Here is a 57,493-nt window from a genome sequence, read left to right on the forward strand (position 1 = left end):
TCCCTTCGGAAAAATTCGATAGTTCGGGTGGTGAGTTTTTTCGTATATCAATTTGATATTCCTCTTCGGCAAGGTTAATCATCATATCGAAAATAATGGCTTTTTTATCATTCACATAAGCCTGTTTCTCAAGGAAAGCCTTCTGCTTTTGCAAAAGTTTTACTTGGGCTTCAAGCTCCATAATCTTTTGTTCTGGTGACTTTGGCATATTCGAAGGCATTTGGTTCTCCCAGTCAAAGGTACCAAATTTTCTGAGCCAACTCACAACTGTGCTTCGAGCTTGAATGCCATATTTTCGGCAAGCACCAGTGGTAGAGAGTTCTCCAGACTCGATTTCTTTTACAACGTTCAACTTAAATGACATGCTGTAATCGCGTTGGGTGCGTTTTACATAATTGTTTCTTTCTTCAATAATAACGATTATTTTTTTTGTATCGCTATTTCAGGACGGGACAATTCTAAAAAATAAAAACTCCCTCAAAAATTCGAGGGAGTTTTTTTATATATAATCAGCATCTTCAAGATTAGGCACTTTCTTTCGAAATTTATTCCATATTTTCCGGCCATAAATGATGACTAAAATAACCAAACCGATCGCGAAAATAAATGCTAAAACAGGTAAGGCCAAAGCAAATATCGACATCATACTAGCACCTGCGGTTTCTGTCGTTGCAACTAGGTGATTTCCTACACCACCCGTTGTTGCGGTCGAAGCGACACGCGTGCCAGCAAACCCAGAAGCTATCGTGGCCGCCGTTCCCCCACCTGCTATCAAAGCCAAAGCCCATTCTGAAATACCTCCAATTTCCATGAACTGCGAAGCAAACAATACCGAACCTGCAACAGTCGCCAACGGTATGGAAATACTATCCAAAACATTATCAATATAAGGAATGTAATAAGCCAATATTTCAACTATTGTGGCTACGCCAGTCGTGATAAGCGCAGGCAAAGAAGCCAACCATTCAAAATTATCGTTGGCGGGAATCCAATGAAAATAAGATGCTAAACTTACAGCAAACATCGGTAGAAAAACCCGGAACCCCGTTGCTGCAGCCAAACCAACGCCCACAAAAGCACTGATGATATAAGGGAAAATGTCGGACATAGTTTTATTTTTTTAGATTCTAGATCTACAAAAACTATGCAAAGTTTTTCAAAATTACTTTTTGGAATTGAGTAAAGTATTTAACTCTTGTTCAAGCGATTGGTATTTATCTGGCATATTTCTTGACACCCAAAACAACATAATAGAAGCTTTCTCTCCGAACAATTCTACAAACAGACTTTTGTTATGGCGGTAATATTCTCGCAATAATCTTTTTAGTCTATTGCGGTCAACTGCGCTTTTAAAAAACTTTTTTGAAACAGAAACACCAACTTTAGTGTTAGAAAAATCGGCGTTAGATTTTAACACAATTAACCTTACACTTCCAGAAGATATCCATTTACCTTTTTTAAAAAGTGAATCGATTTCGGATTTCGATTTTAATTTCTCCGATTTTGGATATTGGAAGTTTGTCATATATTATTTTCGTCCTGTTAAACTGTTGATTACTTCTGCGGCTGCATAGAGTCCAAACAACGCTGGAATATAACTTATGGTGCCATAAAAAGATTTTTTAAAATTGCTTCCGTCTGTTAGTTTCAGGCTGTTTTCATCCTGAATTTCTGTCGAGAAAACACATCGAAAACCTTTGGTAACACCTTCTTTTTTTAAGCGTTTTCTAACTTGCTTGGCGAGAAGACAATTATTGGTTTTGCTGATATCGCGCACCATGACTTTGCTGGGATCCACCTTACCTCCAGCACCCATCGCAGAGACTAATTTAATTTTATTTCGGCGACAGGTTTTTATTAAACTCAATTTAGGTGTCAGCGAGTCGATGCAATCCAATACATAATCAAATTTCTCCGAAACAACAAGCTCTTCCATTCGTTCTGGACTAAGAAACTCGTTGATACGAACTAAATCCAGTTTTGGGTTAATATCCATAAGTCGGTCGCCTACAACATCTATCTTGTGCTTACCTACTGTCGAATGCAGAGCTGGCAATTGCCGGTTAACATTTGTAATATCAACAGTATCGCCGTCTGCAATATGCAAATGTCCAACACCCGCTCTGGCTAAAAACTCCGCTGCAAAAGACCCTACGCCTCCTAATCCTACAATCAATATTTTTGCATTATTCAGAAGATGGAGACCTTCCTCTTTCAATAAAAGTTCTGTCCGTTCTAGCCAAATTTCACTCATTTTTAAAAATAAAATTTAAATTCTTCTGTATTAGATTTTGTAATTCTGAAATCTCAATATTTTTCAGCAAAGCGGCTTGATGAAAAATTTCAGAAATATCGATATCCGAAATATCCGTTTCAAGAAAAAAACGATCCGCGGGACAATCTCTAAAAACAGATTGCAAAGATAGGTTTTCCAACAAAGATTTTCCAAAACTTAGATAAAAACCATGAGTTAATAATGATTTAGCGATATTTTCTTTTTTATTAAACCCATGGACAATCATTGGTACTTCTGCATATTTTGAAAACCGCAACAATTCGGCATGTTTTCGAACACAATGGATAATGACGGGTTTTTTAATATCATTTGCAATCTGTATCTGAGTTTTAAAAACCTTTTGTTGCAACTCCTCATCAATCTTTACCAAAGCATCTAGCCCACATTCGCCAATCGCAAGACAATTTTTATCTTTTGCTTTTTCTTTTATCCAGTCCAACAATTTGGGATAATCTTTGTCAATGTCTTTGGGATGAAGTCCTACGGAAAAACATTTGGAATCGTCATTAGAAAACAAATCCAAATTATAAATCCCGAAGCGCCCCGAATGGTGGTGATGAAAATCAAAAAAATCCATAATTCAAAGATAATTTAATGAATTGAAACCGAACTTGTTCCAATCAAAAAAAATAACTTATTTTTACAATCAATATGGTTAAGAAGAAATTCACGGATAAGCAGAAAAAAATCTTGGATGTCGCAGAAGAACTTATCGCGATAAAAGGTTTCGACGCCACTTCTGTGCGTGACATATGCAGCAAGGCAAACATCAATGTGGCGATGATTTCGTATTACTTTGGGTCCAAAGAAAAAATGATGTCTTTCTTATATCAATACCGCGTGCAACGATCCAAAGAAAATTTCTCAGAATTTGCCGAAACCATCAAAGATGGCAAAGCGGAAATGCAAATGAAGGAGATTATTAATTATATTGTCGGATTATTTTTCAAATACAATTATTTCCACGGTTTCGTAACACAAGAGATTCGTGTCAACGATTTAATAAAAGACGACTTATTAGACTTTTATAACATTTGTGTCACTCGATTTGAAGACATTATAAAAAAAGGCATTGTGACAGGAGTTTTCCATAATGCACCAAAATCCGAGGACATTCTTACAAACATTATCGGCTCCACACTTTTTGTGATTCGTAATAAAAATTTTTATGAGTTATATTTACCTAGCACCACAGAAAAAAACTATTTAATTGAAGCAGAAAAAAAAGTAAAATCCAATCTTTTGCAAACAACTTTTGCACTTCTAGGCTATGAGTTGTATGCATAATTATTTTTAATCTAAAAAATTCTGTAAATAAAGATAATTTCTGAGCGTCAAACGTTAATATTATCATAATAATAAATCCTGTTATCAAAAAAGTTTTATTTTTGCAAATCGTAACGTTGAACTTGTCAACATTACATCATCCTTATGAAGAAATTAATTATTGTTGCGCTAGCATCGAGCCTTATATTATCATGTAATCGCGAAATGGATCGTGCGCTAAAAAGTGCCGACAAAGATTACATCTTGAAAACTGCAAATGAAAAATTTGCAAAGAAAAAATGGAGCGATGCTATTGCTTTATACGAGAGGGTTTCTAACCTTGTCGCTGGTACAGACGAATTCCCGAATGTAGGATTCAACACCGCATTTGCTAATTATTACGACAAAAATTACAAATTGGCTGGACATCAGTTCAAAAACTTTGCCGTATCTTTCCCACAAGACCCACGTCGTGAAGAAGCCGCTTACATGTCCGCAATATGCTACTATCAGGGCTCGTACGACTACAACTTGGACCAAACCAATACGCAATCAGCAATTAATGAACTTCAGGAATTCTTGAATAATTATCCAGATTCTGAACGTTCTAAAAACATCCAAACCATGTTGGACGAATTAGGCTATAAGTTAGAGTTCAAAGCTTATGAAAATGCACGTCAGTATTTCAAAATGGGAGAATATCTTGCTGCAGACGTTGCATTTGACAATGTTTTGGAAGATTTTCCAGCAACAAAACTTAGAGCAAAAATTTTAGATTTTAAAATGAAGTCTAAATATGAACTGGCCTTGTTTTCAATGCCAGAAAAAAAGAAAGATCGTTTAGACAATGCAATTGCCTATACCAAAACAATTGAAAAAGAACTTCCCAATACCGATTATGCTAAAACAGCTTTAGCTTTTAGACCAAAATTGGAGGAAGAAAAAGTAAAATTCGAAAAATTGGTTGCAGATGCTGAAAAAAGACAAGCAGAATTCGCGGCCAAACAAAAAGCTGAAGAAGAAAAAAATGCAGCTAAAGACCAACTGAAAAAAGAAGAAAAAGAACAAGATGCTACCCAAAGAAGCATCGAAAAAGCGAGAAAAGACAGCGCTACAGTTAGTGATCCTAACTCGACTTTCAGAATAAGAAGATAATTCGTATATTTGCAAATCTAAATAATTTCGCACAATGAGTGTAAAAGATACTAATGCGCAGGTTAATACCATTACCTACGACAGAAACAAAATCGAAAACAAAGTAGGCAGCATCTACGAAGCCATCGTTATTATGGGCAAAAGAGCGGAGCAAATAAATGCTGAAATCCGCACGGAGCTTCACAATAAATTGGATGAATTTGCAGTGCACAACTCTACTTTGGAAGAAGTTTTTGAAAATAGAGAACAAATCGAAATCTCTAAACATTACGAAAAACTTCCGAAACCTACATCTATCGCTATTCAAGAATGGCTAGATGATGAAATCTACTTCAGAGAAACTGGAGAGAAAAACTAAAAGAATACATCTTTAGATAAACAAAAACCACAGAATATTCTGTGGTTTTGCTATTTTATTTTTTGATATTTTTGTTAAGTTAAAAATCACGGTTATGACTCTTTCTGGAAAGAAAATTTTACTCGGAATTACTGGTGGCATCGCAGCCTACAAAATGAATTATCTTGTAAGAGAACTCCTAAAAAAAGGAGCAGAGGTACAAGTTGTTTTAAGCCAAGCCGCAACAGATTTTGTAAGCCCTTTGACACTTTCCACACTTTCCCAAAAGCCAGCATTGGTCGATTTTTACAACCAAGATAAAACATGGAATAATCATGTTGATTTAGCACTTTGGGCAGATCTTCTTTTAATTGCGCCTTGTACAGCCAACACAATGGCGAAGATGACAACTGGCCTTTGCGACAATCTTCTCATGGCGATTTATATGTCCGCAAAATGCCCTGTAATGATAGCACCTGCTATGGATTTGGATATGTATCAACATCCTTCTACGCTTAAAAATATGGCAACATTAGAAAGTTTTAATCATACAATTATTCCTGCTGAATTTGGTGAATTGGCGAGCGGTCTAGTTGGACAAGGCCGTTTGGCAGAAAACGATACAATTTTAAAACATATTCAATCTATTATTGAAAAAGAATCTGAAGATCAAAAATTAAAAGGAAAGATTGTCCTTATCACCGCTGGTCCAACTTACGAAAACATTGATCCAGTCCGTTTCATCGGAAACCACTCATCAGGGAAAATGGGTTATGCCCTGGCCGAAGAAGTGGCTTCCCGTGGTGCAAAAGTGATTTTAGTTTCGGGACCATCCCAACTAAAACCACAACACGACAATATAGAACTGCATCGTGTAACGTCGGCTCAACAGATGTACGACGAAGTTTTCAAATATTACGAAAAAGTCGATATTGCCATTGCCAGCGCTGCCGTTGCAGACTATGCGCCAAAAACTATTGCTAAAGAAAAAATCAAAAAAAGCGACTCGGAATTTAGTATTGAATTGGTCAAAAATAAAGATATTCTTTTGCAAATGGGAAAAGAAAAACACCATCAGTTTTTGGTTGGTTTTGCTTTAGAAACTCAGAATGAAGAGGAAAATGCTTTAGCAAAACTGGAGAAAAAAAATCTGGATATGATTGTCCTTAACTCATTAAGAGATGAAGGTGCAGGTTTCCAAAACGACACCAACAAAGTCAAAATTTTTACAAAAGATGAAAAAAAGGTATTCGATCTCAAATCTAAAGAAGATGTTGCGGTCGATATTCTCAACTTGGTGGAAGAAAAATTAAAACTTTAAGCTTTTTACATAAGAAAGCCTTGTTTTCAGCGTTTTTTATTCAATCTAAAAGTGTATTTTTGCGTTTCAAAGTTTAATTATCAGAATGAAAAAGTTATTCAGCATATTTATTTTATTAATATTTTCAAGTTACGGACAATCTCAGGAGTTATTAGCCAACGTGCAAATCAACTATCAACAAATAGGAGGAAGTAACGTACAGACCTATAAAACATTAGAAAAATCTTTAAAAGATTTCATCAACAATACCTCTTGGACTGGAAAAAGACTTCAAAATTTTGAAAAAATAAAATCAAATTTTGCAATTGTAATTTCGGAAAGAGCAGGAAGTACTTTTAAAGGAAGTATCGTTGTACAAGCGACACGCCCTATTTTTAACTCACAATACGACTCACCGCTTATTAACTTTAATGATACCAATTTCGGGTTTGAATATAACGAAAACGAAAACCTGGTGTTCAATGAAAGACAGTTTTCTGGGAAAAATTTAATTGACGTAGTAAGTTTTTATGTGTATGTAATTTTGGGTTATGATAGTGATAGTTTTAAAGTAAAAGGCGGTCAGCCATGGTTTGATAAAGCTTTGAAAATCTCCCAAAACTCGATGAATAACAACTATGCAGGTTGGTCGCAAGTTGAAGGTCTTAGATCTCGTGGCGCATTGATTGATGCCATCCAAAACGAGAACAACTCTACTTTGAGAAATGCATTCTATACCTATCACAGAATTGGTCTTGATAATTTGGCTAAAACCGACCAAACGCCCGCTAAGAAGAATATTGCTGATGCGTTGCTGACGTTGAAAGTTTATGAAAACAACTTCCAAATGAATCCTGCTTTCAACCTTTTTATCGATACCAAGAAAAACGAAATATTCAGCATTTTTGACAGCAACAACAACGGCTCTGTCAATATGAATGATCTAAAACAATTGATGTCGATGTTCGCACCAAATGAAATTGACACAAAATGGAATAAGTGGAAATAAGCGTTTACAGACGAAAATTATTTTATGCTTTCAAGAATTATAATTCAGAATTTTGCGCTGATTGACCATCTTGACATCCAGCTTCACAAAGCAATGGAAGTCATAACAGGAGAAACTGGTGCGGGAAAATCTATTATACTGGGTGCTTTGCGCCTTATTATGGGCGAACGCGCCGATCTAAAATCCATTAGCAACACCGACAAAAAATGTCTTGTAGAAGCACATTTCAGCATTAAGGAAGATTTTAAAAGCTTTTTTGATGAACAAGATTTGGACTTCGATGTTGACACCATTATTCGTCGTGAGATTTTGGCAAGTGGAAAATCACGCGCTTTTGTCAACGACGTTCCTGTAACGTTGGATATTTTGAAAGACTTATCTTCGAAACTTATTGACATCCATTCTCAGTTCGAAACGTCGCAATTATTTACCGAAGATTATCAGTTTCAAATATTAGATTCGGTATCAAAGAATCAAAAAGAGCTAGAAATTTATCAATCAAATTTCAGTCAATATCAAGCATTAAAACGTCAACTTCAAACGCTGAAACAGCAATTTGCTGAGGCACACAAAGAGGCAGATTATAAAAATTTCTTACTCAATGAGCTGAATGAATTGCAGTTGGATCAAATTGATTTTAAACAACTTCAAGATGAATTAAGCCTGCAAGAAAATGCAGAATTTATATCGGAAAATTTAGGTCAAATCATCCAGAAGTTCTATCAGGAAGAACTTGGTGTACTTTCACATTTTTTGGAAGCGAAACAAAAACTTCAAAAAATAAGCGATGTTTCACCAAAGTTTGAAGAACTACAAAAACGTTTTGACGAATCTTATTTTGAAATTAAAGATATTCTTCAAGACTTAGAATCAGAGCTTGAAAAAGTTGAAATAGATCCTGCAGCTTTGTCAGAAATGCTACAACAAACCAATCTGATAAACGCTTTATTTCTAAAACATCAGGTTACAGAGGTCGAAGCTTTGGTAGGAGTCCGAAACCAATTGGAAAAAGAGCAATCGGGTTTTCAGCATTTGGAGGAAGAAATCGCAGAAATAGAATCCAAGATTTTAAAACTCGAAAAAACTTTAGAAAAAGAAGCTAAAGAACTTTCGAAACTGCGGGAAAAAGGCACCCCGAATTTGGTTGGACAAATCGAAACTTTATTAAAACAATTAGGTCTGGAAAAGGCGAAAATCGGCATCGAATTAACTGAATCTTCCCAATATAATGTTTTCGGAAAGGAACATATCCAAATCCTTTTCCAAGCCAACTCTGGTTTTCCTATGAAGCCTATCCATACGGCCATTTCTGGTGGAGAACGTTCTCGCGTGATGTTAGCCATTAAGAAAGTCCTGGCAGAACATAGCAATTTACCAACTTTAATTCTTGATGAAATTGATACGGGTGTTTCTGGACGTATTGCGGAAGAAATTGGAAAAGTAATGTACGATATGGGTAAAAATATGCAACTAATTGTCATAACACACCTTGCACAAGTAGCAGCAAAAGCCGACCACCATTATAAAGTCACCAAAATGGATGTTGACGGATTGACGCGTTCTAACATCATACCACTTAGCGATGACGAACGTCTGCATGAAATTGCACAACTACTTTCTGGAAGTACTGTAACGCAAGCAGCTATTTCCCAAGCCAAAGAATTAATGAATATCTAAATTTATTCACAATAAAAGCTTCCAAAATTTGGAAGCTTTTTTATGTTACTATAGCTTTTATTCTTAACAATATTCGTTATAAGCAGCTTGCAAGTTAGCAGCAATTGCTCCTGCTGGATTACCTTCGATATGGTGACGCTCTAACATGTGTACCAGTTCTCCGTCTTTAAACAATGCGATGCATGGTGACGATGGTGGAAATGGTGCTAACAATTTTCTAGCTTCTGCAACAGCTTCTGTATCGAAACCTGCAAAAGCAGTTACCAAATGATCGGGCTTTTTGTCACCTGTTAAAGAATAAACTGCTCCTGGTCTTGCTGCTCCTGCTGCACAACCACAAACAGAATTAATCATTAATAATGTTGTCCCCGACTGCTTAAGCGCTTGGTCAACTTGTTCTGGTGTTGTTAAATCTTCAAAACCTTTATCGGTAAGCTCTGCCTTCATTGGCATTACTAAATCTGCTGGATACATAATATTTATATTTTAGTTTAACAAAGATATTGATTAATATCGAATTTTAATATTGACTTAGGTTATCAAAATAATGCCAAAAATCTATTGCGACAAAATGGCGTAAAAAACCCAATTCTAAGATTTAGAATTGGGTTCCATTAATCAAATCGATATGCAAAATTTGGATATCCTTATTTTAATTGTTGGTTGATAATTCTGTTAATTACCAATAAACCAACAAGGCTTTTTAGGAAAGTAATTTTTTAGCCATAGTCGAGATGCTTTTCCCATCTGACTTTCCGGCTAGCTCTTTGGATGCAACACCCATTACTTTTCCTAAGTCTTTGGCACCTTCGGCACCTGTTGTAGCGATAATACGCTTGATTTCAGTTTCCAATTCTTCTTCGGAAAGCTGTTCTGGTAAAAACTTCTCAATCACTTTGGATTGTTGTGCTTCTACTTCTGCTAGGTCCATACGATTTTGCGCTGAAAATTGATCATAAGAATCTTTTCTTTGTTTGATCATTCTTTGCAAAATTGCAATTTCTTGTTCTTGGGAAACATCTGCACCTTTGTGCTCTGTTTTTAGCAAAAGAATCTGTGCTTTCACTGCGCGTAAAGAATCCAGAGCAACTCTGTCTTTCTCTTTCATCGCAGTTTTCATCGCGTCTGTTATTTTTTGTTCTAAACTCATTGTTATGAAATTAGTCAACGTCTTTATTCAAAAATTTGTTTTCACGAAGCTGTACTCTCCCATTGTTATCGCTCAAAAAATTGTTGATACTGTTATCGGAGGCATTGTTGCCATCGATATCAATATTTTTTCTTTTGAATGCCGGAATGCTCTCAAACTCTTCAGCATAGTCAAATTTTTGGTAACGAGAATTAAACTCTTTCAGTTTGTTTCTTCTCTCCAAAATTTTATTCGATTCTGCTGTTTTGTTGATGAAAGTGAATTCATCTTCCTGCTCTTCCACAACTGGTTTTTCGGCAGCTTTTGGTTCTTCAAAATTGTAGAGCATTTCTGGTTGAGGAACTTCTATTTTGAGCTCTTCCTCAATTGCTACTATCTCTTGTACAACTTCAACTTTTTCAACTTTATTAATGATTGGCTCCGCTTCTTCTTCTTGATGTACAAACATCTCTTCATTCTGAATCGGCTCATTAATTACAAAATTAATTTCAACTGGTTTTTCTTCGCTATTAACTTGGATACTGTGTTGATTATTAATTTTATTTTCGATCTCAAAAGTAAAAGCTTCCGCTTCTAAATCCTCGATAGGACTAAACTCTTCCTCCTCGTCATAGTTGAAAAGGTTAAAATCCTGAGGTGCTTCTGATTGCTCCCAATTTTGGTTGAAGCTTTCGGATTCTTCTTTTTCGAAAAACTTAACTTCCTGAGGAACTTCTTCTACAGCAGTTCCGGCGAAAGTATTAGTTGGAAAATTGGGAGTTGAAAAATCCTCATCATCTTCTAGGCGGAATACGTTGCGTCCTGTGCTAACGCCATCTTCTGCATCTTTTTCAGCTCTTGTTTTGAAAGGCGAATCTGTGCGTTTTGGCAAAGAAGATTCTCGATCTTCAAGAAGGTTATATTTGATGGTTTCTGTTGTGCCAGAGTGTTTGATGTTTTCATTAGAAAAACCTGTTGCGATAACCAATACGCTGATGCTCTCGCCCAATTCTTCATCCGACCCAACCCCGAAGATAATCTCTGCTGTGTTGCCGGCTTCTCTCTGGATATAATCGTTGATAAGTCCGATTTCGTCCATTGTTGCTTCTTCGTTTCCAGAACGAATCAATAGTAAAACGTCTTTGGCCCCAGTGATTTTGTTGTCATTTAATAACGGAGAATCCAAAGCTTTTTTAACCGCTTCTTCTGCTCTATTTTCGCCTTGTGCCGCGCCTGTTGACATCAATGCAGTTCCTGAATTCTGAAGGACAGATTTCGCATCACGGAAGTCGATATTGATATCGAAATAACCTGTAATAACTTCTGCCATACCTTTTGCAGCGTTGGTCAAAACTTCATCGGCTTTTAAAAATCCTGTTTTGAATCCTAAGTTCCCGAACTGTTGTCTTAATTTATCATTATTAATAACAATCAACGAGTCAACGTTATTTCTAAGTTTTTCTAAACCTTGTTCTGCCTGATCAAGTCTTCTTCTACCTTCAAAACTAAAAGGCACCGTCACAATACCTACGGTAAGAATTCCCATTTCTTTTGCAACTTTTGCAATAACTGGCGCCGCACCTGTACCAGTACCGCCACCCATACCCGCTGTAATAAAGACCATTTTGGTATTTTGTCCCATTGCAGCTTTGATGTCGTCGATACTTTCGATAGCTGCTTTTTCGCCAACTTCTGGATCCGCTCCAGCACCCAATCCTTCGGTTGTAGAAGTCCCTAACTGTACTTTGTTAGCCACTGGGTTATTATCGAGAGTTTGCGAATCTGTATTGCAAATAACGAAGTCTACGCCCAAAATACCTTTCTCGTACATGTGCTTCAGAGCGTTGTTACCTCCGCCTCCAACACCAATAACTTTGATGATCGAGGAGTTGCCTTTTGGCAGGTCAAATGAAAATCCTTGGTTGTTATTTATATTTTCCATTGTTATAATTTTTATAATGTTCCGCTTGATTATTTAAAAATAAAATTAAGCTCCTAATTTATTCTACTTCTTCAAAGAATTTTTTAACTTTTTCTAAAATCGATTGCCCGAAAGTTTGTTTTCCTTCGTTAGATTTTTGCTTAGGTTTTTCGATTTTTTCTACAGCTGGCAGTTCCATATTTTGGATTGGTACTTCGACTGTTGTCTCGTCAACCTTGACTGTTGCAACCACTTCTTCCACCTCTTCATTCGATGATTTTTTATCACGAATTTTAAGACTTTCCATCAACAATCCTATTGAGGTTGCATATTCTGGACCTTTTAGTTGTTGATTTTTATCATTGCTAACATACTCGTTAGAAAAACCAATTCTGGAATCAAAACCTGTGATATAATTTGCTAATTGTCTCAGGTGTTTTAGGTTGGACCCGCCACCTGTTAAGACAATACCGGCAATCAATTTCTTTTTCTGTTCGAATGCACCGTAAGCTTTTAGTTCGGTATTAACCATTTCTAAAATTTCTTCAACGCGAGCATTAACAATCTGCGCCAAAACTTTCAGTGAAATTTCTTTATCTGGACGCCCATGCAAACCAGGAATGGTTACATAGGTGCTATCTTTTTCTAATTCTGGAACGGCAGAACCGAATTTAACCTTTAATTGCTCTGCATGTTTTTCGATGATAGAACATCCTTCTTTGATATCGTCTGTAATAATACCACCTCCGTAAGGGATAACACAAGTGTGGCGGATAATATTATCTTTAAAAATCGCGATGTCTGTAGTACCACCACCGATGTCAACAATCGCAACACCCGCTTCTTTTTCTTCTTTGGTAAGAACAGCTTCCGAAGATGCCAAAGGTTCTAAAGTTAATGCCTCCATCTCTAGACCAGCTTCGCGAACACATCTTACAATATTACGAATAGAGCCCATCTGGCCGACTACCACATGGAAGTTAGCTTCTAAACGTTTGCCATGCATACCGATTGGCTCTTGGATTTCTCCTTCAGAATCGACTTTGTATTCTTGTGGAAGAACATGAATGATTTCTTCACCTGGAAGCATAACCAACTTACGAACTTGATCCTTAAGTGCTTCGATATCATCGTCTGTAATGTACTTATCCGGATGTTCTCGCATGATATAATCCGAATGTTGTAAAGAACGGATATGTTTTCCAGCAATGCCAACTGTAACTTTCCTAATAGAAACACCAGAGCTGGTCTCCGCCTTTTGTATCGCGGCTTTGATAGAGCCTATCGTCTGTGCAATGTTGTTAACAATCCCTTTGTGAACGCCGAGACTTTTTGCTTTTCCTACGCCGAGGATCTCAATCTTTCCTCGGTCGTTGCGTCTGCCAACAATGGCGACAATCTTAGTTGTCCCAATGTCCAGACCTACTGAATACTCGTGATTTTCCATTTTTTATGCTCGATTTGATTTTTTTATTCTACTATTACTTTTGCTTTTTTCTTAGGTTCTTCTTTTTTAGGAGAAGCTTTTTGTTGTGTTTTTTGTTTTTCTTCTTTTTTAGGTTCTTTTTTTGGCTTTGCAACTGTTGCCTTTGGTTTGGCTTCAGGCTTCGCGACTTCTTCTTTTTTTTCTAATCTTGCCAAAGGTTTTTCCAAAGCTTTTTCTTGTGCTTTAAGAACACTATCATTTTCTTTAAAATAAGGATTGAGTGTTGCTACAATCTGATTATTGTATTTCACAGAAATTCTTTTGTATTTTTCTGGGTTCTGATACACCAAATATTTTTCAACAAAAGTTTTGAAGCCCTTTACTTTAAAATCGATATTGTTAAGATCGCCAATCTCAACTTTATAATGACCTTCGCTGGTCAAAAGACTGTAATCGCCATCGTATTTTGAAATTCCTATAAAATATTTTTTACTAAAATCATCTTTGTTGATCTTTTCTACAAGATTGCTCAACGCGGCGTATTCTTCATTTTTCACGTTCCCTGAAACCAACAAACACGGATAGGAATAATTTCTTGAAATAGGAAACTCTACACCTTTAGCATCTACGTAAAAATCTCGTCCTTCTTTCTGCAATCTAAACACAGGAACCCTTTGTTTAACATCAACATTCAAAGTACCATTAAGATCCAAATAAACATTGGCGCTATCTACAAAATCGTTTTTGTTAAGTTTTTCCTCAAGTTTTGGGATGTCCAATGTTCCTATTTTATTTTCTGGATTGTATTTTTTGATTAAATCCGAAACTTCATTTTCTGAAATAAAATATACAGAAGTCGCCTCGTTATTCAGCTTAATTTTAGACTCAGACACAGATTTTTCACTGAAACGTTTCAAAGAGAAACTCAGCAGAAAAACCAGTATTCCTACGGTTACTAAAATTTTTAATATTCTGTATTTATTCTTCATTCTATTTAGCTTAATGCATGTAAAAAATTACACTTTTACATTATTAATCCATTCCATAATTGGATCGTACAAAGTGTCGATATTTCCAGCACCCACGGTCAATAAAATATCGAAATCTCTTTCTTTAATTTTGTCAAAACTTTCAGCAAGGCTCACCACTTCTTTGTTATATGTATCTACTTTTTCTGCCAACCAAGAAGACGTCACACCGGGATAATTCTCCTGAAGTTCGCGTGCTGGATAAATCTCTAACAGCAAAAGATCGTCACCATTCGCCAAACTTTTCGCAAAATCATCAGCAAAATCTCTTGTTCTGCTGAACAAATGCGGTTGGAAAGCAATCAATAATTTTTTGTTGGGGTAAAAGGTTTTAATAGAACCAATTACGGCATTCAGCTCCGTTGGATGGTGCGCGTAGTCGTCGATATAGATTTTTCCGTTGTCAAAAATATGTTTGGTATAACGTCTTTTGATGCCTTTAAAATCGGCTATTGCGTTTTTCAAAACATCGAAAGAAACGCCCATTTTGCTCAAAATCGCTAGCGACACTGTCGCGTTTTCAACATTGTGAATACCTGGAATTTCCCAAACAAAATCTGCAATCGTTTCTGTCGGCGTATGGAAATCAAAATAAATTTTGTCTTGATCCATTCGCAAATTATCCGAATAGTAATCGGCCTCTTCATTGACTGCATAGGTTACATGCGGACGACCAATATCCAATCCTTTTCTCGCAAAAATCTGTTGGTCTTCTGGCACCAAAGCGGCAAACTCGCGGAAGCCTTCTTCGATATGATTACGATCTCCGTAAATATCCAAATGGTCAGCATCCATGGACGTTACCACCGCCCAATCTGGGGAAAGGTTGAGGAAGCTTCTATCATATTCATCCGCTTCTACAACAGACAATTCATTACCGTTATACAGAAAATTGGATTTAAAGTTTTCTGAAATTCCACCTAGAAAAGCAGAAAAGGGCAAATCGGCTTCTTTACACAAATGCGAAATTAGAGTTGATGTCGTGGTCTTACCATGTGTCCCTGCAACGGCGATACATTGAGTATCTTCGGTTACCAGACCTAAAACTTTTGCACGTTTATGAATCGTGAATCCGTTTTCTTTGAAATAATCTAAAATTCCCAAAGTTTTAATTGCGGGCGTGTAAATCACCAATGTATCTTGACTAGACAATTGTTTAATTCTGTCATCGATGTTATCTTCAAAACTAATGTCAATACCTTCTGTCATTAGTTGTGTCGTCAATTTGGTATTGGTTTTATCGTAACCCAAAACCTCTCTGCCAGAAGCATGGAAATATCTCGCCAAAGCGCTCATCCCAATACCTCCGATACCGATGAAATAAAAATGTTTGAATGTATTTAGATAATTCATTTTATATTTTGTCCGAAGACTATTTATTTATCGTTTTTAAAATTTCGTCTACAATCTCGACTGTTGCATTTGGTTTTGCAAAACTTTTGATATTGTTTGACATGTCTGTTCTTAGTTGCTCGTCTTTGCAAACAGCCATCAGTGTTGACCAAAACAGATTTTTCATTTCGGAGTCTTTCACCATTTTGGCTGCATTTTGTTGCACCAAATTAAGGGCGTTTTTGGTTTGATGATCTTCTGCCGCAAATGGGAAAGGCACCAATAATACGGGTTTCCCGGCTACCGACAATTCTGAAATCGCAATAGCGCCCGCTCTCGACACAATAACATCCGCTGCCGAATACGCCAATGGCATATCGTAAACAAATTCTTTCAACTGAATTTGATTTTTTAAATCTGAGATTTGAGAATCTTTATTTAAAGTTTCAAAATCCAATTTTCCTGTTTGCCAGATAAGCTGCAAATTTTCTTTTGCAAAATTTTCAAGATTATCTTTCCAGCCATTATTTAAAGTTCTTGATCCTAAAGATCCTCCAACCGATAAAATACAAAGTTGATCTGGGTTGAGACCCATTTGTTCTTTTGCAATTTTAGAATCTATTAAATTTGAAACTATCGTTTGCCTGATGGGGTTTCCAGAAAAAATAACTTTCGTTTTCGGAAAATCTTTTTCCATGTTTGGATAAGCTGTAAAAACCGCTTTTGCCTTTTTGCTCAGTAACTTATTGGTCACACCAGGATAGGCATTTTGCTCCTGTATAAAAGTCGGAACGCCTTGTCTAGCCGCCGCCCACAAGGCAGGACCACTTGCAAAACCGCCGGTACCAATTGCAAGATCAGGTTTAAAATCTCTAATAATTTTTTTCGCTTTGTTAAGACTTGATATTAACTTGAACGGTAATTTTAAATTGGCTAACAAATTACCTCTGTCTATTCCAGCGATGTTTAATCCTATAATATCAAAACCTGCCTGAGGCACTTTCTCCATCTCCATTTTGTTTTCTGCTCCTATGAACAAAAACTGAGCATCAGGATATCGTTTTTGGATTTCCTGTGCTATGGCAATTGCTGGGAAGATGTGTCCTCCAGTGCCCCCGCCGCTTAATAATACTCTAGGCGATGTCATTAATTTCTTCTATTGTTTGTTTTTTTCCTAATCCTTCCTCATCATATACCTGAATTCTTGAGCTGATGCTAAGAATAATTCCTAACTGAATGTATGTTACCAACATCGACGTACCTCCGTAACTGATGAGTGGCAAAGGCTGTCCTGTAACCGGAATTAGATTAACTGCAACGGCAATATTAACAGCTAATTGCACAAAAATCATAAGCCCAATTGCGAGGACGAGTAAGGACCCAAAGAATGCTGGCATTTTACTAGCAATCATCACAATCCTAATTATCATAATCATGTACAGGCTGATGAGCACCAAAGCGCCGAGCCAGCCATATTCTTCTACTATAATGGCAAAAATAAAATCCGATACCGACTGTGGAAGTGTCTGCTTCAGCGCACTTTTTCCTGGGCCGATACCATAAAAACCTCCATGTACAATGGCCGCTTTAGCCTGCATGACTTGGTAGTTTTTAGCTTTTACCGCTTCGTCTTCAACGTCGGCATCTTTTTTAGCATTGGTAAATGTTTCTACGCGACTCATCCAAGTATGTACACGGTTGTTATTAATCATACTTGTATTAAGCGCAACCAATAGGAACATTACAACTAAAATGACCGAAGTTGAAATAAATCCTGCAATGTATTTCCAATGTAATTGTCCAAAAACTAATACACCAATGGACACCATCAAAATCATCAAACCTGTAGAGCCATTGTCTTTTGCAACCAAGAGAAACACCAACAAAATAGGTCCGAAAATATAAATTACATTTTCTATAGGCAGCCTTTCTCTTGATATTTTCTTTGTTAAATAACGGCACAAGTAGATGATTAACATTAAATAAGCAAAAGACGACGGCTGGAACGAAATCGGAGTTCCAGGGATTTTTAACCAACGCGAAGCACTAGCACCGTCAATCGTCTGCCCCGTAAACATCGTAATGCATAACAAAATAACTGTTACACCTAGCAATATGGAACTTAGCTTTCCAATATACTCATATTTGATAGCGCCAATACCTCGCATAATTCCGAGACCTATGACTAAGAAAATCATGTGTTTCAAAATATGGCTCGTCGTGGTACCGTTGTTAGCAATATACTCCAAGTTGGAACTTGCCGAATATACAGGAAATATCGACAGAAAGGATATCAAAATGATAACCATCCAAAGAACTTTATCGCCCTTCAGTAGCTCGAATTTATTATCTGTCGTTTGGTTTTCCATCTTCTGTTATCTGCTTCTTTTTATTTCTCTAATTTTAAAACTTCTTGTTTAAACTGATTGCCACGATCTTCATAACCGTTGAACAAATCAAAACTTGCACAACAAGGCGACAAAAGTACCGTATCGCCTTCCTCGGCCAGCTGTGAACAAACCTTTACCGCATCCTCCATACTTGAAGTCTCGTAGATCTGCTCTTTATCATTTTTAAAGAAATCGATAATTTTTTGATTATCAACACCAAGGCAAACTATCGCTTTCACTTTCTTTTTCACGAGTTCTTCAATCTCGGTGTAATCGTTGCCTTTGTCTTTTCCACCCACAATCCAAATCGTTGGTTGCTTCATACTTTCTAGAGCGAAGTAGGTGGCGTTGACATTGGTTGCTTTGCTGTCATTGATGTATCGTACACCTTGGATATCCGCAACATTTTCCAGACGATGCTCCACAGCTTGGAAAGTCATCAGCGAATTGCGAATACTTTCATTACTGATATTCAATAATTTACTCGCAATACTTGCTGCCAGACTGTTGGCAACATTATGTTTTCCTAAAAGTGAAAGCTCATCGATTTTCATTTCGAAATGCTCATTAGTATTCACAGAAATATCATTATCCGTAGCATAAGCACCATAATCTAAACTTTCGGTCATAGAGAAGGGTACTTTTTTCACTTTAAGATCCAGTTTGTCCAGAATCCTTTGGCTCATTTCGTCATCTTTATTGTAGATGAAAAAATTTTGTTCATTTTGATTTTCTGTAATTCTAAACTTTGCTAAAGCATATTCTTCGTAATTGTAATTGTATTGATCCAAATGATCTTTTGACAAATTCAACAACAATGAAATATAAGGTCTGAAAGTTTGTATGTCATCTAGCTGAAAGCTGCTAACTTCCAAAACATAATAATCGAAATTATCTTCTGCAACTTGCTTTGCAAAGCTTTTGCCGATATTTCCACCCAAACCAACATTGAAACCGTCTTCTTTAAGAATATAATAAATCAACGACGTGGTGGTCGTTTTACCATTGCTTCCTGTGATAGCTATAATTTTGGCATCTGTAAACTCGGAAGCGAATTCTATCTCGGAAGATAGTCTGATGTTTTTATTTTTAATTTTAAGAACGATGTCGGCTTTCTTAGGAATTCCAGGACTTTTTATAACCCAATCTGCTGACAAAATACGGTCTTCAGAATGTTGTCTTTCCTCAAAATCGACACCTAGATCTTGCAATTCTTTTTTGTAGTTGTCACGGATTTCTCCCATATCGGATACGAAAACCTCGAAGCCTTTTTTCTTTGCTAAATAAGCGGCACCCACGCCACTTTCTCCACCACCTAGAATAACTACTTTCATCTGTTATATCATTATGAGATTTTGAAATTTAAAAACTTCTTAATCTTTGTATTTTAACTTATCTAATTTTTAATGTTATCAAACAAATAATCGCCAATAACATTCCCAAAATAATGGCACGGTTTACGATTTTGCTTTCATGATAACCTTTCTTCTGATAATGATGGTGCAAAGGCGACATCAAAAAGAGCCGGTTATTTTGTGCATATTCTAATCCGTATTTTCGTTTTCTATATTTAAAAACAATCACCTGCAACATTACAGAAAGGTTTTCCACCAAGAAAACGCCACACAATACAGGAATTAATAATTCTTTTCTTAAAATAATTGCTAAAACGGCAATCACCCCACCTAACATCAAACTTCCGGTATCCCCCATAAAAACTTGCGCTGGATAAGTATTGTACCAGAAAAATCCGATAACTGCTCCAACCAAAGCGAGGGCAAAAATGGTTGTCTCTCCCATATTGGGTAAAAACATAATATTGAGGTAATCCGCAAAAATAATGTTACCCGACAGATATGCAAAAAACGCGAGTGTCAGCAATATGACGACGCTGGTTCCGGCGGCGAGCCCATCGATACCATCAGTAATGTTAGCTCCGTTGGATACAGCCGTTACAATAAAAATAACAATGGGGATAAAAACAACCCAAGACCATTCGTGTGCTTCATCTGGACTCATCCAGAATAAAAGTCCACTATAATCAAACTCATTATTTTTCGTGAAAGGCACTGTCGAAACAGGGATTCTTTCTTCTGGCATAAAATTCTTTTCGACATTGTTACGGTTGACAACTTTGGCATCAGAATATTTTCTTTTGACCTCGATGTCTGGATGGAAATACATCGTCACCCCTACAATAAGTCCCAAGCCAACCTGTCCAATAACTTTGAATCTGCCTTTCAGGCCGTCTTTATTTTTTTTAATTTTCTTTAAATAATCATCCAAAAAGCCAATAGCGCCCATCCAAAACACAGAAATGATTAACAAAACAATATAGACATTGGTGATTTTTGTAAACAAAAGAACCGGAATAATGGTCGCCACAATAATGATGATACCTCCCATTGTTGGCGTTCCTTCTTTTTGTTTTTGCCCAGCCAAACCGAGATCTCTCACCAATTCTCCCATCTGTTTTTGACGAAGATAATTGATGATTTTCTTACCGTAAGCTAAGGCAATAATCAATGAAAACAACACCGCCATTGCAGCTCGAAACGAAATGTATCGAAAAAGATTCATCCCTGGAACATGAATTCCGTGGCTAATAAGATATTCGTTTAGGTAGTATAACATTTTCTTTTATAATCTTTGGTTATAAAGGTTTATTTCCCCATTAAGTTTAACAATTCTCTAATGACTTCCTTATCATCAAAATGATGTTTGACACCGTTAATCTCCTGATAAGTTTCGTGTCCTTTTCCTGCAACCAAGACAATGTCTTTAGGTTCAGCAAATTTTATCGCCATTTTAATAGCTTCTTTACGATCCGGAATCGAAATATATTTATTAAAATTTTGCGGTTCCACGCCGGTTTCTATTTCTTTAATAATTGCGGTAGGGTCTTCTGTTCTTGGATTATCCGAGGTGATAATTGCCACAGTTGCTTTCTGAGAAGCTATTTTTCCCATTTGCGGGCGTTTGCCATGATCTCTGTCGCCACCACAACCGAACACACAAATCAATCTTTCATTTTTTGTGCGTATCTCGTTGATGCTGTCCAGAATATTTTCTAAAGCATCTGGCGTATGTGCATAATCTACGACGAAAAAAATTCCACTGTCTGATTTAAGAGTTTCGAAACGCCCATTAACACGGTGAAGTTTTGAAATCGCTTGTAAAATTTCGTTTTCTTTCATGCCCAATTCCATGGCGATGCCATAAGCCAACAACAAATTATAAACATTGAACTTCCCTGTTAAAGTCGTCCAAAATTCTTTACCATTAAAATTCAGCAACATCCCGTTGAAGTCAACTTCCAAAAGCTTTCCATGGAAATCCGACATCGTCTTCATCGCAAATGACTTTCTGCTCGCTTTGGTATTTTGCAACATGACATTGCCATTCTTATCATCCGCGTTGGTTATTGCGACAGCGGAAGCTTCTAACTCATCAAAGAAACGTTTCTTCGCTGCTAAATAATTATCAAATGTTTTATGGTAATCCAAATGATCTCTTGTGATATTCGTAAAACCTGCAACTTTGAAGTGTAATCCTTCGATGCGATCTTGTACAATTCCGTGAGAACTCACTTCCATGAAGGCATATTCGCAGCCTTCTTCGACTGCTTTTGCCAACATTTCGTTAAGACGAATGACATCTGGTGTGGTATGTGTGCTTGGGATAACCTCATCGGCAATACGATATTCCACCGTAGAAATAAGCGCAGACTGGTATCCTAAATTTTTAAAAATATCAAATAACAAAGTCGTTACAGTGGTTTTTCCATTGGTTCCTGTAACACCTACTAAGTTTAGCTTTTGGGATGGGTTATCATAGAAATTAGAAGCTAAATGTCCTAATGCTTTTGATGAGTTTTCCACCAAAATATAAGTCACATCGTTTTGTGAAATTTCTGGTAAGGTTTCGCAAACAATAGCTTTTGCGCCTTTTTCAATTGCTGAATTGATAAATGAATGTCCATCTGCAAGCACACCTTTTATCGCAACATACAGCGAATTTTCGACAACTTTTCTACTATCGAAAGCAAGCATAGAAATCTCTTTATCCAAAGAGCCTTTGGTTTTTAAAACTGGAATGTTTGCTAATAATTTCTCTAAATTCATTTTCACCAATTATTTCTGTAAAGTCAGATATATTTTTTGATTTTTTCCAATCGTAGCTCCTGCAGAAGGAAATTGCTCCATGATTTTCCCAACCCCTTTGAAGTCCACGCGATAACCTAAATTCTCTAACTGCGGAATAGTGCTTTTGCCAATCATCCCAACAACATTTGGCATCACGCGATTTTCAACTTTTAACTTACGGTTGGGTTCAATCATTTTATCCAATTTTACTGGATGTTCTACTAGCATTTCCTTTTCAATGTTCAAAGGTGTTTTAAGGAAAGTTTTTCCAGCAATCTCTTTAAACACTGGCGCCGAAACCGATCCACCATAAAATCCTTTTGAAGTATCTGGCTGATTAATCATTACGATACAAGTATATTTCGGATTATCTGAAGGATAAAATCCAGCAAATGACGCTTGGTATTTTCTTGGACCAGGTTTCCAATATTCGAATCTGGCCGTTCCTGTTTTGCCAGCAATTTTAAGATTTGGTGTATAAATACTTTTCGCGGTACCTTTTTCTACGGCTTTTGTCAAAGCATCTGTCATCATTTTGATAGCTTTGTCCGATGCCATTTTGTTCACCAACACTTCTGGTTTTGCATTGTACAAAACCTTTCCATCTTTCATGACTTTATCAATAAAAAGTGGTTTTACCATTTTCCCATGATTAGCAACGCCATTGTAAAAAGTCGTCAATTGTAACAAACTAAAACTAGAAGAATAGCCATATGCTAAAGAAGCCAAAGTCGCTTTGTTCCAGCGTTTACTTTTTGGTGTTTGGATAGAAGGTTTGGCAATACCCGGCAACTCAATGTCCATTTTATCAAACATTTTCCAACGTCTCCAGTGGTCTAGGAAAACCTCGGGTTTGTCTGCATAATGTTGTGTAATAATCTTAGCAGCACCCACATTGCTCGATTTCGCCAAAACATCACTCACGTCGTAAGTGCCGCCGCCATGGCCATCTGTAATTAATTGTCCTGCATAATTCCAGTTGCCATTTCCGATATTAACTTTCGTATTTTCATCTACAAAACCATCGTCCATTGCCGCCAAAATTGACATTGTTTTGATAATAGATCCTGGCTCTTGCGCATCTTTAACAGCAAAATTGTAAGCATCAACATAAATACCTGGGTCGGTTCTTCGAAGGTTAACCATCGCGCGAACCTTTCCGGTTTCTGTTTCCATAACGACAACACAACCATGATCCGCATCAAAATTAATCAACTGATTTTCTAAAGCTGTGTGCGCAATATCTTGAATTCTTAAATCTAAAGTCGTGTATACGTCTTCGCCATCAACAGGCTCCTGAACTTTCCAATAATCAATTGGCTTCCACTGAGATGAGTTAATTTTTTGTTCAAGACGCTTCCCATCTGTCCCTGTCAAATATTTGCTAAAAGCGCCTTCTAATCCTGATTTTCCGTTTTCGTTATCTGCTCCGATGGTTCCCGCCCCAATTTGGGTCGTTGCGAGTTCCCTTTTATAATTTCTATCAACAATAAAACCACCTCTGTTTTTTCCTCTATCAAAAATTGGGAATTTTCGGATTCTATCATATTCATCAAAATCAAGGCCTTTTACTAATGCATAATATTGATTTTTCTTTTTCTTTTGTTCATCAAATTTTGCGCGAAAATAGCTTCTCGGCTTGTCAAACATTAAACTTAAAGAATCGGTTAAATCGCTGATATTATTTTGATAAATTGTATCGCGCATCGTTTTGAAATCCAAATAAATATCATAACGCATCACCGTAGTTGCCAAAATAGAACCATCCGAAGCATAAAGATTTCCGCGCGCTGCTTTCAGGGTTGCCTCGCGGTAATTTTTGTTGATGTAATTGTTCTGAAATTCCTCAACATTGGTATTTTGCAAAATCAAAATCCTTCCCAAAAATATAGTAAAGAGACCAAAAGCTACCAATGCAAAAAGGTAGCCCCATCTCAGTGCTTTGGAACGCTCTTTTTCGAAATCAGTGCTTTGTTTTGACATCCGTACTATCTAGTTTTATAAGGAGTTTCATAGGGTGACTTTCCAAAGTCATCAACGAGTCGCCAAGCATCTCTTTCCCCAACTCCGATTCTAATTTTATCTTTATCAATCGACTTTGCGCGTAGGCATTTCTCGATTTATATTCTTCGGTTTCTTCTTTTAATTCGTTAACGCGTTCGATTTTTTTACCTACCAAGTGGTTGCTGTATATCATCACCATTAATAATCCGAACACCATCAAAAAATATCTGTAATGTACCTTAACTTCGTCGCGATTAAGAAAATTCCCCTTGATAATATCTATCAGAGTTAGTTTTTTCTTAGGTCGATTAAGGATTTTTTTTGCCAATTTGTGTTTTTATTTATTCGATTATATTTTGCTTCCTATTCTCATTTTTGCGCTTCTAGCACGAGAGTTTTCTTCAATCTCAGCATCATCTGGAACAATAGCTTTTGTCTTTACGAGCTCAAAAGATTTTTTGTAATTACCGTAGATGTCGCGCTCTGGTTCTCCTTCGAACATTCCGTTTTTCAAAAAGCGTTTTACCAAACGATCTTCTAAAGAATGGTAAGAAATCACCACCAATCTTCCTCCAGGTTTTAGAATTCGATAAGATTGCACCAACATTTCTTTTAATACGTCTAGCTCTTGATTAACCTCAATTCTTACCGCTTGGAATAACTGCGCAAAAAACTTGTTGCTCTTATGTGGTGGCATATAACTAAAGACATCTTTAAGATCTTGCGTTGTTTCAATAACTTTATTTTTACGTTTATGAACAATTTCGCGCGCCAATTTTCGAGCTTCGCGCAATTCTCCGTAGTAATAAAAAATATCTGCTAAAGCTTCTTCTTCATAATCATTAATAACTCTTTTTGCATCCAAGCCTTGCATAACATTCATCCGCATATCCAAAGGTGCATTACTTCTGATGGAAAAACCTCTTTCGGCCTCATCAAACTGATGCGATGAAACACCCAAATCTGCCAAAATACCATCCACTTGAGTAATACCATATATTAATAAGGAATTCTCTAAGAATCTGAAATTTTGATTAATCAAAGTGAATCGAGGATCATCAATCGCATTTTTTAAGGCATCCGTATCTTGGTCGAAAGAAAACAAACGAGCTTCTGACGAGAATCTTAACAAAATCTCACGCGAATGCCCGCCACCCCCAAATGTGCAATCCACATAGATTCCATCTGGATTTGTGACCAATGCGTCAACACTATCTTTTAATAATACAGGATTATGATACATCTTCGTTATTAATATTTCCCATTACTTCCTCTGCTAAATTTGCAAAATCAAGCGTTGCCGCATTAATAATTGCCTCGTAATCGATTTTATCCCAAATCTCAAACATTTCTCCTGCGCTTGTTATCACAATATCTTTTTTAAGATTTGCGAACACCATCAGATCTTTCGAAATTTGCAATCGCGAATTTGAATCCAGTTCCACAGCCTTAACACCTGCGGTGAAAACCCTTATGAACTCGACATTCTTTTTCACAAAACGATTCAATGAATTGATTTTTGTCATCACCTTATCCCAAGACTTTTTAGGATAAACCTCAAGACAATTATTAAACACCGAACGTTTAACAACAAGCGTCTGGTCATCAAAGACTTCCATCTGCTTTGCTAGAGAAGATGGTAATTTGATGCGACCTTTATCGTCAATTTTACATTCGTATGTGCCTATGAAATCATTCATTTGGGACAAATTTATATAATTTTTTTCCACTTTTTACCACTTTCTACCACAATTTTACTTAATGTTCATAACTTTTGATGCTTAAAAACCAATATTTAAAAGTTTGATTTTAAACACTTTATCAAAATCACATTCCTAAACCATGATAAACCCAAGCATTTTCATAAATCCAATGAAAAATCGACAACAAAACGATAAGAAACAAAATTTTAGTTAAACTTTTTTAATATTTTTGAAATAAGACACGATAAAAAGGAAATTTTATCTTTTATTTGTATTTTTGCAAGGCTTATTTGCGAAGCACCTCTATGATATTCAAAAAGAAAAATAAAAAATTCAATTACATCGAAGCTGGTAGCGGTCATCCAATGATTCTTTTACACGGATTAATGGGTGGTCTTAGCAATTTTGAAGACACGGTAAACTTTTTCGCAGAAAGAGATTATCAAGTTTTTGTACCTGAATTACCGATATACGATTTGCCGATTCTTAATACGAATCTTACAACAATCGCAAAATACGTCATCAAATTTATTGAAGACCAAAAAATAACAACACCTGTCACTATTGTTGGGAATTCCATGGGTGGTCATGTTGGCCTTATCCTAACTTTGGCGCGTCCAGATTTGGTTAAAAACCTAGTTCTTACAGGAAGTTCGGGTCTTTACGAAAGAACTTTTGGAGATAGTTTTCCAAGAAAAAGCGATAAAGATTATATTAGAAAAAAAACCGAAGAGGTTTTCTACAATCCAAAGATTGCAACAGAAGAATTGGTAGATGAAGTTTTTGACGTGGTTAACGACCGCATGAAAGGCATAAAAACGGTTATGCTAGCCAGAAGCGCCATCAAACATAATATGTTAAACGATCTTCCAAAAATCACATGTCCCACTTGTCTTATTTGGGGAAAACAAGACAATGTAACGCCTCCCGATGTAGCTGAGGACATGCACAAATTCATCCCAAATTCAGAGTTATTTTGGATTGATGAATGTGGACACGCCGCGATGATGGAAAAACCTAAAGACTTCAATGAAATATTGTATTCTTGGTTACAAAAAGTAATGTAAATAAAAAATAACAAACCATTAAGAACTCAAAAATCTTAATGGTTTTTAATTAATACAATCATGCTCATAAAAACAGCTGAATTCGTAAAAAGTAGTGGCAAATGGCAGGAATGTCCAGAGCCAACATTAGCAGAATATGCTTTCATTGGCCGATCGAATGTTGGAAAATCTTCGTTGATCAACGCCATGATGAATCATAAAGACCTTGCCAAAACCTCACAAACGCCTGGAAAAACACAACTCATCAATCACTTTTTGGTGAATGAAGAATGGTTCTTAACCGACCTTCCAGGTTATGGTTATGCGCGTGTTTCCAAATCAACGCGTAAAGATTTTGAAAAATTAATCACCAACTATATTCTTAACAGAAAAAATCTTGTCAACCTCTTCGTTTTAGTGGATGTACGTCACACACCTCAAAAAATTGACATCGAATTTATGCAATGGTGTGGTGAAAGCGGCATACCATTCTCTATTGTATTTACAAAAGCTGACAAGATGAAACCTGGTGGTGCACAAAGAAATATCGAAGCCTACGAGCAAGAGCTTTTTAAATCTTGGGAAGAACTTCCGCAGATGTTTTTGACGTCTGCAGAAAAAAAACAAGGCGGTGACCAAATATTAGATTACATCGAACAAACCAACCTATATTTAATTAAAAATAAAATTAAGTTTTAGAAAATGATTCTTTGGAAAATTAAAGCATTTGAGGATATTACAAGAGATGAGCTTTATGCAATCCTAAAAGTTAGACAAGAGGTTTTCATTGTGGAACAAGAAACCTATTATCTTGACACCGATGATACCGACCAAAAAGCCTTGCACGTTTGGGCAGAGCTGGACAACAAGGTAGTTGCCTATTGTCGCGTTTTCAACAAAGCTATTAAATACGATGAAACAAGCATTGGCCGTGTCTTGACACATCCTGACTATCGTGGGCTAAAACTTGGACGAACTTTGATAACCTACGCAATACAATGTATAGAAACCCGTTTCAAAACCTCAAGTGTAAGAATCTCTGCACAAGATTATCTACTTAAATTTTATGGTGATTTTGGTTTTATAGCAACAGACAAAAAATATCTCGAAGACAATCTTCCACATACTGAAATGTACAGAAAATAAAAAGAGGCCTTATTCTACTGAACAAAACCTCTCGCAAAAAATGTAAAGTGTGTGTGTATTTTAAATGTGTTTTTGGCTAGAAAAAGATATTCATCATTTCCTTATCGCAAAACTACATTGCTTTTAATTATAAAAAATACGGTAAACCGTAAAATGCTAATTTATTTTTTAAATTATTCCTAAATCTTTACAAAAAGCAACCAATTGTGCATTATTAGGAAGATCCAAGGAACCTTTAAGAAGACTAATCCTTTTTTCGACACTGCTAAGTCCAAAAGGTTTTATCTTTTTTTCTTCGAGAAAAGCTGGAATCTCTTTTACCTTCACGCCTTTTGCCAATAAGTCAATCAGATAAATATCATAAGTGCTAAACTCAAAAGTATTGAGCTTTCTCACCGAATGCCTTACATTTTCCGAGAAGAATTTTTCATTCTTCTGAATCGCTTGCAAAGCATGTTTCAGATTTTTAGAATCCGATCTGGCTTTTCTTACAAAAGCATCAATATCATATTGTTTAACAAGTCGATCAACAACACCCGATTTATCATTTGCAGAAAACACCAAAACTTTAAGATTTTCTTGCAGTTTTTTGGAAGCATCAATCAAAGCTTCACCATCTTTCAGTGTTTGGATATAATGATCTTCTTCAAAATTAAGGTCGGTGACAAGAAGTTCATACGCCGCATTATCATCAATAGCCTTTCGAATTTTTGAATAGGCATCGTCACAATAGTACACAAAATCAACATGTTGCACACCAAATTCTTCCAATATTTTTTGTAAAGAAAAATTAGTCGATTCAAAATCTTCAGCGATTAAAACACGATTTAACATGAACAATATTTATGATTGATGAGGGATTTCCAAATTAACTTTAAGACCTTCATTTTTTGAACTTTCAAAATTAATTTTTCCGTGCATTACCGCAATACGGTTTACCGTATTTTTGAGACCATTTTTGGGTTGGTTGTCTTGCAAACCGACGCCATTGTCTTTATACCGAATATTGACATACTTGGTTTCATTATCAAATTTTAAAACCACGCGACTCGCATTACTGTGTTTTCGCATATTGACCAAAAGCTCCTGTATTACAATGAAAATATGAGTTTGTGCTTCTTTTGAAAAACACTCCCAAAGCTCCTCCGAATTTCCAACAATAAAAATCTGAATATTTTCATTATCAAAAGAACTTATCATTTCTGATAATTTGTCATGAAAACTTTTGTCCTCAAGGATTTTTTCATCATACGAGATATTTCGTGATTTTTCGTACATTTCTTCCAACTTGTAAAGAATGCTGTTTTTGTCGAGATCTTCCTTATTTTCGATCTCCTTCATCACACGATAAAGCCCGTTGGCTACAACATCATGGACTTTTTTGTAGGTTGTTAATTTATTCGTTTTGATGAGATTCTCTGCTTCTAATTTTAGTTTTAAGCGTTTTCTTTTTAATCTAAAATACGTAATTCCTAATATTGAAATACTGATAAATATAAATCCTCCCGTCAAATATTGCTGTTTGCGAATTCGGTATTCTTTTTTAATATTTTCTAGCTTAAGTTGTTCGTTTTCGAGTTTGCTTTTCTCACTTTCATAGCGGATTAGCGCAAATTGATTTTTAGAAAGCGTCGTTGCTAAGTGCAAGCTATCATCAATTCTATGAAATTCTTCAAAGTAAGCTTTTGCTGTTGATGGACTTCCTACTTTTATCATTTTTTGCAAAGCCTCCATCCGGTCTTGTGGCGCATCCAGAATTTTCGACTTTTTATGCATTAATTGTGCAAAATAATAAGCAGAGTCTTTATTTTTGTCCAAATAATAATCGGACAAATAGGAATATCCAGCGTCCAAAGCCCAATCGTTATTAGTACTTTCCGATATTTTTAGTGCCTTATCAAAAAGTCCTCGAGGGTTAAAACGGGCGTCTAAATAGGATTGGGTTCTCGCAAAATTCATTAAAATCCGGGCATAGATATCATCATCTTTGGGCACTTCTTTAAGTAGATTACTGTAAATATCGAGTGCTTCCTGATATTTTTTTTGATTAAAATAAGTGTTCGCCAAGTTGCTTTCTAGCATAAGTTTTTCGTCCTCATCATCCGAAAACAACAAGGCTTTATTATAGAATTTTATGGCGTTGTTATAATCTTTTAAACTGTTGGACACGACTCCAAGATTGTTGTAATTGCTCGCCAGAAAACGGTGTTGCGCGGTGTCCGATTCTTTAAAATAAGGAAGCGCCGACAAGCTCGTTTCCAAACTTCCGTAATTATCACTTTCTTCTTCTTGGATGATGGCCATGTTAACAAGGCTTTTCACAACACCGACACTGTCATTTTCTCTCATCGCTAAATCTTTCGCTTCGTTGAGATAGTAGTATGTGCTATCTTTTTTTCCTTGATCCAGAACTTCCCAAGCTTTTATATAAAAATGGTTATCTTCCCTACGGCTTATCGTTTCTGGATTAGATTTTTCACAAGAATTAATGATTAAAAGAACAAGTGTAAAAAAAATAAATTTGGATTTCAATAGGTTATTAGTTTTAATAAATAAAATTACAAATTCTTTTTAGGATAATTCTTTATTTTTGTAATGATAAATGTCTGCAGTTTTTATGTCCATTGAAACATTAAAATCTTACTTGCCAGAAAACAGCTTAGCTTTTTTAAAGTCTTGGTTTTCGGACTATTATATCCATATCAAAATAACCCGTAACCGCAACTCGAAGCTTGGCGATTATCGCAAAATGCCCGATAATTCGCATACGATAAGTATTAATTCTACTTTAGAACCTTATTTATTTTTCTTTGTATTAACACACGAGTTGGCACATCTTATCGCCTTCGAAACCTACGGAAGACGAATTTCCGCCCACGGCACAGAATGGAAAACCACATTTTCTAGAATGCTAATTGAAAGTTTGGCCATTTATCCTGAAGATTTACAATTAATCTTAAAAAAGTTTTCTAAAAGTCCAAAAGCCAATTTTATGTCAAGCTCGGATCTGGTTAGATATTTTAACGTTGACAACCTCGAAGAAAATGAGTTTTTTGTAGAATCATTGGATATTGGTGATAAGTTTCATTACCGCGATGAGGCCTATAAAATCGAAGAGAAAAGAAAAAAACTATATCTTTGCGTCAATTACAAAAATGGTAAAAAATATTTGTTCAAACCATTAGCAAAAGTTCAAAAATTCTAAATCATGAACAATCATTATTGTGTCATTATGGCTGGCGGCATCGGAAGTCGATTTTGGCCGATGAGCACTCAAAAATTTCCGAAACAATTTCAAGATATCCTTGGTACAGGCAGAACGATGGTACAACAGACATACGATCGTATCAGCCAAATTATTCCAAACGAAAACATATTTGTCATTACCAATGCGGAATATACAGATCTTGTTTTTCAGCAGCTTCCCGAAATCCCTAAAGAGAATATTGTAGGAGAACCCGTTATGAAAAATACTGCGGCCTGCAATATTTATATGGCAAAAAAAATCGAGGCGGTTAATCCAAAAGCCAAAATGGTCGTTCTCCCAGCCGATCATCTTATCTTGAACGAAACGACTTTCTTAAAGAAGTTAGAATATGCTTTTAGTGTTATTGAAGATAAAGATTATCTTGTAACATTAGGCATCACCCCAACCAGGCCCGATACAGGCTATGGTTATATTCAGTTTATTAAAAAGGATAAAGAAGAAATTGCCAAAGTTAAAACTTTCACAGAAAAACCAGATTTAGAAATTGCAAAAACATTTCTAGAATCGGGAGATTTTCTTTGGAATGCGGGGATTTTCATATGGAGCACCAAAAGCATTATTTCATCTTTTGAAAAATACCTGCCAGAAATGACTCATCTTTTTGATAGTTGCGATTATAACGCTACTAACGAACAAGATTGTATCGCGCTTATCTATCCAAAAATCAACAAAGTATCCATAGACAACGGCATATTAGAAAAAGCGGACAACGTCTATGTTATCCCATCCAATCTTGGTTGGAGCGACCTTGGTACTTGGACATCGGTCTATGCCAATGCACAAAAAAATGATGAAAACAATGCCATTAATTCCAAAAATGTCTTAACCTATAACACAAAAGGAAATGTAATTCGTGTTAAAAATCAAAACAAAGCCGTGGTGATTGATGGTCTTAAAAATTACATTGTTGTTGACACTGATAAAGCCCTATTAATTTGTCCTAGAGACCACGATCAATTAATTAAAGATTATGTCCTTGACCTAAAAAATTTAAAGAAAGGCGAACGCTTCATGTAAAAATACAACGAAACAAATAATCAAATGCTTTAGAAATTCTAAAGCATTTTTTTTATGAATTTAAGTTTGAATTAAATAAATTATTAACTTTAATAAAAACAAATGCACATGTTGACTAAAATTTATGGAAGTACCATTCATGGCGTTTCTGCAATTACAATTACTATAGAAGTTAATGTTGATCAAGGTGTCGGCTATCACCTTGTAGGACTTCCCGATAATGCGATTAAAGAAAGTAGTTATCGGATTTCTGCAGCACTCAAAAATATTGGCTACAAACTTCCCGGAAAAAAAATCACCATCAACATGGCGCCCGCCGACCTCCGCAAAGAAGGTTCTGCCTATGATCTCAGCATTGCAATTGGTATTTTAGCAGCTTCCGGAATGATAAATTCGGAGAATGTCAGCAGGTACATCATTATGGGTGAGCTCTCACTGGATGGAGGATTACAACCGCTGCGTGGCGTTTTGCCCATTGCCATCAAAGCTCGGGAAGAAGGCTTCAAAGGAATTATTCTTCCAAAGCAAAATACGATGGAAGCTGCAATTGTTGACAACCTAGAGGTTTTGGGTGTCGAAAATATAAAAGACGTCATCGACTTTTTTAATAATGAGAAAAACATCGAACCTACAATTGTCGATACCCGTCAAAAATTTTTTGATAAAATAATAGATTTTCCTTTTGATTTTTCTGAAGTTAAAGGTCAAGAAATGGCAAAGCGGGCGATGGAAGTTTCTGCTGCGGGCGGCCATAACATCATCCTAATTGGCCCACCAGGAAGCGGAAAGACCATGTTAGCCAAACGCGTTCCGAGTATCCTTCCGCCTTTGACTCTACGAGAAGCCTTAGAAACGACCAAAATTCATTCTGTTGCCGGAAAAATGGGCGCTGAAACGTCATTAATGACCATTCGCCCTTTTCGCTCGCCCCACCATACAATTTCGGATGTTGCTTTGGTCGGCGGCGGAACAAATCCACAACCTGGCGAAATCTCTTTAGCACATAATGGTGTTTTGTTTTTGGACGAAATGCCAGAGTTTAAACGTAGTGTTTTGGAAGTCATGCGCCAACCTTTGGAAGATCGTGAAGTCACCATTTCCAGAGCACGTTTTACTGTAAATTATCCTGCAAGCTTTATGTTGGTTGCAAGCATGAACCCTAGCCCATCTGGCTATTTTCCCGACGACCCGAACAACACCTCATCTGTTGCCGAAATGCAACGTTATATGAACAAACTCTCGGGACCTTTGCTGGATAGAATTGACATCCATGTAGAAATACCGAAAGTGGAATTTGAGCAATTGACAGACAAACGAAAAGGTGAAACAAGTTCCGAAATAAGATCAAGGGTTATCAAAGCACGAGAAAGACAGGCTTTAAGATTTGAAAACGAAAACATCAACTACAATGCGCAAATGTCTCCAAAACTGATTGAAAAACATTGTCAGCTGGATGATATGTCCCAAACTCTCATCAAACTTGCAATGGCAAAACTGAGTCTTTCTGCACGAGCCTATGACAGAATTTTAAAAGTTTCCAGAACAATTGCTGATCTTGACGCTTCAAAAGATATCCAAAGTCAGCATATCTCGGAAGCGATACAGTACCGAAGTCTGGATCGCGAGTTTTGGAATGTTTAGCTTTCCAAAATCTTTTTTAGTTCAGAAATTCTGTTGATAATAGGTAATGCAAAAATTCCACTTTTATGGAGATATCGTTCGTAAAAACATTTAGCCTTCTCAGCAAAGTCTAATTGTTTTGTTTGATTAAAATGAAACTGAAAAACATTTCCCAACATTTCGTAATAATCGACATGATCTTTACTTTCTCGTTCTTCAACCAAAGCGTCAATCTCCGAAATCGATTTTGAAGAGAGTTCTTTAAAATCAAATTTAAAAATATCTCTCATCAAAGAATCAAAATCTAGATCTTTTTGCATCAAACTTTCTTCGGGTTTTCCCAATAAAATTTTCTCTAAAGCTTGTGTCAACTGACGAATTAATCTTAGTGTAAAATCTTTATCCTGAATCATATTTAACCAAAAAATAAATAAGCTAAAGTAACCGCGGTAATTATCCCAACCAAATCTGCCAATAACATGGCGCCAACTGTATAACGCGTGTTTTTCACCGCTACAGAACCAAAATAAACAGCTATCACGTAAAATGTGGTATCGGAACTGCCTTGTAAAATCGCTGATAACCGGCCCGCAAAACTGTCTGGTCCAAAGGTCGCCATCGTATCAACCATCATACCGCGGGCTCCAGAACCTGACAATGGTTTTATCAAAGCTGTTGGCAAACCATCGACAAATCTTGTGTCCATATGTGCGGATTGTGCAAGCCATTTCATTCCATCAATAATAACTTCAAAAACCCCACTGGTTCTTAATAACGAAATCGCTATGAGCATTCCCACCAAATATGGAATAATCTTAACGCAGGTTGTAAAACCTTCTTTGGCACCGTCGATAAAGGCATCGAAAATATTAATCTTTTTATAAATGGCTCCTAAAACTATCCCAAAAAATATCAATAAAATAAGTCCGTTGCTTAGAACTTTAGAGAAAACATCCAATTCGTCTTTACTTAGTTTTACTAAATAAATCACCAACAAAGCAACTAAAGCAGAAATTCCGCCAACATAAGCCAATACGATTGGTTGGAAAAGATTAATTTTTTGCTTAATGGAAACAATAATCATCGCAGCCATCGTCGCGACAAATGTCGCTATCATACACGGTAGGAAAATATCTGTTGGCGTTTCTGAACCCATCGACGACCGAATCGCAATTATGGAAACAGGAATCAAAGTCAAACCACTTGCGTGCAAACACAAAAACATAATCTGCGCATTGCTTGCGCGGTCTTTATCTGGATTCAAAGTCTGTAAGCTTTCCATGGCTTTTAGTCCGAATGGTGTTGCGGCATTATCCAAACCCAGAAGATTCGCACTAAAGTTAAGCATCATGTGTCCAAAAGAAGGGTGGTTTTTAGGAATTTCTGGAAAGAGTTTTGAAAAGAAAGGCTGAATCAAACGACTCAAAAGACTAATGCCCCCAGCTTTTTCAGCAATACTCATAAAGCCCATGAATAAAGCCATAATCCCAATAAGTTTTAAACAGATATTGACGGCCGTCTCGCTGGTTCCAATGACGCCATCTGTTGATTGTATGCGATAAACGCTGACATTATTCAGCGAATCTTTTTTGTATTGAATGTGAGATTCTTCAAAATTAGGCGATTTCTGAAGATTTGCCTGAATTTCTGGAGAAAAACTTGCCAAAGGTTGTTGAGAGATTTTGATGGTGTCACCACCTTTTCCCACAACCATATCGTTGAAAATTTCTTTATAATTATCGGACGAAATGTATTTGATTCCTGCAACCACTATCGCAATAATGATAAAGGCAGACCAGATGCGGCTAAGTACCATGCATGTATAATTTTAGTAAAAATAAAAGTTTTAATTAAAATTGAGACAGAAATTTAATATTTAAAATCACTCTTTTAAAAACACCAATCTATCGTCTAATTTTTGATCGAGGTTTTCTAGTACGATGGCTTCTTTAGTTTTTTTCTGTAATTCTTCAATAAAAAAGGAAGTTTCAAAAAACTGGCGGTGTGTTCCCGGTAACAAACTCATAAAATACTGCATACCAACTTCATTATTATGTCTATCCATCATGGTTTCTAGCGCTTCGTTAGGGAAAAGATCTTCGTGCAGATTGGTTAATTTTTCACAGTATTTTTTTGATTTTTCTGGAGAAGAAACTTTGCAGAAATACATCATAATGATACATACCCAAAACGAATGTCTGAAAGCATTACCGCGACCATTGGATGAACTCGTATTAGGATAAAGTTTTTTTGCTATGCTAAAAGCCCGAAAACTCGCATAGAAATAAAGAATCGAAAAAATAGGATGTCCCATACCGATGCCCAAAACAACGCCGATCTTTTTAAAGGATAAAGACCTAAGCGCATTAAAAAAAATGACTATAAATTTCCTCATACAAAAAACTCCCACTTTCGTGAGAGTTAGCTTTTATCCGTGCATCAACAAGTTTATCGTTTTTGCGAGCACTTCTTTTACTTCTGTTCTTTTAACAATGAAATCTACAAAACCTTTCTCTTGAAGGAATTCTGCAGTTTGGAAACCTTCTGGCAAATCGCGGCCAATAGTTTCACGAATAACACGCGGCCCAGCAAAACCAATCAATGCGCCTGGCTCTGCAATGATGATATCTGCGGTCATCGCGAAAGACGCCGTTACACCCCCGAAAGTTGGATCCGTTAAATAAGCAATATAAGGTAAGCCAGCATCGGACAGTTGTGCTAATTTAGCTTGTACTTTTGCCATCTGCATTAATGAGTAAGCTGCTTCTTGCATACGTGCACCACCCGATTGACAGATTATCATAAAAGGTAATTTGTGCTTCATCGCATAGTCGATACCTCTTCTGATTTTTTCGCCCATTACCGATCCCAAAGATCCACCAATAAAGGCAAAATCCATACAAGAAACAACCATCTCAACCCCATTAACTTTTCCTGTAGCATTGCGCACAGAATCATTAAGTTTTGTTTTGGACTTAACTTCTTTCAGACGGTCTGTATAAGCTTTTGTATCTTTAAATTTCAGAATATCAATACTTTCTACATTGGCATCTAATTCTTCAAATTTTTGATCATCAAACAAAATCTCAAAATATTCTCTACTTCCGATTCTTACATGGAAACCATCTTCTGGCGAGACGTAGTTGTTTGCTCTCAGCTCTTCTGCTTCAATAATTTTCCCAGTTGGTGTCTTGTGCCAAAGTCCTTTTGGAAGGTCTTTTTTGTCCTCTGTAGAGGTTGTAATATTTTGCTTTTTTCGTTTAAACCAATCAAATGCCATAATCTATTATAAATATGATATAAAAGACAATTGATGAACGCGGCAACTTAAAAGAAGTCGTCATTCATCAATTATCATTTATGAATTATTAAAGTGTATTAACGTTGTTAAGATCTTCAAATGCTTGTACCAAACGTGTAGAGAATGTATCTTCACCTTTTCTTACCCAAACTCTTGGGTCATAGAATTTTTTGTTAGGTGCGTCTGCCCCGTCTGGATTACCAATTTGCGTTTTTAAATAATCAATTTTTCCTGTCATATAATCTCTCACACCTTCTGTATAGGCGAACTGAAGGTCTGTGTCGATATTCATTTTGATAACTCCGTAGCTGATAGCTTCTCTAATTTCTTCCAATGTTGAGCCTGACCCACCATGGAATACGAAATTAATAGGCTTAGCTCCTGTACCAAATTTTTCTTGTACAAATTTCTGTGAGTTATCTAGAATTTTTGGTGTAAGAACCACATTTCCTGGTTTGTAAACACCATGTACATTACCAAATGCCGCAGCAATAGTAAAGTTGTCAGAAATTGCTTTTAGTTTTTCATAAGTCAAAGCAACATCTTCTGGTTGTGTATATAGTAAAGAGTTGTCAACACTAGAATTGTCAACACCGTCTTCCTCACCTCCTGTTACACCAATCTCAACCTCAAGTGTCATACCTATTTTTGCCATTCTTTCAAAATATTGAGCAGAAGTAGCTAGGTTTTCATCTAATGATTCTTCTGAAAGATCTAACATGTGAGAAGAATATAGAGACTTCCCTGTTTCTTTATAGAAAGCTTCGTTAGCATCCATCAACCCATCGATCCAAGGCAATAGCTTCTTTGCACAGTGGTCCGTATGCAAAATAACTGTTGCACCATAAGCTTCTGCCAATGTGTGGATGTGTTTTGCACCTGCAATAGCGCCTAAAATTGCCGATTTTTGACCATCGTTAGAAAGTCCTTTTCCTGCATTGAAAGCCGCGCCGCCATTAGAAAACTGAATGATAACTGGCGCATTTAGCTTCGCCGCAGTTTCCATCGTTGCATTTACGTTGCTTGAGCCAATAACATTAACTGCTGGCAATGCAAACTGATTCTCTTTTGCGTAATCAAAAATTTCTGTTACCAAAGACCCTGTGGCTACTCCAGCCGGAAACTTTCTACTCATAATTATGTTTTTTATTAGATTTATATAATTGGCGATAAAGTTACAAAATATTCACAAATCTGAAACGATGATTTTTATGGGCAATCCGCTGTCGTCGCCCTTGCAATTCCTTCGGCTACGACGCGTCGGGCTGTCCGCTGTATCTTTTTCTAATCGAGGCTTCGGCTCCGCTCAGCCATCTTCTAGAAAAAGGATGTCGCTTCCATCCCTATTGCGGAAGTCTAGTTTCTTTTATCAATTCCCCAAAGTAGCTTTTGACGGATCGTTTCGTAAAAGCTAAAATTATTCGGAATAATCAGATTAAGATAAAAATCGCCTTTTTCAAGATAGATTTCATTCCCAATATCCATATAATAAAGCCGAGAATCCAAAGACAGCGTAAACTGTGTTGATCTGCTTTCAACATTTAGCTTAATCTGTGCATCATCATTAACAATCAAGGGGCGAACGTTAAGATTATGTGGCGCAATTGGCGTGATAACAAAATTATCATTGGTTGGCGAAATAATCGGTCCGCCACAACTCAAAGAATAAGCTGTTGAGCCCGTTGGCGTGGATATAATCAAACCATCACCCCAAAAGACATTTAGAAAATCATCGTTGATATACGAATCTATCGTAATCATGGATGTTGTTTCTTGTCTTGATAAAGTGACATCATTCAAAGCGTACGGAAAATCAATCGAGTTTGGCTTCGTCGTGCTTACTTTTATGATACTTCTTTTACTGACGGTGTATTCTCCATTGAGGATAGAATCTATTTCTTTAAAAATTTCATCTTTTTTAAAATTCGCCAAAAACCCCAAACGTCCCATATTGATGCCCACAATCGGAATTTCTAGCTCTTGGATAAAAGCCATCGCACTCAAAATTGTACCGTCCCCTCCAAAGCTAAAAAAGTAATCTACATTTTTGTTTTTGAGATCTGCTTTGTCTTTGAAAGTCTCATAGCTGCTAGAGAATTTCATGTTTTTAGCCATGGCTTCGTGCAGCACAATCGGAATTTTTCTCAGCTCTAATTCTGAAATAAATTTGTTGAGATACAAAAAACTGTCGAAGTCTTTTTTCTGAGAATATATTGCTGCAACCATAGATTAAAATTCCAAATATTTCTGGAAAAACCCAAACCGATCTTTCAGAAGTTCTTCTTTTTGATCGTTGTAAAATTTATTAATAACATGATAACCAAAACGCTCGAAAGTCTCATCAATAGAGCTCAGATTGTTTTGGCTAATTTTTAAAGTCAGTTCGATGTGGTCTTCTTTAACAGCGGTGATGAAACAACCATAAAGTTTTGAATTGTTACTCTCAATAATCTTCGCAACTTCCACCATCGAGTAATGCAAACTGTTGGTCTGTACTGTTAATATCGCGCCATTTTCTGAGAAAATAGGATATTTTGAAAATTCGTTGAAAATATCATCACAAGAGATATATCCTAGAAATTTTTCGCCGGTATTAATAACCGGAACAACATTCGAATTATAAGTATGAAACAATTTTATCGAATCCCAAATATTGCTGTCTTCCGAAATGGCAAACTTTTCAAAATGTATGGCTAGACTTCCCAATTGTCCTTCTGGACTGTCTTCCAAAAAAGATTGACTAAGTGCACCTAGGTAAATGCCTTTCTTTTTTATAAAAACATGCGAATATCCAAATTCTTTCGCAAGCCCACATGCTTCCTCAATAGAATCGGAAAGATGAAACGCTGGAAAATCTTTGGACAAATAGTCTTTTATATACATACTGCTAAGTTAAAAAAAGCGATTGAATTTGGATTTAATATTATAAAAATAATTTTTTTGATAAAATATTTGGTTATTTAAAAACAAAAAGCTTACCTTTGTCGCCTTTCATTTTTACTTTTTATTAGATTTATTTCGAACTGCACTGGCAATTGCTAATGCAGTTTTTTTGTTTTTATAGACCTAGCGCCTTAGCAAACTCCCACATTACAATACCTCCACAAACGCTTACGTTAAGAGAATGCTTGGTCCCCAATTGTGGAATTTCTAGTAACACATCACAATCGGACACGATTTCATCGCTAATGCCATCGACTTCGTTACCCAATACCAAAGCATATTTTTTATCAGCATCGATGGTGAAATCGGTCAACAAAAGGCTATCTGTAGTTTGCTCTATCCCACAAACAATGTAATTATCTTGCTGAAGCTGTTTTACCACAGAACTCACTTCTTCAACATATTCCCAAGCCACACTTTCTGTCGCACCCAAAGCCGCTTTGTGAATTTCGCGGTGTGGTGGCTGCGGTGTAATCCCACACAAAATAATTTTTTCTATCAAAAAAGCATCTGCTGTACGGAAAGCTGCTCCTACATTGTGCATACTTCTCACGTTGTCCAATACGACAACCAAAGGTATTTTGGGAGTTTCTTTGAAGGTTTCCACATCAATTCTTCCTAACTCTTCAAGTTTTAATTTTCTCGTCATCTATTTTAATATTGAATCTTTATCGGAGTCATAAAACACGTCCTAAACGGATGTATCAAACTATTCGAAAGATTAGATTTGCAAAGATAAAGATTCTATAATTTCCTTTTTTAAAAACAATTTTCGCATTAAGCGGAACGAAATTTTTAAAGCCTATTCGAAATTTGTACTTTTGAAGTCCAAAATTCAGTTATGGCGAAGGCAAAGAAAGAAACTCCATTAATGGGACAATACAACTCGATAAAAGCTAAATATCCTGATGCTTTATTGCTGTTCCGCGTTGGCGATTTCTACGAAACCTTTGGACAAGATGCCATAAAAACTTCTCAGATTTTGGGTATTGTTTTAACCAAACGTGCCAATGGTGAGGGCCACATCGAGTTGGCTGGATTTCCGCACCATTCCATAGATTCTTATTTACCAAAACTCGTAAGAGCAGGCATGCGCGTTGCCATTTGTGATCAGCTAGAAGATCCCAAAACAGTAAAAGGCATTGTGAAACGTGGTGTTACCGAATTGGTTACGCCGGGTGTAACATTTAACGATCAGGTTTTAAGCTCGAAAAGAAACAATTTTTTGATGTCGCTTCATCGTGAGAAAGAAAAATTCGGACTGGCATTAATTGACGTATCAACGGGCGAGTTATTGATAACCGAAGGACCTTTGGAAAAAATATTGCATATTGTCCACACCTTTGACCCAAGCGAAATTATCTATCAAAGAACAACAGAACTTCCTTCTCAGCTTAAAAACAAAAATGCTTTTAAACTCGAAGATTGGGCCTATCAATACAATTACGCTTACGAAAAACTAACGACACATTTCAAAACCAAATCACTAAAAGGATATGGAATAGAAGATCAAAAATTAGCAATAACTGCTGCAGGCGCTATTTTCGCTTATCTCGTGGAAGACACACACCATGCGCTGCTTCAGCATATTACTAAAATCCAAAATATCCCGCAAGACGATTATTTGATGATGGACAATTTCACACTCCGAAATTTAGAAATTCTTTTTTCGTCAAACCATCAAGGAAAATCGCTGTTAGACATTATTGACAAAACCGTCACGCCAATGGGTGGAAGACTGTTACGTCGAAGACTTATTTTACCTTTAAAAAATATCAGCGATATCAACAGACGTCTTAATCTTATTGAGTTTTTAAACAAAGAAGATCATTTAAAATTCAGTATTGAAGAACTCTTGAAAGGCATCTCAGACTTGGATAGATTGGTTGGTAAACTAGCTGCCGAAAAGATTTCACCGAAAGAATTAGGTCATCTAAGACAATCGATGATTAATATCCAGGAAATCAAATCGTTGCTACACAATTTCCCTGACGCATTGGCTTGGATTGATCCGTTCCATAATTTGGAAGACCTCATCAACCTGATGAAGTTAGAGCTTAACGACGAGCTTCCTGTCAACATCAACAAAGGGCATGTAATAAGAGAAAGCGTTTCGGAAGAACTGGATTATCTCCGTGGTTTACAAAGTAAAGGTCGCAGCTTCTTGGACGAGATGTGCGCTAGAGAAATAGAACGCACCGGAATTTCAAGTTTAAAAATTGATTTTAATAATGTTTTCGGTTATTATATCGAAGTGAGAAATACGCATAAAGACAAAGTTCCTGAAGATTGGATCAGAAAACAAACTTTAGTAAATGCCGAACGTTACATCACCGAAGAACTGAAAGAATATGAAAATCAAATTCTTGGCGCAGAAGAAAAAATATCGAGCCTGGAATACCAACTTTATAAAGCACTTTGCGAAAAAGTCTTAATCTATATCGACCAAATACAAGATAATTCTAAACTAATTGCCGAACTGGACTGTGGCGTAGGCTTGTCCAACCTAGCTATCGAGGACAATTATACAAAACCTGTTCTCAACGAAAGCTATTCTATCGACATCAAAGAAGGCCGCCATCCTATTATCGAAAAATCTTTAGCCTTGGGCGAAAAATACATCCCGAATGATATTTTCCTTGATAAAGACTCGCAACAAATTATCATGGTAACCGGTCCCAACATGGCTGGTAAATCAGCAATTCTTCGTCAAACAGCGATTATATCTTTGCTCGCACAAATCGGGAGTTTTGTTCCCGCAAAACATGCTGAAATAGGAACTTTGGACAAAATTTTTACACGGGTTGGTGCAACGGATAATATTTCTGCCGGCGAATCAACTTTCATGGTAGAAATGAACGAAGCCGCCAATATCCTCAACAATATATCCGACAGAAGTCTTATCCTTTTGGATGAAATCGGTCGCGGAACGTCTACCTACGACGGCGTATCGATTGCTTGGGCAATTGCAGAATATCTGCACCAACACCCAACGCAAGCCAAGACGCTTTTTGCGACGCATTATCACGAACTAAATGAAATGACATTGAGTTTTGAGCGCATCAAAAACTTCCATGTTTCGATACAAGAAAATAAAGGAAACATTATCTTTCTAAGAAAACTTGTTCCTGGCGGAAGTGAGCACAGCTTTGGTATACATGTTGCGAAATTGGCGGGAATGCCTGCAAAAGTTGTGAATCGCGCTAATGATATTCTTAAAACCCTAGAAGCCAATCGCACCTCATCTGACAACTCAAGCGAAAAGATAAAGCGCGTTACCGAAGAAAATATGCAATTGTCTTTTTTTCAATTGGATGATCCTGTTTTGGAAAATATCCGCGAAGAACTTACGAAAATTGACATCAATACTTTAACGCCAATAGAAGCTTTGATGAAACTCAATTCAATTAAAAAAATGATTGGAGGCTAAGTTATAATCAAATTTTATATATTTGATTATGAAGTTTTTATTCGTCTTATTGTTAAGCTTTTCGAGTTTTCATTTATATTTTTCTCAAGTTCAGAAAGATGTTTCTTTGATTAACTATGAAGAACTCGAGAAACGTATTGAGCAAGAAAAAGACAAATTTTTGGTTCTTAATTTTTGGTCAACAACTTGTGGTCCTTGCGTTAAAGAACTGCCACATTTTGTAGCAATTAATAAAGAACTTAGAAAAAATTCTAATTTCAGAATGCTTCTCGTGAGTCTTGACAGAGCCGCTGACAAACAAAAAGTTATCAATTTTATCAAACAAAAAAACATCGAAGCCGACGTTGTTATTTTGGACGATATTAAAAGAATGAACACTTGGATTCCGAGATTTCAAGAGGATTGGGAAGGCGAAATTCCAGTCACTTTATTTTATGATAAAGGACAGAAAGTATATTTCCACAATGGCGATTTTACATTGGAACATCTTAAAAATACACTACAACAATTCTATAAGCTTTAATTTATTGTTATGAAAAACTTATTATTTACCTTGTTATTAAGCTTTTGTTTTGGCTTAGTTTTAAATGCACAAAACAATAATTCGATTGCGAAAAAAGGCTATCAAGTTGGTGATGTCGCAACAGATTTTAGTCTTAAAAATATTGATGGAAAAATGATTTCGCTTAAAGATTTTCCAGATGCTAAAGGCTTTATCGTCATCTTCACTTGCAACCATTGTCCGTATGCGAAAAAATATGAAGATCGCATCAACGAACTGGATAAAATGTACAAAAGCAAAGGTTTTCCTGTGATCGCGATCAATCCGAATGATCCAGAAGTGCAACCAGAAGATAATTTTTACCAAATGAAAATTCGCGCCAAAGAAAAGAATTTTAGCTTTCCATATCTTCTTGATGAAGGACAAAAAATATATCCACAATATGGTGCTACAAAAACGCCACACGTCTTTTTACTACAAAAAGAAAACGGGAAAAATATTGTAAAATATATCGGTGCTATCGATAACAACTACGAAAATCCAAAAGAAGTTAGCGCTTTTTATGTGCAAGATGCTGTTGATGCTTTAATAAAAAATGAACCTATTAAAACGACAAAAACCGTAGCTATCGGATGTAGTATTAAGGTGAAGAAATAAACATAAAAAAGGCTTGAAGGAAATATCTTCAAGCCTTTTTTAGTTTGCCCAATGATTTAGATCGGAATAAAAATAACCGCTGCTATTGCTGCAAGAGCAATAAGTATGGTTGAAAGATAATCTGTTTTCTTTATTTCGTAGATTTCATTTCTTTCTATTTCTTTTTGTTCGCCATTGTTAAGTTTTCCGTAGATCTTGTCAGCATCTACTTTCAAAATTTGCATCTTTAGAGTTTTGGCATCTTTAGTTTTGATCGAATAGTTTTTATAAAGCTCTAATGTATTGTCATGCAAAGGCTTGTGCCCATCAACAACTCTTGTTTGACAAGAAGTTACCAACAACAACGTCAAAATTCCGATAAAGCTAAAGTATTTAGAAAGTGATTTCATTTTAAAATTTTTTCAAAAATAATAAATTAGTCTTATTTAACGCCCAAAAGTATCATAATTATCTTCGGCATATTTGATAAAACGATTAAGAAGCGCCACATTTTCTTTTTCTAAGGGCGACAAATCATTATCTACATTATTAGAAACAGGGACATACCAATCTTGATAATTGAAAAACTGACGGTAGGTTTCTTTTTTAAATGAATAACCATGTCGTGCAAATACAGCGTTTTTAATGATTTCCATGTCGAGTTTCTTCAAATTTTTCAAATCTTTTTCGGTAAGTTTTTCCTTGGACGCATTAACGGTGAAAATCGCATCGGACGCATAACGTTGCTTTTCCACATCATAAGTTATTTTTTTACCATTTTCGTCCTCGTAACTTCCTTTTCCCATTTTAGTTGTTGTCCAGTCAACAATATCCGAATTGTCTTTATCTAGCATAAAATTCGCGTTATAGACAAAGTCTTTTTTCAGAAGTCTCACCATTTTCTGAGGTGATTTTACCGCTTGCGTGTTGAAGGCTTTCCAATTACCAACCAAGCTATCTTTTCTCAATGTTACCTGAAAACGTCCGTCGGTCTTGTCATCTCCAGGTTCGTCTAGGACAAATGTGTTGGCGTTTTCATTATAAACCCCACGAAAAGGGCGTTGATTGCCATTAACAACACTATAACCGTAGACACTGTCTTTAGTAATTTTGTTGAGTTTTATGGAGAGCTTCTTTATCATATAACTATCCTTTACATGGTCTGCATTCGGATTATATTCTGTTTCAAAATCACCCGAGTAGATGCCATACAATTCTTTATGAATCTCTGGAAGGGCAACCACAACAACTGAGTCTGTCTTTTTATCGTTTTCTTTAAGCTCATTATCTTTTTTGCACGATCCTAAAGCAAGCACTAACACAGACATGCCAAGAATAAAATTAGTTTTCATATTATTATTATTTTTTATTTTTTATTTTTTAAAATTAAATATTCTACAAACAAAATATTAGGAATCCAACCCAACCAAGCAATAACTTGATAAACATCCATAGGATTGGGATGAAATAAATATACTAAAATAACTTTCCACAAACGTAAAGTCACTGCAGAAAAACACAACGCATAACTTCGCCACATCCAATGCCTATGATTCATGATATTTCGGTTTCTTACTTCTTGGTAAGCTCTGTACGTCGAATAAAACCAAAGCAATCCCAATATCACAAAAGATATCTTGGCAGGAATTCCGCCATTAGCAAAGAAAGCCATGTAGATTCCTGATATTGATGAAAAAACCAAAGTCAAAATCACATAAACTCTTCCCGACCAACGATGAATTGTTTTTAAACTTTTATCAAAAAACAAAGCGATAAAACCCGCCACCAACACAAATATACTCGTGTAAACATGGATGTGAAAAATCGCCAAATACTCGGGTCTTTCCTCAACTTCGGTTTGTTTGATTGCTAAAAAATTGGCGGTAGAGTCCAACGGAACATAAAACAAAGTTATCCGCAACATCAATACAAAAAAATAGGTGAACGCTAAAAATATTAAGCCTTTAAAAATCTTATGTTGTATGTTTTTGCTAATCAGCATTTTATTTAGAATTAAGTTCCTGCGCAATGAGCCAAGCTTCGCTCCAACAAGCTTGAAAATTGAATCCTCCCGTTATCGCATCAATATTGAGAACTTCTCCAGCCAGATAAAAGTTAGGAACAATTTTACTTTCCATCGTTTTAAAATTGATTTCTTTAAGATCCACTCCACCCGCAGTGACAAACTCGTCTTTGAAGGTGCTTTTTCCATCCACGTTTAATTTCAATTGACAAAGGTTTTCTAACAAAACCAGCATTTCTTTCTTGCTGACATTGGCGATATGTTTTTCTGAATCGATTTTAGAAAATGTCAACAGGCTATTCCAAAAGCGATTGGTCACATTAAAAATCTTGCTTTGACCAATGCTTTTCTTTGGATTGTTTTCTTTAAAATTTACAAAATCTTCCTCCGCGTCTTCTATAGATTTGGAAATGAAATTAATGAAAATCTCAAATTTATAGCCTACTTCAGCCAACTTTCTAGCACCCCAGGCGGAAAGCTTGAGAACCGCTGGTCCACTAAGTCCCCAATGTGTGATGAGCAAAGGTCCACTTTCTCCAAGTTTTAGTTTTGGGATATTGACTTCTGCCCACTCAAAGCTTGTTCCTGGATGTTCGCTAAGCAAAGGATGTTTGATATTGAAGGTAAATAATGAGGGTACTAGGCTTACGATTTTATGTCCCAATTGCTCGACCAATTTCAGAGATTTTGGTGCGCTTCCCGTAGCGAAAACAACATAATCTGCCGTATATGTTCCCAGTTTTGTTGTGATGACAAAAACCTCACCTTCTTTTTCGATGCTAACAACTGTTGTTTGTGTAATAACTTCAACATTATTTTTTTCCGTTTCAGAAGTTAGTGTATCAATAATACTTTGCGATTGATTGCTTACCGGAAAAACACGGTTATCATTTTCGATTTTAAGTTCTACGCCGCGTTGCTCGAACCAATCCATCGTATCGCCTGGCTGAAACTTGCTGAAAACACTTCGGAGTTCTTTCTCGCCCCTTGGATAAAATTTCACCAAGTCCCTAGGGTCAAAACAAGCATGTGTCACATTGCAACGTCCACCTCCAGAAATTTTAACTTTCTGAAGAACGTCTTTATTCTGCTCCAAAATACGGATGTTGTATTTATTTTTATCCAAATTGGCAGCGCAAAAAAATCCTGCTGCACCACCTCCAATGATTATGACTTGCTTCATCAACCTTATGCTATAGATTCCAATTTTCAAAAGTACGATTTTTATAAACCATCTTTTTGACCTAATTTTGAAATCTGAAAATAAATGCAATAGGGATGGAAGCGGCATCCTTTTTCTAATGAGGTGGCGGAGCGGAGCCGAAGCCCCGAGTGGAAAAAGATACAGCGGACAGCCCGACCCGAGTGTTGGCCTATGGCGGCGGCGAGGGAATTGCCCAAATAAAGCAAACAATGGAAAAATTCTTTTATAAATTCGATGTACGTTGGGGCGACATCGATGCGAACCGACATCTCGCAAACTCATCGTACATGGCCTATTGTGCACAAGCAAGAATGGCTTTTATGAACAAGGAGAAAATGGGTCTTGCACAGCTTAATCGTTGGGGTGTTGGACCTGTAATTTTGCACGAAAGATTTTCGTTTTTTAAGGAAATCTATGCCGATCAACAAGTCTATGTCAGTGTGGAAATTGCTGGAAGCTCAGAAGATGCATCCATCTATCAGTTTGTGCATAATTTCTATCTTCCAGATGGAACCCATTGTGCTGTTGCTGAAGCGACGGGCGTTTGGATTGATATGATGCTACGCAAAACCACAACGCCTCCAGATGATGTTGTGATGGCTTTGGACAAATATAAAACGTCTGAAACTAAGCTCTTGACAAGAGAAGATATTAAATCTCTACCTTTCCGACCTGGAAATATAGATCCAGAAATTTTTAGTATTTAAAATTATGTTTGAAGATAAATCTCAAGAATTAACGCCCATTTCTAAATTGGGAGAATTCGGTTTGATAAAACACCTTACCGAGCATTTTCCGTTAGGAAATCCTAGCTCAGAATTAGGCGTTGGCGATGACGCTGCCGTTATAAATCCTGATGGAAAAAAACTCGTTGTTTCCACGGATGTTTTGGCAGAAGGTGTGCATTTTAACCTCGGCTACGTCCCGTTAAAACATTTGGGTTACAAAGCAGTTGTGGTTAACTTAAGCGACATTGCCGCCATGAATGCCACTCCAACACAGATTTTGGTTTCTTTGGCGATTTCTAATCGTTTTCCTGTGGAAGCTTTGGAAGAAATCTATGCAGGAATTCAACTGGCGTGTCAACATTACAAAGTTGATTTGGTTGGTGGCGATACGACAAGTTCTAATGCTGGTTTGGTAATGAGTATAACAGCTGTTGGTATTGAAGATTCTGAAAAGATTATAAAAAGAAATGGAGCAAAAGCTAATGATCTTCTTGTGGTTTCTGGCGACTTAGGTGGGGCTTATCTTGGACTTCAAATTTTGGAGAGAGAACATGCTGTCTATTTAGCAAATCCAAATATGCAACCCGAAATGGAAGGCTACGACTATATTCTTGAACGTCAACTAAAACCTGAAGCGCGTACCGATGTTAAAGCAACTTTGACAGAATTAGGCATTCTGCCAACATCTATGATAGACATTTCGGATGGTTTGGCTTCGGAGATTTTACATTTGTCCGACCAATCGAAAGTTGGTTTCAGAGTTTATGAGGAAAAAATACCCTTGGATAATTTGACAATAAGTACCGCTGACGAACTTAATCTAAATCCTGCAATGGCTGCTCTTAACGGTGGTGAAGATTACGAATTGTTGTTCACAATTTCGCCTAATGATTTTGATAAAATTGTTGGTCATCCCGATTTCAGCGTTATCGGGCATGCGACCGATCTTAATGAAGGCAACTTCCTAGTCGCACGCGGTTCCAACCAATTGGTGCCGTTGAGTGCCCAAGGCTGGGATGCTTTTTTGAATAAAAATAAAGAATAAGACAAAGACCTCGCACGAGGTCTTTTATTTTTTGTGAATCGCTTGTTCTAGAACTTTAATAATCTTTTGCTCTTCATGTTCCCAAGAAAGCTCTTGTGCAGCTTTGTCCAGATTTTCTTTATAAAATGTTTTCCCTTTATTTAAAACCAAATTTATTTTTTCGGCTAAATGTTTGGGATCGTGATTTTCGATTGTTTCGCCGACTTGATAGCCTATGGCAATCTTTTTTAGTTCTGGAAAATCAGAAACAACAACAGGAACTTTTGCCTGAATGTAATCTGAAATTTTATTAGGAAGCGAATAGTAATAACTTAAGCCCTTATTCTCTTCGATGCTTAAGCCAACATCAGCCGTTGGGGTAATTTTGCGTAAATCCGAAGGATATAACTTTCCTAAAAATTCGACTTTATCCAAAACATCATACTGCTTTGCAATGGCACGAAATTCTGCTTCCATTGGACCACCTCCAGCGATTTTTAGAACGGCATTTTCCACATATTGCATTGCCATAATGGCTTTATCAATACCTCGTGAATAATTGAGCCAACCTTGATACAAAATAATTTTTTGAGATTTGGATTCTTGTTGCTCTCCATATTGTTGTCGTGGTAAATTCCGCACAACCATCGGTCTTTTGATATTATATTCTTTTACAAACCAATCGGCGTAAGAATCGCTCGCAGTAATTATATTGTTGAGCTTAGGGAAATAATTTCGTTCGACCCATTTCCAAATTTTTTGAGAAATTTTTCCTTGTACAGAAGGCATTTCGCTAAACATTTCGTGGCTGTCGAAAACCAAAGGAATATTAAGCTGTTCTGCGATCTTGAAATTCGGGATTAATGTTTCTAAATCATTAGAATACAAAACGGAATTTTTGTCAGTTCTTTTCTTTAATTCTTTATAAAGTTTGAACATAAATTCTGGATAAGCGAATTTTAAACTTTTAGAAGTCAAAGAAATGCGTGTTATTGGATAATGGCGCTGCATCTCTAGCGCACCACCCCAATTGTTGCCAATAAGTTCCACATCGTAACCTTGATCGATAAGTGTTTGACAAGTTTTTTCAACCCGTTGGTCTGTAAAAAGATTACTAAAAACACTAACAATTACGCGCATTAATTTAATTTTTTAATAAAAACATGATAAAGTTGAACCAAAGCTAAAATCCCATTAGGAATAATAACTGGCCACAACATTCCGTTGAAAATACCATAGATAACGAAGCAGATACAACCAAAAAAATTGATGATTCTAATAATTCTGACTTTATTGGTTAAAAAACTTCCAATAATAAATACAGAAGCCAGATAGCCAACATATTCTACCCAATTATTACCCATGATTTCTAGTTTTTACAAACTTACAGAATTTTGAGATTTGAGAGAAAATTAATGTCATAAAGTCCATTTTTTTAGAATGGTAACAAATTTGCAAAACAAAAAATGTAAAATTCAATAATATTTGTTGTAATTTTAAAATAACTTATTAACACGGAGATAAAAAATGGATTATAAATTTTCAGATGGCTTGAACCGCGTGTTCAAACAGAGTAAAAACGAAGCAAGGCGTCTCCAAAGCGAGTTTCTTAATACCGAACATTTTTTGCTAGGAATTATTAAAACAGAAAACTCTGCTAAAGAAATCCTTGAAGGTCTTCATGCTGACCTTACACAAATCCGAAGAAAAATAGAAACAATTAGCACAGCTAACAGTAATCCTTTTGTGAGCAATATGGGAAGTATTTCGCTGACCAAAATGGCTGACCAATCGGTAAAAAGATCAGAGTTGGAGTGCAGACAATATCAATCTTCGGAGATTAATACAGTACATTTGTTATTAGGCATTTTGTATAAACAGGAAGATCCAACTTCAAATATTCTGCAAGCTTACGATATCGATTACGAAAGCGTACAAAACGAATATCAAAAGATGTTGAAAAATACAGATCAGCTTCCACAAAATAGCGCCTATGACGATGACGACGAAAGAGAAGATTTTTCACAAATGAAAAAACCAACTGGAAATCTAGGAACAGGCAAAAGCAAAACACCAACACTTGATAATTTCGGTAGAGATTTGACAGCCTTAGCCAAAGACGATAAGCTAGATCCTGTTATCGGTCGCGAAAAAGAAATTGAACGCGTTTCGCAAATCTTATCAAGAAGAAAGAAAAACAATCCACTTCTAATAGGTGAGCCTGGCGTTGGAAAATCTGCGATTGCCGAAGGTCTTGCGCTTAGAATTCATCAGAAAAAAGTATCGCGTGTTCTTTACGGAAAACGTGTGATTACTTTGGATTTGGCGAGTTTGGTTGCTGGTACAAAATACCGAGGACAATTCGAAGAACGCATGAAAGCCATCATGACCGAGTTGGAGAAAAACCGCGATGTCATCTTGTTTATCGACGAGTTGCATACCATTGTTGGTGCGGGAAGTTCTACAGGAAGTTTGGATGCTTCTAATATGTTCAAACCAGCATTAGCACGTGGCGAAATTCAAGTAATAGGCGCAACAACTTTGGACGAATACAGACAGTACATCGAGAAAGACGGTGCATTGGAACGTCGTTTCCAAAAAGTAATGGTCGAGCCTACGTCGGTTGAAGAAACCATTCAGATTTTGCATCAGATTAAAGATAAATACGAAGAGCACCACAATGTTCATTATTCTGATGAAGCCATTAATGCTTGTGTTAATTTAACTTCTCGATATATCACAGATCGTTTTTTACCAGACAAAGCGATTGATGCTATGGACGAAGCAGGATCTCGTGTTTACATCAAAAACATGAAAGTTCCTACCGAGATTATTGACTTTGAAAATAAAATCGAGGAAGTTAAAGAGCAGAAACAACAAGCGGTTAAAAAACAAGATTACCTTGAGGCTCGAAAACTGAAAGATGAAGAAGAACGTCTCCAGATAGAGCTTAATCTGGCTCAGGAAAACTGGGATAAAGATGTTAAAGAAAAGAAAGAAGAAGTTACCGAAGAAAGTGTTGCAGAAGTTGTATCCATGATGAGTGGCGTCCCCGTAACTAAAGTTGGTAAAAACGAACTTGACAAACTTTCTGCAATGGATAACAAGCTTAATGGTAAAGTTATAGGGCAAGAAGAAGCAGTTAAAAAAGTGGTAAAAGCCATCCAGCGCAACAGAGCTGGACTTAAAGATCCTAACAGACCTATCGGGACCTTTATATTCTTAGGAACAACAGGCGTTGGTAAAACCGAGTTGGCAAAAGTGATGGCTCGTGAACTTTTCGATTCTGATGATGCGTTGATTAGAATTGATATGAGTGAATATATGGAGAAGTTTGCGATATCAAGATTAGTTGGTGCGCCTCCAGGTTACGTTGGATATGAAGAAGGCGGACAATTAACAGAAGCGGTAAGACGTAAGCCTTATGCTGTAATCCTGCTAGATGAAATCGAAAAAGCACATCCTGATGTATTCAACATTTTATTACAAATTTTGGACGAAGGGCATGTTACCGACAGCCTTGGTAGAAAAATTGATTTCAGAAATACCATTATTATTTTAACTTCCAACATTGGGACAAGAGATCTTAAAGACTTTGGTGACGGTGTAGGATTCGGGACTTCTGCAAAGAAAACTACGTCGGACGCAAGAGCGAGAAGCACTATTGAAAATGCTCTGAAAAAAGCTTTTGCTCCAGAATTCTTAAACCGTATTGATGATATTATTATTTTCAATTCATTAGAAAAAGAAGACATTAAGAAAATTATCGATCTTGAACTTAACAAGCTTTATTCAAGAATTGAAAAACTTGGTTATAAAGTACAGTTAACTGACGAGGCTCGTGACTTCATCGCGGAAAAAGGTTGGGACAAAGATTTTGGAGCTAGACCTCTGAAACGTGCTATCCAAAAGTATATTGAAGATCTACTTGCCGAAATGCTTGTCAACAAGCAAATGAAAGAAGGTCAACTAATCACATTAAAACTTAATGATACCAAAGATGCTTTGGAAAACGAGACGCCTAAGAAAGAGCGTAAAAAAGAAAGTGCTGACTAAGCATTATTTCATATCTGCAAAACAACGCGACATCCAATTTTTGGATGTCGCGTTGTTTTATACAGATTTCAAAAATATTTTTATCTATTTACCTCCTGCTGCTTTGTAATATTGCAAAGCTTCTGGCATTGCAGCATTAATATCAGCTATTCTACTTTCTGGGTTGGGGTGGGTTGATAAGAATTGTGGTGTAGAACCACCTTTGGAAGACGCCTGCATTCTTTCCCAAAAAGAAGGTGCTGTTCTAGGATCATAACCCGCCATAGCCATTAAGATTAATCCCATTTTATCCGCTTCTAATTCTTGTTTTCTACCATAAGCCAAAAGTCCAACTTGCGCACCAACAGGGTAAACTTGTTGAAAAATACTCGCCCATTGCGCATTATTGATAGTGCTTCCCAAAATGGCACCACCGTATTGTGCTAACATAGCTTGAGAAATACGCTCGTTACCATGTCCTGCCAGGGCATGTGATACCTCGTGGCCCATAACCACAGCCAATCCATTATCATCTTTTGTTACAGGAAGAATTCCAGTATATACCGCAACTTTTCCACCCGGCATACACCAAGCATTGAGTTGTGAATCTTGTAACAAATTGAATTCCCAATTATAATTAGCTAATTCCGATTGTCTGCCGATACTTGTGTAATACTTCTCTGCAGCCGTTTTTATATTCATTCCAACACTTTTTACTCGATTAGCGTCGGCAGTGCCAGTAACAACTTTTGCTTTAGAAAGTGTTGTTTTATATTCTTGCGAAGCCATTGTAGCAATCTCCGAATTGTTTGCAAACTGAATAGAAGAACGTCCTGTAATAGGATTTGTAACGCAGCCCATTAAACTTAATGAGAATAAACCTAGCCCTAATATGTGTTTTGATTTCATAGTCAATTATTTATAGATAATTTTTCAATTAACAATTTTTATTCCAAATATCTTAATTAATCTTTAGCTTTTGCATTAATTTTGCTTTCATTCAAAAAAAAATGAAATGAAAAATATCATTCTTATCATAGCAAGCGCTGCAACATTGCTTCTAAGTTCTTGTAGCACACAATCTTATATGGAACCTACCGCCATAAATACTGTTGTAGAACAATCGGAATTTAGTTTTAATGCCAAATCAGCTTTACCCACCAACATCGATGTTCTCAATGTTATGAACTCTTTACCAGGCACAACATCTAACAGGATTACAACGCTTGATAGCGGTTATGGCTTTGAATTAAAAACAGGGAAATTTGAGGTGATACTTCCCTATTTCGGGAGATTATATAATCCGTCATTAGGCGATCTTAACAAGAATTCATTCAGATTTGAATCGACTGACTTTAAAGTTTCAAAAACGAAAAATAAAAAAGGAAATTGGATTGTAACCATCAATGTTAATGACAAACAAAATATGCCAACTTTTATTTTAGAAATTTTTAAAACTGGAAGCGCTTTTTTATCAGTAAGTGCTAACGACAGACAACCTATTAGTTACGATGGCTACATTTCTAACTTATCTGCGGAAAAATAATTTTAAGAATTCAATAATTTTTTTACAAAATCTCGTGCCTCGGAGCTTGGATTAGCCAATAATTCTGAGACATTTTTTTGATGTGTTTTAAAGGCTTCATCGAGGCTTTCATTCTTTTTAGTTTGTTCCAAAATATAAGCCTGTACCCAATATTGAAATCGTTTTTCGGCTTGTAATTTGCGCACCGTTTCGAAGCGTCCTGTTTTCTTTTTAAGATTTATAAACTCATCGATTTTTTCGTAAACTTTCTCCAAACCTTCGTGATAAAGCGCCGAACCGAGCATCACAGGAACTTTCCAATCTTTCTCTTTGGATGGAAGAAATTGAAGCGCGCGCATCAACTCCAGCTTGGTGTTTTTGGCTTGTTGAAGATTCTCTTCCGAAACTTTATTAATAAAAATAAGGTCAACCATTTCCATAATACCTCGTTTGATACCTTGCAATTCGTCGCCGCCACCAATAATTTTCAAGAATAAAAAAACATCCGAAATATCGGCTACCAATACTTCGCTTTGTCCTACACCAACGGTTTCGATTAAAATATAATCATAACCAGCCGCTTCACAAATCAACATCGTTTCAAAAGTCGCATTAGCAACGCCGCCTAAAAATCCCGAACTAGGACTTGGTCTGATAAAAGCATTAGGCTCTTTTGCCAAATCTTCCATCCTGGTTTTATCGCCCAAAATACTTCCTTTATTAAGCGCAGAACTAGGATCGATAGCAAGCACAGCAACGCGTTTTCCGTTTTTTATGGCAAGTTGTCCAAAACTTTCTATAAAAGTAGATTTTCCGGCACCCGGAACACCGGTAATCCCTACACGAATCGATTTTCCTGTGAGTGGCATAATGGCGTTCAGCAATTGTTCTGCTTTTTCGCGATGTTCTGCTTTTTTACTTTCAACCAAAGTTATTGCTTTGGCAATCAATCGTTTGTTGCCTGATCTTATGCCGTCAATTAAAGTTTCTAAAGATAATTCAATGCTCATCTTCCGAATTTGGAATGTTTACAAATTGTTTTAAACTTGGCTATTTTGATTTATAAATTTATAAATTTGGGTTAGCTCAGAATTCAAAATTAATGAAAAAATACCTATATACAGCAGTTTTTGCAATGACTTTGGTCTATTCTTGTACATCGCAAAGTAACGTCAATACCCAAGGAAACTCTTATGGTGCAACTACGGAACAACTCGCTACAGCCAAAACACTCTATGATGCACGTTGTGGAAAATGCCATGATCTACCTGCTACAACCGACCATACAGCCGAAGATTGGAAGCCAATTATTGAGCGAATGACGCCAAAAGCAAAATTAACCGACGAAGAAGGCAATTGGATATTGGCTTATGTAAGCACCAATGCAAAACAATAAAACCCATTCACATTTTTATATTAAACTAAACAAGCGTGCCGTTCATAAATGAACGGCGCGCTTTATTTTTATGTTTTTGTCCCGTCCTGAAATAGCGATACAAAAAAATAATCGTTATTATGGAAGAAAGAAACAATTATGTCAAACGTACTCAGCGCGATTACAGTATGTCTTTTAAGTTGAACGTTGTAAAAGAAATCGAGTGTGGGGAGTTATCTACTGTGGGTGCTTGCCGTAAGTATGGCATCCAAGCTCGAAGCACAGTTGTGAGTTGGCTCAGAAAATTTGGTACCTTTGACTGGGAGAACCACTCCCCATCGCATATGCCAAAGTCACCAGAACAAAAGATTATGGAGCTTGAAGCTCAAGTAAAACTTTTGCAAAAACAGAAGACCTTTCTTGAAAAACAGGCTTATGTGAATGATAAAAAAGCCATTATTTTCGATATGATGATTAACCTTGCCGAAGAGGAATATCAAATTGATATACGAAAAAACTCACCACCCGAACTATCGAATTTTTCCGAAGGGA

General features: G+C 36.4%; 58 protein-coding genes and 1 pseudogene. 21 read left to right on the forward strand and 38 right to left on the reverse strand.

Features of this window, described 5'->3' with window-relative positions:
• From ACVFVN_RS13080 to ACVFVN_RS13100, 5 genes and pseudogenes are all read right to left on the reverse strand, one after another.
• Window positions 1-364: pseudogene (locus ACVFVN_RS13080) on the reverse strand (hypothetical protein); the annotation flags it as partial.
• Window positions 365-499: 135 nt separating this feature from the next.
• Window positions 500-1,108: a DUF4126 domain-containing protein gene (locus tag ACVFVN_RS13085; protein WP_456235611.1), complete on the reverse strand. Its 609-nt coding sequence runs from the start codon at window positions 1,106-1,108 to the stop codon at window positions 500-502.
• Window positions 1,109-1,162: 54 nt separating this feature from the next.
• Window positions 1,163-1,525, reverse strand: coding sequence for a ribonuclease P protein component (gene rnpA / locus ACVFVN_RS13090; RefSeq protein ID WP_456235612.1), 363 nt, complete (start codon window positions 1,523-1,525; stop codon window positions 1,163-1,165).
• Window positions 1,526-1,528: 3 nt separating this feature from the next.
• Entirely contained in the window at window positions 1,529-2,254 is a 726-nt protein-coding gene (locus tag ACVFVN_RS13095; protein ID WP_165134752.1) for a tRNA threonylcarbamoyladenosine dehydratase, read from the reverse strand.
• Window positions 2,247-2,873, reverse strand: coding sequence for a TatD family hydrolase (locus ACVFVN_RS13100; protein WP_456235613.1), 627 nt, complete (start codon window positions 2,871-2,873; stop codon window positions 2,247-2,249). The genes ACVFVN_RS13095 and ACVFVN_RS13100 overlap by 8 nt, the downstream gene beginning before the upstream one ends.
• 74 nt (window positions 2,874-2,947) lie before the next feature.
• On the opposite strand from ACVFVN_RS13100, the gene ACVFVN_RS13105 reads away from it, so the two are divergent.
• The 6 genes from ACVFVN_RS13105 to recN all read left to right on the forward strand — a co-directional run bounded on the left by ACVFVN_RS13105 (window position 2,948) and on the right by recN (window position 9,040).
• A complete protein-coding gene (locus ACVFVN_RS13105; protein WP_165134755.1) occupies window positions 2,948-3,583 on the forward strand; it encodes a TetR/AcrR family transcriptional regulator in 636 nt (211 codons plus the stop codon).
• A gap of 144 nt (window positions 3,584-3,727) precedes the next feature.
• Complete coding sequence (locus ACVFVN_RS13110; protein ID WP_165134757.1) at window positions 3,728-4,717, forward strand: outer membrane protein assembly factor BamD; 990 nt, start codon at window positions 3,728-3,730, stop codon at window positions 4,715-4,717.
• 34 nt (window positions 4,718-4,751) lie between these two features.
• Window positions 4,752-5,075 (forward strand): DNA-directed RNA polymerase subunit omega, encoded by a 324-nt coding sequence (locus ACVFVN_RS13115; RefSeq protein ID WP_165134759.1) that lies wholly within the window; start codon window positions 4,752-4,754, stop codon window positions 5,073-5,075.
• Between the two features lie 94 nt (window positions 5,076-5,169).
• Window positions 5,170-6,375, forward strand: coding sequence for a bifunctional phosphopantothenoylcysteine decarboxylase/phosphopantothenate--cysteine ligase CoaBC (gene coaBC / locus ACVFVN_RS13120; RefSeq protein ID WP_456235614.1), 1,206 nt, complete (start codon window positions 5,170-5,172; stop codon window positions 6,373-6,375).
• An 85-nt stretch (window positions 6,376-6,460) separates the two neighbouring features.
• Window positions 6,461-7,363 carry a type IX secretion system protein PorD gene (gene porD / locus ACVFVN_RS13125; RefSeq protein WP_456235615.1) on the forward strand — a complete coding sequence of 301 codons (903 nt, stop codon included), beginning with the start codon at window positions 6,461-6,463 and terminating at the stop codon, window positions 7,361-7,363.
• A gap of 24 nt (window positions 7,364-7,387) precedes the next feature.
• Window positions 7,388-9,040 carry a DNA repair protein RecN gene (gene recN, locus ACVFVN_RS13130; protein WP_456235616.1) on the forward strand — a complete coding sequence of 551 codons (1,653 nt, stop codon included), beginning with the start codon at window positions 7,388-7,390 and terminating at the stop codon, window positions 9,038-9,040.
• A gap of 63 nt (window positions 9,041-9,103) precedes the next feature.
• On the opposite strand, the gene ACVFVN_RS13135 is transcribed toward recN, so the two are convergent.
• From ACVFVN_RS13135 to mraZ, 15 genes are all read right to left on the reverse strand, one after another.
• Window positions 9,104-9,514, reverse strand: coding sequence for a BrxA/BrxB family bacilliredoxin (locus ACVFVN_RS13135; protein ID WP_165134768.1), 411 nt, complete (start codon window positions 9,512-9,514; stop codon window positions 9,104-9,106).
• 229 nt (window positions 9,515-9,743) lie between these two features.
• On the reverse strand, window positions 9,744-10,190 hold the full coding sequence (locus ACVFVN_RS13140) for a GatB/YqeY domain-containing protein (RefSeq protein WP_456235617.1): 447 nt from the start codon (window positions 10,188-10,190) through the stop codon (window positions 9,744-9,746).
• A 10-nt stretch (window positions 10,191-10,200) separates the two neighbouring features.
• Window positions 10,201-12,111, reverse strand: coding sequence for a cell division protein FtsZ (ftsZ, locus tag ACVFVN_RS13145; protein ID WP_456235618.1), 1,911 nt, complete (start codon window positions 12,109-12,111; stop codon window positions 10,201-10,203).
• Between the two features lie 58 nt (window positions 12,112-12,169).
• The gene (gene ftsA / locus ACVFVN_RS13150) at window positions 12,170-13,537 is read right to left on the reverse strand and encodes a cell division protein FtsA (protein ID WP_456235619.1); all 1,368 of its coding nucleotides are present in this window, start codon (window positions 13,535-13,537) and stop codon (window positions 12,170-12,172) included.
• A 23-nt stretch (window positions 13,538-13,560) separates the two neighbouring features.
• The gene (locus tag ACVFVN_RS13155) at window positions 13,561-14,505 is read right to left on the reverse strand and encodes a cell division protein FtsQ/DivIB (protein ID WP_456235620.1); all 945 of its coding nucleotides are present in this window, start codon (window positions 14,503-14,505) and stop codon (window positions 13,561-13,563) included.
• A gap of 27 nt (window positions 14,506-14,532) precedes the next feature.
• On the reverse strand, window positions 14,533-15,897 hold the full coding sequence (gene murC / locus ACVFVN_RS13160; protein ID WP_456235621.1) for a UDP-N-acetylmuramate--L-alanine ligase: 1,365 nt from the start codon (window positions 15,895-15,897) through the stop codon (window positions 14,533-14,535).
• A 19-nt stretch (window positions 15,898-15,916) separates the two neighbouring features.
• The gene (gene murG, locus ACVFVN_RS13165; protein ID WP_456235622.1) at window positions 15,917-17,023 is read right to left on the reverse strand and encodes an undecaprenyldiphospho-muramoylpentapeptide beta-N-acetylglucosaminyltransferase; all 1,107 of its coding nucleotides are present in this window, start codon (window positions 17,021-17,023) and stop codon (window positions 15,917-15,919) included.
• Window positions 17,010-18,245, reverse strand: coding sequence for an FtsW/RodA/SpoVE family cell cycle protein (locus tag ACVFVN_RS13170; protein ID WP_165134789.1), 1,236 nt, complete (start codon window positions 18,243-18,245; stop codon window positions 17,010-17,012). The genes murG and ACVFVN_RS13170 overlap by 14 nt, the downstream gene beginning before the upstream one ends.
• Before the next feature lie 20 nt (window positions 18,246-18,265).
• Window positions 18,266-19,600 carry a UDP-N-acetylmuramoyl-L-alanine--D-glutamate ligase gene (murD, locus tag ACVFVN_RS13175; RefSeq protein WP_456235623.1) on the reverse strand — a complete coding sequence of 445 codons (1,335 nt, stop codon included), beginning with the start codon at window positions 19,598-19,600 and terminating at the stop codon, window positions 18,266-18,268.
• 58 nt (window positions 19,601-19,658) lie between these two features.
• Window positions 19,659-20,900 (reverse strand): phospho-N-acetylmuramoyl-pentapeptide-transferase, encoded by a 1,242-nt coding sequence (mraY, locus tag ACVFVN_RS13180; protein ID WP_456235624.1) that lies wholly within the window; start codon window positions 20,898-20,900, stop codon window positions 19,659-19,661.
• Between the two features lie 29 nt (window positions 20,901-20,929).
• Window positions 20,930-22,390: a UDP-N-acetylmuramoyl-L-alanyl-D-glutamate--2,6-diaminopimelate ligase gene (locus ACVFVN_RS13185; RefSeq protein ID WP_456235625.1), complete on the reverse strand. Its 1,461-nt coding sequence runs from the start codon at window positions 22,388-22,390 to the stop codon at window positions 20,930-20,932.
• Window positions 22,391-22,399: 9 nt separating this feature from the next.
• Window positions 22,400-24,394 carry a penicillin-binding transpeptidase domain-containing protein gene (locus ACVFVN_RS13190; protein ID WP_456235626.1) on the reverse strand — a complete coding sequence of 665 codons (1,995 nt, stop codon included), beginning with the start codon at window positions 24,392-24,394 and terminating at the stop codon, window positions 22,400-22,402.
• Window positions 24,375-24,743, reverse strand: coding sequence for an FtsL-like putative cell division protein (locus tag ACVFVN_RS13195; protein ID WP_165134804.1), 369 nt, complete (start codon window positions 24,741-24,743; stop codon window positions 24,375-24,377). Before ACVFVN_RS13195 ends, ACVFVN_RS13190 begins: the two co-directional genes overlap by 20 nt.
• Window positions 24,744-24,764: 21 nt before the next feature.
• Window positions 24,765-25,658, reverse strand: coding sequence for a 16S rRNA (cytosine(1402)-N(4))-methyltransferase RsmH (gene rsmH / locus ACVFVN_RS13200; protein WP_456235627.1), 894 nt, complete (start codon window positions 25,656-25,658; stop codon window positions 24,765-24,767).
• Window positions 25,648-26,115: a division/cell wall cluster transcriptional repressor MraZ gene (gene mraZ, locus ACVFVN_RS13205; protein ID WP_456235628.1), complete on the reverse strand. Its 468-nt coding sequence runs from the start codon at window positions 26,113-26,115 to the stop codon at window positions 25,648-25,650. Before mraZ ends, rsmH begins: the two co-directional genes overlap by 11 nt.
• A gap of 308 nt (window positions 26,116-26,423) precedes the next feature.
• Here mraZ and ACVFVN_RS13210 point away from each other — a divergent pair, with 308 nt between their 5' ends.
• The 3 genes from ACVFVN_RS13210 to ACVFVN_RS13220 are packed head-to-tail and all read left to right on the forward strand — an operon-like array spanning window position 26,424 to window position 28,310.
• A complete protein-coding gene (locus ACVFVN_RS13210) occupies window positions 26,424-27,185 on the forward strand; it encodes an alpha/beta fold hydrolase (protein ID WP_165134813.1) in 762 nt (253 codons plus the stop codon).
• A gap of 60 nt (window positions 27,186-27,245) precedes the next feature.
• Window positions 27,246-27,863, forward strand: a complete 618-nt coding sequence (gene yihA, locus ACVFVN_RS13215; protein WP_165134816.1) for a ribosome biogenesis GTP-binding protein YihA/YsxC — start codon at window positions 27,246-27,248, stop codon at window positions 27,861-27,863.
• 3 nt (window positions 27,864-27,866) lie between these two features.
• Window positions 27,867-28,310: a GNAT family N-acetyltransferase gene (locus tag ACVFVN_RS13220; RefSeq protein WP_165134819.1), complete on the forward strand. Its 444-nt coding sequence runs from the start codon at window positions 27,867-27,869 to the stop codon at window positions 28,308-28,310.
• 168 nt (window positions 28,311-28,478) lie between these two features.
• On the opposite strand, the gene ACVFVN_RS13225 is transcribed toward ACVFVN_RS13220, so the two are convergent.
• Window positions 28,479-29,144: a response regulator gene (locus ACVFVN_RS13225; protein WP_456235629.1), complete on the reverse strand. Its 666-nt coding sequence runs from the start codon at window positions 29,142-29,144 to the stop codon at window positions 28,479-28,481.
• Between the two features lie 9 nt (window positions 29,145-29,153).
• Window positions 29,154-30,842 carry a tetratricopeptide repeat-containing sensor histidine kinase gene (locus ACVFVN_RS13230; protein ID WP_456235630.1) on the reverse strand — a complete coding sequence of 563 codons (1,689 nt, stop codon included), beginning with the start codon at window positions 30,840-30,842 and terminating at the stop codon, window positions 29,154-29,156.
• Between the two features lie 85 nt (window positions 30,843-30,927).
• Between ACVFVN_RS13230 and ACVFVN_RS13235 the strand changes: the two genes are divergently transcribed.
• The 3 genes from ACVFVN_RS13235 (at window position 30,928) to ACVFVN_RS13245 (ending at window position 34,236) form a co-directional block, all read left to right on the forward strand.
• The gene (locus tag ACVFVN_RS13235) at window positions 30,928-31,515 is read left to right on the forward strand and encodes a SprT-like domain-containing protein (protein ID WP_165134828.1); all 588 of its coding nucleotides are present in this window, start codon (window positions 30,928-30,930) and stop codon (window positions 31,513-31,515) included.
• A gap of 3 nt (window positions 31,516-31,518) precedes the next feature.
• Window positions 31,519-32,595 carry a mannose-1-phosphate guanylyltransferase gene (locus ACVFVN_RS13240; protein ID WP_456235631.1) on the forward strand — a complete coding sequence of 359 codons (1,077 nt, stop codon included), beginning with the start codon at window positions 31,519-31,521 and terminating at the stop codon, window positions 32,593-32,595.
• A gap of 108 nt (window positions 32,596-32,703) precedes the next feature.
• Window positions 32,704-34,236: a YifB family Mg chelatase-like AAA ATPase gene (locus ACVFVN_RS13245; RefSeq protein ID WP_456235632.1), complete on the forward strand. Its 1,533-nt coding sequence runs from the start codon at window positions 32,704-32,706 to the stop codon at window positions 34,234-34,236.
• On the opposite strand, the gene ACVFVN_RS13250 is transcribed toward ACVFVN_RS13245, so the two are convergent.
• The 8 genes from ACVFVN_RS13250 to ACVFVN_RS13285 form a co-directional block, all read right to left on the reverse strand.
• Complete coding sequence (locus ACVFVN_RS13250; RefSeq protein ID WP_456235633.1) at window positions 34,233-34,628, reverse strand: hypothetical protein; 396 nt, start codon at window positions 34,626-34,628, stop codon at window positions 34,233-34,235. The two genes, ACVFVN_RS13245 and ACVFVN_RS13250, sit on opposite strands and share 4 nt — an antisense overlap.
• A gap of 2 nt (window positions 34,629-34,630) precedes the next feature.
• On the reverse strand, window positions 34,631-36,031 hold the full coding sequence (locus tag ACVFVN_RS13255; protein WP_456235634.1) for a nucleoside recognition domain-containing protein: 1,401 nt from the start codon (window positions 36,029-36,031) through the stop codon (window positions 34,631-34,633).
• A gap of 66 nt (window positions 36,032-36,097) precedes the next feature.
• Complete coding sequence (locus tag ACVFVN_RS13260; RefSeq protein ID WP_456235635.1) at window positions 36,098-36,610, reverse strand: DUF6973 domain-containing protein; 513 nt, start codon at window positions 36,608-36,610, stop codon at window positions 36,098-36,100.
• Window positions 36,611-36,643: 33 nt separating this feature from the next.
• Window positions 36,644-37,495 carry an acetyl-CoA carboxylase, carboxyltransferase subunit beta gene (gene accD / locus ACVFVN_RS13265; protein WP_165134839.1) on the reverse strand — a complete coding sequence of 284 codons (852 nt, stop codon included), beginning with the start codon at window positions 37,493-37,495 and terminating at the stop codon, window positions 36,644-36,646.
• Between the two features lie 88 nt (window positions 37,496-37,583).
• Window positions 37,584-38,651 (reverse strand): class II fructose-bisphosphate aldolase, encoded by a 1,068-nt coding sequence (fbaA, locus tag ACVFVN_RS13270; protein ID WP_456235636.1) that lies wholly within the window; start codon window positions 38,649-38,651, stop codon window positions 37,584-37,586.
• Window positions 38,652-38,872: 221 nt separating this feature from the next.
• A complete protein-coding gene (locus tag ACVFVN_RS13275; RefSeq protein WP_456235637.1) occupies window positions 38,873-39,742 on the reverse strand; it encodes an NAD kinase in 870 nt (289 codons plus the stop codon).
• Between the two features lie 3 nt (window positions 39,743-39,745).
• Window positions 39,746-40,399 carry a CBS domain-containing protein gene (locus tag ACVFVN_RS13280; RefSeq protein ID WP_456235638.1) on the reverse strand — a complete coding sequence of 218 codons (654 nt, stop codon included), beginning with the start codon at window positions 40,397-40,399 and terminating at the stop codon, window positions 39,746-39,748.
• 175 nt (window positions 40,400-40,574) lie between these two features.
• Window positions 40,575-41,108 (reverse strand): RNA methyltransferase, encoded by a 534-nt coding sequence (locus ACVFVN_RS13285; RefSeq protein WP_456235639.1) that lies wholly within the window; start codon window positions 41,106-41,108, stop codon window positions 40,575-40,577.
• A 192-nt stretch (window positions 41,109-41,300) separates the two neighbouring features.
• Here ACVFVN_RS13285 and mutS point away from each other — a divergent pair, with 192 nt between their 5' ends.
• Genes mutS through ACVFVN_RS13300 form a run of 3 tightly spaced genes read left to right on the forward strand, consistent with a single transcriptional unit; the run spans window position 41,301 to window position 45,048 of the window.
• Window positions 41,301-43,889, forward strand: a complete 2,589-nt coding sequence (gene mutS / locus ACVFVN_RS13290) for a DNA mismatch repair protein MutS (RefSeq protein ID WP_456235640.1) — start codon at window positions 41,301-41,303, stop codon at window positions 43,887-43,889.
• A 28-nt stretch (window positions 43,890-43,917) separates the two neighbouring features.
• On the forward strand, window positions 43,918-44,412 hold the full coding sequence (locus tag ACVFVN_RS13295; protein WP_456235641.1) for a TlpA disulfide reductase family protein: 495 nt from the start codon (window positions 43,918-43,920) through the stop codon (window positions 44,410-44,412).
• Window positions 44,413-44,421: 9 nt separating this feature from the next.
• Window positions 44,422-45,048 (forward strand): thioredoxin family protein, encoded by a 627-nt coding sequence (locus tag ACVFVN_RS13300; protein WP_456235642.1) that lies wholly within the window; start codon window positions 44,422-44,424, stop codon window positions 45,046-45,048.
• Window positions 45,049-45,104: 56 nt separating this feature from the next.
• Here ACVFVN_RS13300 and ACVFVN_RS13305 read toward each other — a convergent pair whose 3' ends face one another.
• The 4 genes from ACVFVN_RS13305 to ACVFVN_RS13320 are packed head-to-tail and all read right to left on the reverse strand — an operon-like array spanning window position 45,105 to window position 48,233.
• Window positions 45,105-45,437: a bacteriophage spanin2 family protein gene (locus ACVFVN_RS13305; protein WP_165134853.1), complete on the reverse strand. Its 333-nt coding sequence runs from the start codon at window positions 45,435-45,437 to the stop codon at window positions 45,105-45,107.
• Window positions 45,438-45,473: 36 nt separating this feature from the next.
• Window positions 45,474-46,379, reverse strand: a complete 906-nt coding sequence (locus tag ACVFVN_RS13310) for a YARHG domain-containing protein (RefSeq protein WP_456235643.1) — start codon at window positions 46,377-46,379, stop codon at window positions 45,474-45,476.
• Between the two features lie 14 nt (window positions 46,380-46,393).
• On the reverse strand, window positions 46,394-47,029 hold the full coding sequence (locus tag ACVFVN_RS13315; RefSeq protein WP_456235644.1) for a DUF2306 domain-containing protein: 636 nt from the start codon (window positions 47,027-47,029) through the stop codon (window positions 46,394-46,396).
• Window position 47,030: 1 nt separating this feature from the next.
• Window positions 47,031-48,233 (reverse strand): NAD(P)/FAD-dependent oxidoreductase, encoded by a 1,203-nt coding sequence (locus ACVFVN_RS13320; protein WP_456235653.1) that lies wholly within the window; start codon window positions 48,231-48,233, stop codon window positions 47,031-47,033.
• 230 nt (window positions 48,234-48,463) lie between these two features.
• Between ACVFVN_RS13320 and ACVFVN_RS13325 the strand changes: the two genes are divergently transcribed.
• Entirely contained in the window at window positions 48,464-48,961 is a 498-nt protein-coding gene (locus ACVFVN_RS13325) for an acyl-CoA thioesterase (protein ID WP_456235645.1), read from the forward strand.
• Window positions 48,962-48,965: 4 nt separating this feature from the next.
• On the forward strand, window positions 48,966-50,027 hold the full coding sequence (gene thiL / locus ACVFVN_RS13330; protein WP_456235646.1) for a thiamine-phosphate kinase: 1,062 nt from the start codon (window positions 48,966-48,968) through the stop codon (window positions 50,025-50,027).
• Window positions 50,028-50,051: 24 nt separating this feature from the next.
• On the opposite strand, the gene ACVFVN_RS13335 is transcribed toward thiL, so the two are convergent.
• On the reverse strand, window positions 50,052-51,146 hold the full coding sequence (locus ACVFVN_RS13335; RefSeq protein ID WP_456235647.1) for a glycosyltransferase: 1,095 nt from the start codon (window positions 51,144-51,146) through the stop codon (window positions 50,052-50,054).
• Window positions 51,146-51,370, reverse strand: coding sequence for a uroporphyrinogen decarboxylase (locus ACVFVN_RS13340; protein WP_165134871.1), 225 nt, complete (start codon window positions 51,368-51,370; stop codon window positions 51,146-51,148). Before ACVFVN_RS13340 ends, ACVFVN_RS13335 begins: the two co-directional genes overlap by 1 nt.
• A gap of 163 nt (window positions 51,371-51,533) precedes the next feature.
• Here ACVFVN_RS13340 and ACVFVN_RS13345 point away from each other — a divergent pair, with 163 nt between their 5' ends.
• The gene (locus ACVFVN_RS13345; protein WP_456235648.1) at window positions 51,534-54,062 is read left to right on the forward strand and encodes an ATP-dependent Clp protease ATP-binding subunit; all 2,529 of its coding nucleotides are present in this window, start codon (window positions 51,534-51,536) and stop codon (window positions 54,060-54,062) included.
• Window positions 54,063-54,146: 84 nt separating this feature from the next.
• On the opposite strand, the gene ACVFVN_RS13350 is transcribed toward ACVFVN_RS13345, so the two are convergent.
• A complete protein-coding gene (locus ACVFVN_RS13350) occupies window positions 54,147-54,950 on the reverse strand; it encodes a M48 family metallopeptidase (RefSeq protein ID WP_165134877.1) in 804 nt (267 codons plus the stop codon).
• A 106-nt stretch (window positions 54,951-55,056) separates the two neighbouring features.
• Here ACVFVN_RS13350 and ACVFVN_RS13355 point away from each other — a divergent pair, with 106 nt between their 5' ends.
• The gene (locus tag ACVFVN_RS13355) at window positions 55,057-55,587 is read left to right on the forward strand and encodes a DUF4251 domain-containing protein (RefSeq protein WP_456235649.1); all 531 of its coding nucleotides are present in this window, start codon (window positions 55,057-55,059) and stop codon (window positions 55,585-55,587) included.
• A 2-nt stretch (window positions 55,588-55,589) separates the two neighbouring features.
• Here ACVFVN_RS13355 and meaB read toward each other — a convergent pair whose 3' ends face one another.
• Window positions 55,590-56,576, reverse strand: a complete 987-nt coding sequence (gene meaB, locus ACVFVN_RS13360) for a methylmalonyl Co-A mutase-associated GTPase MeaB (protein ID WP_456235650.1) — start codon at window positions 56,574-56,576, stop codon at window positions 55,590-55,592.
• 92 nt (window positions 56,577-56,668) lie between these two features.
• Here meaB and ACVFVN_RS13365 point away from each other — a divergent pair, with 92 nt between their 5' ends.
• The gene (locus tag ACVFVN_RS13365) at window positions 56,669-56,962 is read left to right on the forward strand and encodes a hypothetical protein (RefSeq protein ID WP_456235651.1); all 294 of its coding nucleotides are present in this window, start codon (window positions 56,669-56,671) and stop codon (window positions 56,960-56,962) included.
• A 119-nt stretch (window positions 56,963-57,081) separates the two neighbouring features.
• Window positions 57,082-57,493 (forward strand): transposase (locus tag ACVFVN_RS13370; RefSeq protein WP_456235652.1); only part of this gene is annotated, 412 nt, incomplete at its 3' end.

This window comes from Soonwooa purpurea (genome assembly GCF_053891095.1).

Excerpts from the sequence above, each read along its gene's own strand:
- ACVFVN_RS13085 (WP_456235611.1), bottom strand. The coding sequence starts at position 1,108 with ATGTCCGACATTTTCCCTTATATCATCAGTGCTTTTGTGGGCGTTGGT.
- rnpA (WP_456235612.1), bottom strand. The coding sequence starts at position 1,525 with ATGACAAACTTCCAATATCCAAAATCGGAGAAATTAAAATCGAAATCC.
- ACVFVN_RS13095 (WP_165134752.1), bottom strand. The coding sequence starts at position 2,254 with ATGAGTGAAATTTGGCTAGAACGGACAGAACTTTTATTGAAAGAGGAA.
- ACVFVN_RS13100 (WP_456235613.1), bottom strand. The coding sequence starts at position 2,873 with ATGGATTTTTTTGATTTTCATCACCACCATTCGGGGCGCTTCGGGATT.
- ACVFVN_RS13105 (WP_165134755.1), top strand. The coding sequence starts at position 2,948 with ATGGTTAAGAAGAAATTCACGGATAAGCAGAAAAAAATCTTGGATGTC.
- ACVFVN_RS13110 (WP_165134757.1), top strand. The coding sequence starts at position 3,728 with ATGAAGAAATTAATTATTGTTGCGCTAGCATCGAGCCTTATATTATCA.
- ACVFVN_RS13115 (WP_165134759.1), top strand. The coding sequence starts at position 4,752 with ATGAGTGTAAAAGATACTAATGCGCAGGTTAATACCATTACCTACGAC.
- coaBC (WP_456235614.1), top strand. The coding sequence starts at position 5,170 with ATGACTCTTTCTGGAAAGAAAATTTTACTCGGAATTACTGGTGGCATC.
- porD (WP_456235615.1), top strand. The coding sequence starts at position 6,461 with ATGAAAAAGTTATTCAGCATATTTATTTTATTAATATTTTCAAGTTAC.
- recN (WP_456235616.1), top strand. The coding sequence starts at position 7,388 with ATGCTTTCAAGAATTATAATTCAGAATTTTGCGCTGATTGACCATCTT.
- ACVFVN_RS13135 (WP_165134768.1), bottom strand. The coding sequence starts at position 9,514 with ATGTATCCAGCAGATTTAGTAATGCCAATGAAGGCAGAGCTTACCGAT.
- ACVFVN_RS13140 (WP_456235617.1), bottom strand. The coding sequence starts at position 10,190 with ATGAGTTTAGAACAAAAAATAACAGACGCGATGAAAACTGCGATGAAA.
- ftsZ (WP_456235618.1), bottom strand. The coding sequence starts at position 12,111 with ATGGAAAATATAAATAACAACCAAGGATTTTCATTTGACCTGCCAAAA.
- ftsA (WP_456235619.1), bottom strand. The coding sequence starts at position 13,537 with ATGGAAAATCACGAGTATTCAGTAGGTCTGGACATTGGGACAACTAAG.
- ACVFVN_RS13155 (WP_456235620.1), bottom strand. The coding sequence starts at position 14,505 with ATGAAGAATAAATACAGAATATTAAAAATTTTAGTAACCGTAGGAATA.
- murC (WP_456235621.1), bottom strand. The coding sequence starts at position 15,897 with ATGAATTATCTAAATACATTCAAACATTTTTATTTCATCGGTATCGGA.
- murG (WP_456235622.1), bottom strand. The coding sequence starts at position 17,023 with ATGACATCGCCTAGAGTATTATTAAGCGGCGGGGGCACTGGAGGACAC.
- ACVFVN_RS13170 (WP_165134789.1), bottom strand. The coding sequence starts at position 18,245 with ATGGAAAACCAAACGACAGATAATAAATTCGAGCTACTGAAGGGCGAT.
- murD (WP_456235623.1), bottom strand. The coding sequence starts at position 19,600 with ATGAAAGTAGTTATTCTAGGTGGTGGAGAAAGTGGCGTGGGTGCCGCT.
- mraY (WP_456235624.1), bottom strand. The coding sequence starts at position 20,900 with ATGTTATACTACCTAAACGAATATCTTATTAGCCACGGAATTCATGTT.
- ACVFVN_RS13185 (WP_456235625.1), bottom strand. The coding sequence starts at position 22,390 with ATGAATTTAGAGAAATTATTAGCAAACATTCCAGTTTTAAAAACCAAA.
- ACVFVN_RS13190 (WP_456235626.1), bottom strand. The coding sequence starts at position 24,394 with ATGTCAAAACAAAGCACTGATTTCGAAAAAGAGCGTTCCAAAGCACTG.
- rsmH (WP_456235627.1), bottom strand. The coding sequence starts at position 25,658 with ATGTATCATAATCCTGTATTATTAAAAGATAGTGTTGACGCATTGGTC.
- mraZ (WP_456235628.1), bottom strand. The coding sequence starts at position 26,115 with ATGAATGATTTCATAGGCACATACGAATGTAAAATTGACGATAAAGGT.
- ACVFVN_RS13210 (WP_165134813.1), top strand. The coding sequence starts at position 26,424 with ATGATATTCAAAAAGAAAAATAAAAAATTCAATTACATCGAAGCTGGT.
- yihA (WP_165134816.1), top strand. The coding sequence starts at position 27,246 with ATGCTCATAAAAACAGCTGAATTCGTAAAAAGTAGTGGCAAATGGCAG.
- ACVFVN_RS13220 (WP_165134819.1), top strand. The coding sequence starts at position 27,867 with ATGATTCTTTGGAAAATTAAAGCATTTGAGGATATTACAAGAGATGAG.
- ACVFVN_RS13225 (WP_456235629.1), bottom strand. The coding sequence starts at position 29,144 with ATGTTAAATCGTGTTTTAATCGCTGAAGATTTTGAATCGACTAATTTT.
- ACVFVN_RS13235 (WP_165134828.1), top strand. The coding sequence starts at position 30,928 with ATGTCCATTGAAACATTAAAATCTTACTTGCCAGAAAACAGCTTAGCT.
- ACVFVN_RS13240 (WP_456235631.1), top strand. The coding sequence starts at position 31,519 with ATGAACAATCATTATTGTGTCATTATGGCTGGCGGCATCGGAAGTCGA.
- ACVFVN_RS13245 (WP_456235632.1), top strand. The coding sequence starts at position 32,704 with ATGTTGACTAAAATTTATGGAAGTACCATTCATGGCGTTTCTGCAATT.
- ACVFVN_RS13250 (WP_456235633.1), bottom strand. The coding sequence starts at position 34,628 with ATGATTCAGGATAAAGATTTTACACTAAGATTAATTCGTCAGTTGACA.
- ACVFVN_RS13255 (WP_456235634.1), bottom strand. The coding sequence starts at position 36,031 with ATGGTACTTAGCCGCATCTGGTCTGCCTTTATCATTATTGCGATAGTG.
- ACVFVN_RS13260 (WP_456235635.1), bottom strand. The coding sequence starts at position 36,610 with ATGAGGAAATTTATAGTCATTTTTTTTAATGCGCTTAGGTCTTTATCC.
- accD (WP_165134839.1), bottom strand. The coding sequence starts at position 37,495 with ATGGCATTTGATTGGTTTAAACGAAAAAAGCAAAATATTACAACCTCT.
- fbaA (WP_456235636.1), bottom strand. The coding sequence starts at position 38,651 with ATGAGTAGAAAGTTTCCGGCTGGAGTAGCCACAGGGTCTTTGGTAACA.
- ACVFVN_RS13275 (WP_456235637.1), bottom strand. The coding sequence starts at position 39,742 with ATGGTTGCAGCAATATATTCTCAGAAAAAAGACTTCGACAGTTTTTTG.
- ACVFVN_RS13280 (WP_456235638.1), bottom strand. The coding sequence starts at position 40,399 with ATGTATATAAAAGACTATTTGTCCAAAGATTTTCCAGCGTTTCATCTT.
- ACVFVN_RS13285 (WP_456235639.1), bottom strand. The coding sequence starts at position 41,108 with ATGACGAGAAAATTAAAACTTGAAGAGTTAGGAAGAATTGATGTGGAA.
- mutS (WP_456235640.1), top strand. The coding sequence starts at position 41,301 with ATGGCGAAGGCAAAGAAAGAAACTCCATTAATGGGACAATACAACTCG.
- ACVFVN_RS13295 (WP_456235641.1), top strand. The coding sequence starts at position 43,918 with ATGAAGTTTTTATTCGTCTTATTGTTAAGCTTTTCGAGTTTTCATTTA.
- ACVFVN_RS13300 (WP_456235642.1), top strand. The coding sequence starts at position 44,422 with ATGAAAAACTTATTATTTACCTTGTTATTAAGCTTTTGTTTTGGCTTA.
- ACVFVN_RS13305 (WP_165134853.1), bottom strand. The coding sequence starts at position 45,437 with ATGAAATCACTTTCTAAATACTTTAGCTTTATCGGAATTTTGACGTTG.
- ACVFVN_RS13310 (WP_456235643.1), bottom strand. The coding sequence starts at position 46,379 with ATGAAAACTAATTTTATTCTTGGCATGTCTGTGTTAGTGCTTGCTTTA.
- ACVFVN_RS13315 (WP_456235644.1), bottom strand. The coding sequence starts at position 47,029 with ATGCTGATTAGCAAAAACATACAACATAAGATTTTTAAAGGCTTAATA.
- ACVFVN_RS13320 (WP_456235653.1), bottom strand. The coding sequence starts at position 48,233 with ATGAAGCAAGTCATAATCATTGGAGGTGGTGCAGCAGGATTTTTTTGC.
- ACVFVN_RS13325 (WP_456235645.1), top strand. The coding sequence starts at position 48,464 with ATGGAAAAATTCTTTTATAAATTCGATGTACGTTGGGGCGACATCGAT.
- thiL (WP_456235646.1), top strand. The coding sequence starts at position 48,966 with ATGTTTGAAGATAAATCTCAAGAATTAACGCCCATTTCTAAATTGGGA.
- ACVFVN_RS13335 (WP_456235647.1), bottom strand. The coding sequence starts at position 51,146 with ATGCGCGTAATTGTTAGTGTTTTTAGTAATCTTTTTACAGACCAACGG.
- ACVFVN_RS13340 (WP_165134871.1), bottom strand. The coding sequence starts at position 51,370 with ATGGGTAATAATTGGGTAGAATATGTTGGCTATCTGGCTTCTGTATTT.
- ACVFVN_RS13345 (WP_456235648.1), top strand. The coding sequence starts at position 51,534 with ATGGATTATAAATTTTCAGATGGCTTGAACCGCGTGTTCAAACAGAGT.
- ACVFVN_RS13350 (WP_165134877.1), bottom strand. The coding sequence starts at position 54,950 with ATGAAATCAAAACACATATTAGGGCTAGGTTTATTCTCATTAAGTTTA.
- ACVFVN_RS13355 (WP_456235649.1), top strand. The coding sequence starts at position 55,057 with ATGAAAAATATCATTCTTATCATAGCAAGCGCTGCAACATTGCTTCTA.
- meaB (WP_456235650.1), bottom strand. The coding sequence starts at position 56,576 with ATGAGCATTGAATTATCTTTAGAAACTTTAATTGACGGCATAAGATCA.
- ACVFVN_RS13365 (WP_456235651.1), top strand. The coding sequence starts at position 56,669 with ATGAAAAAATACCTATATACAGCAGTTTTTGCAATGACTTTGGTCTAT.